The 52,166-nt window shown below is 37.3% G+C and carries 55 protein-coding genes (1 of these 55 running past the window's edge); 29 read left to right on the top strand and 26 right to left on the bottom strand.

The features are described from left to right. Positions 1 to 41: 41 nt before the first annotated feature. The 7 genes from LUD75_RS06800 to LUD75_RS06770 form a co-directional block, all read right to left on the bottom strand. The gene (locus LUD75_RS06800; RefSeq protein WP_317207307.1) at positions 42 to 470 is read right to left on the bottom strand and encodes a hypothetical protein; all 429 of its coding nucleotides are present in this window, start codon (positions 468 to 470) and stop codon (positions 42 to 44) included. 135 nt (positions 471 to 605) lie between these two features. After that, positions 606 to 1,463, bottom strand: a complete 858-nt coding sequence (gene accD, locus LUD75_RS06795) for an acetyl-CoA carboxylase, carboxyltransferase subunit beta (RefSeq protein WP_232704898.1) — start codon at positions 1,461 to 1,463, stop codon at positions 606 to 608. Between the two features lie 86 nt (positions 1,464 to 1,549). Continuing rightward, complete coding sequence (fbaA, locus tag LUD75_RS06790; protein WP_232704897.1) at positions 1,550 to 2,617, bottom strand: class II fructose-bisphosphate aldolase; 1,068 nt, start codon at positions 2,615 to 2,617, stop codon at positions 1,550 to 1,552. Positions 2,618 to 2,719: 102 nt separating this feature from the next. Continuing rightward, complete coding sequence (locus LUD75_RS06785) at positions 2,720 to 3,592, bottom strand: NAD kinase (protein ID WP_232704896.1); 873 nt, start codon at positions 3,590 to 3,592, stop codon at positions 2,720 to 2,722. Between the two features lie 3 nt (positions 3,593 to 3,595). Next, positions 3,596 to 4,249 (bottom strand): CBS domain-containing protein, encoded by a 654-nt coding sequence (locus LUD75_RS06780; RefSeq protein ID WP_232704895.1) that lies wholly within the window; start codon positions 4,247 to 4,249, stop codon positions 3,596 to 3,598. A 171-nt stretch (positions 4,250 to 4,420) separates the two neighbouring features. Continuing rightward, positions 4,421 to 4,960, bottom strand: coding sequence for an RNA methyltransferase (locus LUD75_RS06775; RefSeq protein ID WP_232704894.1), 540 nt, complete (start codon positions 4,958 to 4,960; stop codon positions 4,421 to 4,423). A gap of 3 nt (positions 4,961 to 4,963) precedes the next feature. Then, the gene (locus tag LUD75_RS06770) at positions 4,964 to 5,845 is read right to left on the bottom strand and encodes a bestrophin family ion channel (RefSeq protein WP_232704893.1); all 882 of its coding nucleotides are present in this window, start codon (positions 5,843 to 5,845) and stop codon (positions 4,964 to 4,966) included. A 126-nt stretch (positions 5,846 to 5,971) separates the two neighbouring features. Here LUD75_RS06770 and LUD75_RS06765 point away from each other — a divergent pair, with 126 nt between their 5' ends. The 8 genes from LUD75_RS06765 to LUD75_RS06730 all read left to right on the top strand — a co-directional run bounded on the left by LUD75_RS06765 (position 5,972) and on the right by LUD75_RS06730 (position 12,665). Next, positions 5,972 to 7,504 (top strand): helicase HerA-like domain-containing protein, encoded by a 1,533-nt coding sequence (locus LUD75_RS06765; RefSeq protein WP_232704892.1) that lies wholly within the window; start codon positions 5,972 to 5,974, stop codon positions 7,502 to 7,504. Positions 7,505 to 7,507: 3 nt separating this feature from the next. After that, positions 7,508 to 8,128 carry a hypothetical protein gene (locus tag LUD75_RS06760; protein ID WP_232704891.1) on the top strand — a complete coding sequence of 207 codons (621 nt, stop codon included), beginning with the start codon at positions 7,508 to 7,510 and terminating at the stop codon, positions 8,126 to 8,128. A 38-nt stretch (positions 8,129 to 8,166) separates the two neighbouring features. Next, positions 8,167 to 9,396 carry a 3'-5' exonuclease gene (locus tag LUD75_RS06755; protein WP_232704890.1) on the top strand — a complete coding sequence of 410 codons (1,230 nt, stop codon included), beginning with the start codon at positions 8,167 to 8,169 and terminating at the stop codon, positions 9,394 to 9,396. An 11-nt stretch (positions 9,397 to 9,407) separates the two neighbouring features. Continuing rightward, positions 9,408 to 9,992: a hypothetical protein gene (locus LUD75_RS06750; RefSeq protein WP_232704889.1), complete on the top strand. Its 585-nt coding sequence runs from the start codon at positions 9,408 to 9,410 to the stop codon at positions 9,990 to 9,992. Positions 9,993 to 10,072: 80 nt separating this feature from the next. Then, positions 10,073 to 10,309: a hypothetical protein gene (locus LUD75_RS06745; RefSeq protein WP_232704888.1), complete on the top strand. Its 237-nt coding sequence runs from the start codon at positions 10,073 to 10,075 to the stop codon at positions 10,307 to 10,309. Then, positions 10,297 to 10,626 carry a hypothetical protein gene (locus tag LUD75_RS06740; protein ID WP_232704887.1) on the top strand — a complete coding sequence of 110 codons (330 nt, stop codon included), beginning with the start codon at positions 10,297 to 10,299 and terminating at the stop codon, positions 10,624 to 10,626. Before LUD75_RS06745 ends, LUD75_RS06740 begins: the two co-directional genes overlap by 13 nt. Before the next feature lie 270 nt (positions 10,627 to 10,896). Further along, the gene (lysA, locus tag LUD75_RS06735) at positions 10,897 to 12,096 is read left to right on the top strand and encodes a diaminopimelate decarboxylase (protein ID WP_232704886.1); all 1,200 of its coding nucleotides are present in this window, start codon (positions 10,897 to 10,899) and stop codon (positions 12,094 to 12,096) included. 59 nt (positions 12,097 to 12,155) lie between these two features. Then, positions 12,156 to 12,665: a hypothetical protein gene (locus LUD75_RS06730; protein ID WP_232704885.1), complete on the top strand. Its 510-nt coding sequence runs from the start codon at positions 12,156 to 12,158 to the stop codon at positions 12,663 to 12,665. Positions 12,666 to 12,735: 70 nt separating this feature from the next. Here the strand turns inward: LUD75_RS06730 and LUD75_RS06725 are convergent, their stop codons facing one another. From LUD75_RS06725 to surE, 3 genes are all read right to left on the bottom strand, one after another. After that, the gene (locus LUD75_RS06725; RefSeq protein ID WP_232704884.1) at positions 12,736 to 13,500 is read right to left on the bottom strand and encodes a methyltransferase domain-containing protein; all 765 of its coding nucleotides are present in this window, start codon (positions 13,498 to 13,500) and stop codon (positions 12,736 to 12,738) included. Positions 13,501 to 13,569: 69 nt separating this feature from the next. Beyond that, positions 13,570 to 14,139 carry a Crp/Fnr family transcriptional regulator gene (locus tag LUD75_RS06720; RefSeq protein ID WP_232704883.1) on the bottom strand — a complete coding sequence of 190 codons (570 nt, stop codon included), beginning with the start codon at positions 14,137 to 14,139 and terminating at the stop codon, positions 13,570 to 13,572. Positions 14,140 to 14,152: 13 nt separating this feature from the next. Continuing rightward, entirely contained in the window at positions 14,153 to 14,917 is a 765-nt protein-coding gene (surE, locus tag LUD75_RS06715; RefSeq protein WP_232704882.1) for a 5'/3'-nucleotidase SurE, read from the bottom strand. A 169-nt stretch (positions 14,918 to 15,086) separates the two neighbouring features. On the opposite strand from surE, the gene LUD75_RS06710 reads away from it, so the two are divergent. Further along, complete coding sequence (locus LUD75_RS06710) at positions 15,087 to 17,207, top strand: carboxy terminal-processing peptidase (protein ID WP_232704881.1); 2,121 nt, start codon at positions 15,087 to 15,089, stop codon at positions 17,205 to 17,207. Positions 17,208 to 17,264: 57 nt separating this feature from the next. Here LUD75_RS06710 and htpG read toward each other — a convergent pair whose 3' ends face one another. Next, the gene (htpG, locus tag LUD75_RS06705) at positions 17,265 to 19,154 is read right to left on the bottom strand and encodes a molecular chaperone HtpG (RefSeq protein ID WP_232704880.1); all 1,890 of its coding nucleotides are present in this window, start codon (positions 19,152 to 19,154) and stop codon (positions 17,265 to 17,267) included. Positions 19,155 to 19,672: 518 nt separating this feature from the next. On the opposite strand from htpG, the gene scpA reads away from it, so the two are divergent. The 3 genes from scpA to LUD75_RS06690 all read left to right on the top strand — a co-directional run bounded on the left by scpA (position 19,673) and on the right by LUD75_RS06690 (position 23,236). Further along, a complete protein-coding gene (gene scpA / locus LUD75_RS06700) occupies positions 19,673 to 21,796 on the top strand; it encodes a methylmalonyl-CoA mutase (RefSeq protein WP_232704927.1) in 2,124 nt (707 codons plus the stop codon). A gap of 52 nt (positions 21,797 to 21,848) precedes the next feature. After that, complete coding sequence (locus LUD75_RS06695) at positions 21,849 to 22,415, top strand: Crp/Fnr family transcriptional regulator (RefSeq protein WP_232704879.1); 567 nt, start codon at positions 21,849 to 21,851, stop codon at positions 22,413 to 22,415. A gap of 83 nt (positions 22,416 to 22,498) precedes the next feature. Further along, entirely contained in the window at positions 22,499 to 23,236 is a 738-nt protein-coding gene (locus tag LUD75_RS06690; RefSeq protein ID WP_232704878.1) for an SDR family NAD(P)-dependent oxidoreductase, read from the top strand. 66 nt (positions 23,237 to 23,302) lie between these two features. On the opposite strand, the gene LUD75_RS06685 is transcribed toward LUD75_RS06690, so the two are convergent. Then, the gene (locus LUD75_RS06685) at positions 23,303 to 23,617 is read right to left on the bottom strand and encodes a hypothetical protein (protein ID WP_232704877.1); all 315 of its coding nucleotides are present in this window, start codon (positions 23,615 to 23,617) and stop codon (positions 23,303 to 23,305) included. An 84-nt stretch (positions 23,618 to 23,701) separates the two neighbouring features. On the opposite strand from LUD75_RS06685, the gene meaB reads away from it, so the two are divergent. After that, positions 23,702 to 24,688 carry a methylmalonyl Co-A mutase-associated GTPase MeaB gene (meaB, locus tag LUD75_RS06680; protein WP_232704876.1) on the top strand — a complete coding sequence of 329 codons (987 nt, stop codon included), beginning with the start codon at positions 23,702 to 23,704 and terminating at the stop codon, positions 24,686 to 24,688. Here meaB and LUD75_RS06675 read toward each other — a convergent pair. The 3 genes from LUD75_RS06675 to LUD75_RS06665 all read right to left on the bottom strand — a co-directional run bounded on the left by LUD75_RS06675 (position 24,685) and on the right by LUD75_RS06665 (position 26,595). Beyond that, on the bottom strand, positions 24,685 to 25,203 hold the full coding sequence (locus LUD75_RS06675; protein WP_232704875.1) for a DUF4251 domain-containing protein: 519 nt from the start codon (positions 25,201 to 25,203) through the stop codon (positions 24,685 to 24,687). The genes meaB and LUD75_RS06675 overlap by 4 nt on opposite strands. A 68-nt stretch (positions 25,204 to 25,271) precedes the next feature. Next, complete coding sequence (locus tag LUD75_RS06670) at positions 25,272 to 26,378, bottom strand: glycosyltransferase (RefSeq protein ID WP_232704874.1); 1,107 nt, start codon at positions 26,376 to 26,378, stop codon at positions 25,272 to 25,274. A gap of 1 nt (position 26,379) precedes the next feature. Next, on the bottom strand, positions 26,380 to 26,595 hold the full coding sequence (locus LUD75_RS06665; RefSeq protein ID WP_232704873.1) for a uroporphyrinogen decarboxylase: 216 nt from the start codon (positions 26,593 to 26,595) through the stop codon (positions 26,380 to 26,382). Between the two features lie 165 nt (positions 26,596 to 26,760). On the opposite strand from LUD75_RS06665, the gene LUD75_RS06660 reads away from it, so the two are divergent. Continuing rightward, complete coding sequence (locus tag LUD75_RS06660; RefSeq protein ID WP_232704872.1) at positions 26,761 to 29,283, top strand: ATP-dependent Clp protease ATP-binding subunit; 2,523 nt, start codon at positions 26,761 to 26,763, stop codon at positions 29,281 to 29,283. A 51-nt stretch (positions 29,284 to 29,334) separates the two neighbouring features. Continuing rightward, a complete protein-coding gene (locus LUD75_RS06655) occupies positions 29,335 to 29,919 on the top strand; it encodes a Crp/Fnr family transcriptional regulator (RefSeq protein ID WP_232704871.1) in 585 nt (194 codons plus the stop codon). A gap of 113 nt (positions 29,920 to 30,032) precedes the next feature. Here LUD75_RS06655 and LUD75_RS06650 read toward each other — a convergent pair whose 3' ends face one another. Continuing rightward, complete coding sequence (locus tag LUD75_RS06650; RefSeq protein ID WP_232704870.1) at positions 30,033 to 30,557, bottom strand: hypothetical protein; 525 nt, start codon at positions 30,555 to 30,557, stop codon at positions 30,033 to 30,035. A gap of 241 nt (positions 30,558 to 30,798) precedes the next feature. Here LUD75_RS06650 and mnmA point away from each other — a divergent pair, with 241 nt between their 5' ends. Together mnmA and LUD75_RS06640 are read left to right on the top strand one after the other, a co-directional pair. Further along, on the top strand, positions 30,799 to 31,986 hold the full coding sequence (gene mnmA, locus LUD75_RS06645) for a tRNA 2-thiouridine(34) synthase MnmA (protein ID WP_232704869.1): 1,188 nt from the start codon (positions 30,799 to 30,801) through the stop codon (positions 31,984 to 31,986). 192 nt (positions 31,987 to 32,178) lie between these two features. Then, positions 32,179 to 32,571, top strand: a complete 393-nt coding sequence (locus LUD75_RS06640; protein ID WP_232704868.1) for a hypothetical protein — start codon at positions 32,179 to 32,181, stop codon at positions 32,569 to 32,571. Positions 32,572 to 32,626: 55 nt separating this feature from the next. Here the strand turns inward: LUD75_RS06640 and LUD75_RS06635 are convergent, their stop codons facing one another. The 4 genes from LUD75_RS06635 to LUD75_RS06620 are packed head-to-tail and all read right to left on the bottom strand — an operon-like array spanning position 32,627 to position 35,338. Then, the gene (locus LUD75_RS06635; RefSeq protein WP_232704867.1) at positions 32,627 to 33,373 is read right to left on the bottom strand and encodes a LytTR family DNA-binding domain-containing protein; all 747 of its coding nucleotides are present in this window, start codon (positions 33,371 to 33,373) and stop codon (positions 32,627 to 32,629) included. A gap of 41 nt (positions 33,374 to 33,414) precedes the next feature. Beyond that, on the bottom strand, positions 33,415 to 33,717 hold the full coding sequence (locus tag LUD75_RS06630) for a 2TM domain-containing protein (RefSeq protein ID WP_232704866.1): 303 nt from the start codon (positions 33,715 to 33,717) through the stop codon (positions 33,415 to 33,417). Then, entirely contained in the window at positions 33,698 to 34,003 is a 306-nt protein-coding gene (locus LUD75_RS06625) for a 2TM domain-containing protein (RefSeq protein WP_034973720.1), read from the bottom strand. Before LUD75_RS06625 ends, LUD75_RS06630 begins: the two co-directional genes overlap by 20 nt. A gap of 15 nt (positions 34,004 to 34,018) precedes the next feature. Continuing rightward, on the bottom strand, positions 34,019 to 35,338 hold the full coding sequence (locus LUD75_RS06620; protein WP_232704865.1) for a 2TM domain-containing protein: 1,320 nt from the start codon (positions 35,336 to 35,338) through the stop codon (positions 34,019 to 34,021). A gap of 189 nt (positions 35,339 to 35,527) precedes the next feature. On the opposite strand from LUD75_RS06620, the gene LUD75_RS06615 reads away from it, so the two are divergent. The 5 genes from LUD75_RS06615 to LUD75_RS06595 all read left to right on the top strand — a co-directional run bounded on the left by LUD75_RS06615 (position 35,528) and on the right by LUD75_RS06595 (position 39,943). Further along, positions 35,528 to 35,725 (top strand): hypothetical protein, encoded by a 198-nt coding sequence (locus tag LUD75_RS06615; protein WP_232704864.1) that lies wholly within the window; start codon positions 35,528 to 35,530, stop codon positions 35,723 to 35,725. A gap of 203 nt (positions 35,726 to 35,928) precedes the next feature. Further along, positions 35,929 to 36,969, top strand: a complete 1,041-nt coding sequence (locus tag LUD75_RS06610) for a PA0069 family radical SAM protein (RefSeq protein ID WP_232704863.1) — start codon at positions 35,929 to 35,931, stop codon at positions 36,967 to 36,969. An 18-nt stretch (positions 36,970 to 36,987) separates the two neighbouring features. Then, positions 36,988 to 37,803: a zinc-dependent peptidase gene (locus tag LUD75_RS06605; protein ID WP_232704862.1), complete on the top strand. Its 816-nt coding sequence runs from the start codon at positions 36,988 to 36,990 to the stop codon at positions 37,801 to 37,803. Positions 37,804 to 37,860: 57 nt separating this feature from the next. Next, positions 37,861 to 39,525 (top strand): 2-succinyl-5-enolpyruvyl-6-hydroxy-3-cyclohexene-1-carboxylic-acid synthase, encoded by a 1,665-nt coding sequence (gene menD, locus LUD75_RS06600; protein WP_232704861.1) that lies wholly within the window; start codon positions 37,861 to 37,863, stop codon positions 39,523 to 39,525. 7 nt (positions 39,526 to 39,532) lie between these two features. Then, complete coding sequence (locus LUD75_RS06595) at positions 39,533 to 39,943, top strand: hypothetical protein (RefSeq protein ID WP_232704860.1); 411 nt, start codon at positions 39,533 to 39,535, stop codon at positions 39,941 to 39,943. On the opposite strand, the gene LUD75_RS06590 is transcribed toward LUD75_RS06595, so the two are convergent. Together LUD75_RS06590 and LUD75_RS06585 are read right to left on the bottom strand one after the other, a co-directional pair. Further along, the gene (locus LUD75_RS06590; RefSeq protein WP_232704859.1) at positions 39,940 to 40,566 is read right to left on the bottom strand and encodes an aminotransferase class IV; all 627 of its coding nucleotides are present in this window, start codon (positions 40,564 to 40,566) and stop codon (positions 39,940 to 39,942) included. The two genes, LUD75_RS06595 and LUD75_RS06590, sit on opposite strands and share 4 nt — an antisense overlap. Beyond that, on the bottom strand, positions 40,550 to 41,521 hold the full coding sequence (locus LUD75_RS06585; protein ID WP_232704858.1) for an aminodeoxychorismate synthase component I: 972 nt from the start codon (positions 41,519 to 41,521) through the stop codon (positions 40,550 to 40,552). Before LUD75_RS06585 ends, LUD75_RS06590 begins: the two co-directional genes overlap by 17 nt. A 209-nt stretch (positions 41,522 to 41,730) precedes the next feature. On the opposite strand from LUD75_RS06585, the gene LUD75_RS06580 reads away from it, so the two are divergent. The 6 genes from LUD75_RS06580 (at position 41,731) to LUD75_RS06555 (ending at position 46,691) form a co-directional block, all read left to right on the top strand. Next, positions 41,731 to 42,438 carry a hypothetical protein gene (locus LUD75_RS06580; protein WP_232704857.1) on the top strand — a complete coding sequence of 236 codons (708 nt, stop codon included), beginning with the start codon at positions 41,731 to 41,733 and terminating at the stop codon, positions 42,436 to 42,438. 71 nt (positions 42,439 to 42,509) lie between these two features. Continuing rightward, positions 42,510 to 43,244: a beta-carotene 15,15'-monooxygenase gene (locus tag LUD75_RS06575; RefSeq protein ID WP_232704856.1), complete on the top strand. Its 735-nt coding sequence runs from the start codon at positions 42,510 to 42,512 to the stop codon at positions 43,242 to 43,244. Between the two features lie 12 nt (positions 43,245 to 43,256). Continuing rightward, a complete protein-coding gene (locus tag LUD75_RS06570; RefSeq protein ID WP_232704855.1) occupies positions 43,257 to 44,348 on the top strand; it encodes an AI-2E family transporter in 1,092 nt (363 codons plus the stop codon). An 11-nt stretch (positions 44,349 to 44,359) separates the two neighbouring features. Continuing rightward, the gene (locus LUD75_RS06565; RefSeq protein ID WP_232704926.1) at positions 44,360 to 44,611 is read left to right on the top strand and encodes a DUF3820 family protein; all 252 of its coding nucleotides are present in this window, start codon (positions 44,360 to 44,362) and stop codon (positions 44,609 to 44,611) included. 276 nt (positions 44,612 to 44,887) lie between these two features. After that, positions 44,888 to 45,883, top strand: a complete 996-nt coding sequence (locus LUD75_RS06560) for a glycosyltransferase family 9 protein (RefSeq protein ID WP_232704854.1) — start codon at positions 44,888 to 44,890, stop codon at positions 45,881 to 45,883. A 43-nt stretch (positions 45,884 to 45,926) separates the two neighbouring features. Next, on the top strand, positions 45,927 to 46,691 hold the full coding sequence (locus tag LUD75_RS06555; protein WP_232704853.1) for a lipopolysaccharide kinase: 765 nt from the start codon (positions 45,927 to 45,929) through the stop codon (positions 46,689 to 46,691). Here LUD75_RS06555 and uvrB read toward each other — a convergent pair. From uvrB to LUD75_RS06540, 3 genes are all read right to left on the bottom strand, one after another. After that, a complete protein-coding gene (gene uvrB, locus LUD75_RS06550) occupies positions 46,688 to 48,679 on the bottom strand; it encodes an excinuclease ABC subunit UvrB (RefSeq protein WP_232704852.1) in 1,992 nt (663 codons plus the stop codon). The genes LUD75_RS06555 and uvrB overlap by 4 nt on opposite strands. A gap of 65 nt (positions 48,680 to 48,744) precedes the next feature. Then, positions 48,745 to 50,049, bottom strand: coding sequence for a M56 family metallopeptidase (locus LUD75_RS06545; RefSeq protein ID WP_232704851.1), 1,305 nt, complete (start codon positions 50,047 to 50,049; stop codon positions 48,745 to 48,747). 80 nt (positions 50,050 to 50,129) lie between these two features. Beyond that, positions 50,130 to 50,501 (bottom strand): BlaI/MecI/CopY family transcriptional regulator, encoded by a 372-nt coding sequence (locus tag LUD75_RS06540; RefSeq protein WP_232704850.1) that lies wholly within the window; start codon positions 50,499 to 50,501, stop codon positions 50,130 to 50,132. Between the two features lie 75 nt (positions 50,502 to 50,576). On the opposite strand from LUD75_RS06540, the gene LUD75_RS06535 reads away from it, so the two are divergent. Further along, positions 50,577 to 51,023 (top strand): hypothetical protein, encoded by a 447-nt coding sequence (locus LUD75_RS06535; RefSeq protein ID WP_232704849.1) that lies wholly within the window; start codon positions 50,577 to 50,579, stop codon positions 51,021 to 51,023. Positions 51,024 to 51,057: 34 nt separating this feature from the next. On the opposite strand, the gene LUD75_RS06530 is transcribed toward LUD75_RS06535, so the two are convergent. Next, positions 51,058 to 52,166: the 3' portion of a TonB-dependent receptor gene (locus LUD75_RS06530; protein WP_232704848.1), read on the bottom strand. Its footprint extends 1,360 nt past the window's final position; only the last 1,109 of its 2,469 coding nucleotides appear in the window; its start codon lies off the right edge, out of view; it ends in the stop codon at positions 51,058 to 51,060.

The raw sequence follows: 52,166 nt of genomic DNA, 5'->3' as shown, positions 1-52,166 counted from the left end.
GAATTAATAATTGAAAAGAACGCTCAATCGGGCGTTCTTTTTTATTCTAAATAGATTAAAATATCTTTAGCAACTTCTTCTTCAACTGACGTGATCAAAACCGCATCTTTTGTCTTTTTCTGAAGTTCCTCAATAAAGAAAGTGCTTTCAAAAAACTGACGGTGTACGCCCGGCAAAAGACTCATAAAATAATCCATCCCAAGCTGATTGTTGTGAAGATCCATTTTCGTCTCCAAAGGTTTGTTCGGGAAAAGATCTTCGTGCATTTCCGTTAATCTTTTGCACCATTTTAATGACTTCTCGGGCGAAGATACTTTGCAGAAGTACATCATAATGATACAACACCAATAAGCGTGTCGGAAGGCATTTCCAATGCCGCTGTTGGAGTTGCTTTCAGGATATAATTCCTTTGCTATTTTGAAAGCTTTAAGGCTTGCATAAGTGTACAAAAATGCAAACAATGGATGCATGATTCCAATGGAAAAGACCTTCAGTAATTTATTAAAGGTTAATGATTTTAATGCTCTGAAAAATATGCCTATAAATCTCATCAATAAAAAACTCTCCCAGATTTGAGAGAGTCTATTTTTAGTTCAATAATTTGATCAATGATATTCGTGGATCAAAAGTTTTACCGCTCTTGAAACTTGATGTTTGATCTCGGTTCTCTTCACGATAAAATCGACAAAACCTTTTTCCTGCAAGAATTCTGAGGTTTGGAAACCTTCCGGCAAATCTTTACCAATGGTTTCACGGATTACTCTTGGTCCTGCGAATCCGATCAAAGCACTTGGCTCTGCGACAATTAAATCTGCTGTCATTGCAAAAGAAGCGGTAATTCCACCAAAAGTCGGATCTGTTAAATAAGCAATATAAGGCAGGCCAGCATCAGAAAGTTGAACCAATTTGGCTTGAACTTTTGCCAACTGCATCAATGAGTAAGCCGCCTCTTGCATTCTTGCTCCACCAGATTGGCAGATGATCATATAAGGCAATTTATGCTTGATACAATAGTCGATCGCTCTTCTGATCTTCTCACCCATCACAGATCCCAAAGATCCACCGATGAAAGCAAAATCCATACAAGAGATCACCATTTCCACACCGTTTACTTTTCCCGTCGCATTACGAATGGAATCTGTCAATTTGGTTTTGGCTTTCACTTCTTTCAGACGGTCTGTATAAGATTTTGTATCCTTAAATTTAAGAATATCAACACTTTCCACATCAGCATCCAACTCTTTGAATTTCTGATCATCGAAAAGCATATCAAAGTATTCTCTACTTCCAATTCTTACGTGGAAACCATCTTCCGGAGACACAAAATTATTAGCTTTGAGTTCTTCAGCTTCTATGATTTTTCCTGTTGGCGTTTTGTGCCAAAGTCCTTTTGGAACGTCCTTTTTGTCTTCTGTAGAAGTGGTAATATTTTGCCCTTTCCTTTTAAACCAATCAAATGCCATATAATCTATAATTGATGAATGATAAATGATAAATGATGACCGAAATATCGCAAGGACAGATCAATCATCATTTATCAATTATAAATTTAAAGTGTATTAATGTTGTTCAGATCTTCGAAAGCCTGAGTCAATCTTTTAATATAAGTTTCTTCTCCTTTTCTTACCCAAACTCTTGGATCGTAGAATTTCTTGTTCGGTGCATCCTCTCCTTCTGGATTTCCGATTTGATGACGTAGATATTCGATTTTCTCTGTCATGTAATCTCTGATTCCTTCTGTGTATCCGAATTGAAGATCTGTATCAATGTTCATTTTCACAACACCGTAACCGATGGCTTCTCTAATCTCTTCCAAAGTAGAACCGGATCCACCGTGGAATACGAAGTTTACAGGCTTCTCTCCTGTTCCGAATTTCTCCTGAACATATTTTTGAGAATTGTCAAGAATTTTCGGCGTCAATTTTACGTTTCCTGGTTTGTAAACACCGTGTACGTTTCCGAAAGCTGCTGCGATTGTGAAATTATCAGAGATGTTTTTCAAAACTTCGTAAGCGTGAGCTACTTCTTCCGGTTGTGTGTAAAGTTTTGAGCTGTCAACGTCAGAGTTGTCAACGCCGTCTTCTTCTCCTCCAGTTACACCTAATTCGATCTCAAGAGTCATTCCCATTTTGTTCATTCTCTCGAAATATTTTGCAGAAAGCTCCAGGTTTTCTTCAATTGGCTCCTCAGAGAAATCCAACATATGAGAAGAATAAAGAGATTTTCCGTTTTGCTTGTAGAACTCCTCACTTGCGTCCAATAGACCGTCGATCCAAGGTAACAATTTCTTTGCGCAATGGTCTGTGTGTAAAATTACAGTCGCTCCATAAGCTTCTGCCAAAGTGTGGATATGTTTGGCTCCAGCAATAGCTCCAAGAACTGCAGCTTTTTGGTTATCATTGTTCAAGCTTTTTCCAGCGTTGAAAATAGATCCTCCGTTTGAAAACTGGATGATAACAGGTGCATTTAGTTTCGCAGCAGTTTCCAACGTTGCGTTTACATTACTTGATCCAATTACATTAGCTGCCGGAAGTGCGAATTGCTTCTCTTTTGCATAATCGAATATTTCTGTTACTAAAGAACCAGTGGCAACTCCTGCCGGAAATTTTCTGCTCATTTTGAATATATTTTTAAGATTTTTTTTGAACGGTAAAGTTACAAAATTATTAATTATTTAAAGTTCGAATTTTCAGTCTTATGTTATGACTAATATTTTTAATTAATTCCTCTTATCATTCCCCCAAAGCAATTTCTGTCTTATCGTTTCATAGAAACTGAAATTTTTCGGTTTAATAAGAAACAGGGAGAAATCTGCTTTTTCAATGTTGATCTCGCTTCCGATCTCCATATGATAAAGTCTGGAATCCAAAGCCAAAGTATACTGCTCTACCCGACTTTTGACAATCAGCTTTATTTTTGCATCATCTTTTACGATGAGTGGACGAACATTCAGATTGTGAGGTGCGATTGGCGTAATGACGAAATTGTCATTCGCTGGCGAAATGATTGGTCCACCACAACTCAATGAGTAAGCTGTAGAACCTGTTGGCGTAGAAACTATTAATCCGTCGCCCCAAAAAACGTTCAGGAATTCTTCGCTGATGTAAGATTCCACCGTGATCATGGATGTGGTTTCCTTTCTGGAAAGGCTGACATCATTTAGGGCAAAAGGAAAATCGATATCATTTGGATTGTCCGTTGTGATTTTGATGACAGAACGTTCGCTGATATTGTAATTTTTATCTAGGATAATAGAATCCAACTCGTCAAAGATCTGATCTTTTCTGAAGTTGGCCAAAAATCCCAATCGGCCTGTATTAACCCCAATAATTGGAATTTCTAAATCTTGGATAAAGGTCAAAGCGTTAAGGATTGTTCCGTCGCCTCCAAAACTGAAAACGATATTGACGTTTTTACTTTTCAGCTCATCTTTCCCGGAAAATGTGTCGAATTCCTTAGAAAAATTAAGATTCTCCGCCATCTCCGCGTGCAAAACCACTTTAACATCTCTTAACGCCAATTCGGAAATGAACTTGTTGAGATACAAAAAAGTATCGAGGTCTTTCTTTTGAGAATAGATAGCTGCCTTCATAAATTATATCTCCAAAAATTTCTGAAAAAACCCAAATCGGTCTTTCAACAGTTCTTCTTTCTCGTCGTCGTAATGTTTGGTAACCACCGTGTAGCCATATCTTTCGAAGGTTTCATCAATGGAACTTAGATTTTCATTGCTGATCTTCAACGTAATTTCTATACTATCTTCTTTGATGGCGCTGATGAACGTGCCGTAGATCTTCGCATTGTTGCTTTCCACAATTTGAGTGATCTCTGTCATCGAATAATGCAAACCTGTCGTTTGGATCGTCAAGATTGCACCGTTCTCGGAGAACAATGGATATTTTGAAAACTCATTGAAGATGTCATCGCAGGAAATGTAACCCAGATATTTCTCCTCTTTTGAAATTACAGGAATCACATTCGCATTGAAAGTATGGAAAAGCTTGATGCTATCGAGAATACTGCTGTCCTCTATGATGGCAAATCGCTCATAGTGAATATTAAGACTATCCAATTTCCCCTCAGGACTGTCTTCCAGAAAAGACTGGCTGAGTCCGCCCAGAAAAACACCTTTGCTCACAATGAAAACGTGAGAGTATCCGAACTCTTTCGCAACCTCAGAAGCTTCCTCTATGGAATCTTTTCTGCTGAATGCGGGATAATCTTTGGAAATGTAGTCTTTTATAAACATTATGCTAATTTACAAAAAATCCTTAGCCACAAAAGATTTTAAAAATTTTTATGAAATTTTATAAAAAGTATTGCTTTGTATTAAACAAAAAATATATCTTTGTCGCCTTTCATTTTTACTTTTTATTAGATTTATTTCAAACTGCAACACTTCATTGTGTCTGCAGTTTTTTTATTTTAAAGAACTCAGGTTTTTCGCAAACTCCCAAATGACGATTCCGCCACAGACACTTACGTTCAAAGAATGCTTTGTTCCCAACTGAGGGATTTCCAAAAATGTATCAACATTTGGCAATGCTTCATCACTGATTCCGTCGACTTCATTTCCTAAGATCAGAGCGTATTTTTCATCAGACTTAATTTCAAAATCAGTAATCATTTGGCTGTCGGAAGTTTGTTCGATCCCAATAATATTGAAGTTTTCTTTCTTAAGATTTTCAATAGCAATATTAATATCCTGCTCGTAGATCCAATCCACACTTTCCGTAGCGCCAAGCGCCGCTTTGTGAATTTCGCGGTGAGGCGGTTGAGGCGTGATGCCGCAAAGCACCACTTTTTCAATCAGAAACGCATCGCCGGTTCGGAAAATAGCGCCCACATTGTGCATACTTCTTACGCTGTCCAGAATGATAACGAGCGGAATCTTCGCTGTGTTTTTGAATGTTTCAACATCTATTCTCCCCAATTCTTCAAGTTTCAGTTTCTTCGTCACGGTTTAGGCTTTATTTATAATTAAATCAATATTTCTCTCGATATTCTTTGCGATAGATTCCATTGGGATATCGTTCTCGTCGTTGTTGAACGGATCTTCTATTTCTTCGGCGATCAACTCCAAACTCATCAAAACATAATACACAAACATCGTAATTGGGATCATAAAAATACCGAGGTTCACAACATTTGCAACAGGCAAAGCTACAACGTAAAAAACCACAAACTTTTTGATGAATGATGAATAGGAATAAGGAATTGGCGTGTTTTTGATTCTTTCACAACCACCGCAAACATCCAGAAAACCGGACAACTGCGCATCAAGAAACAACATTTCTGTATCCGATATTTTCCCTTCTTTTTTAAGATGAAAAAGTTTTTTGGTTAATAAAAAAACCAATTCTGCCGGTGGATGATGTTTCAATTCTTTGGCGAGCTCTGCAAAATCCTTGTCCAGAACCAGTCTTGTGGATTCTTTGGAAAGATGGCTGGATAGAAAATGGGGGAAGAACTTAATATATTTTGCGATCTGATTTTTTGTTTTGACATCTTTCTCATCCAGAATGCCACAGATCTTGATCATAAAATTCCGGCTGTCATTCACGAGTTTCCCCCACAGCTTTCGGCCTTCCCACCAGCGATCGTACGCCGTATTGGTCCGGAAAACCAAAAGTAAAGACAAGACAAATCCCAATAAAGAATGCAGCATTCCGATGTGGCTGACTGTCGATTTTTCTGTGAGATGCAGATATTCGATCTCCAGGTAATACATCCCGTAAGAATAAAGTCCCACGAGAAGCATTGTAGGGAACAAGATTTTCAGCGTATCTGTTTTATGAAGACTGATCAGGATCTTCAGGAAGTTCTTTGTGTTGTAGGCGCGCATACAATTGCATTTGAGCACAAAGATAATTGATATGGAATAAAAACTTGTGATGCGCAACTATTTAGTTCAAGTTTTAAAACCGTTTCTGAAAATTATTTTTAAATTTAAGCTTTTAAAAACCATTCGATGTCAAATAAAGAAAAATTCATAACCGACCTCAACTCAAAATACAACCCCAAAGGCGACCACATCATCCTAGGAAAAGGAATGTTGGACGGCGAGATCGTCACCGAAGTCAATGTCTCGATTCCCTTGAAAACTGTGAACAGACACGGCTTGATTGCCGGTGCAACAGGAACTGGAAAGACCAAAACGCTTCAGGTGTTCGTAGAGCAATTGTCTCACGCCGGAATCCCGACTTTGGTAATGGACATCAAAGGTGACCTTTCCGGAATCGCTGAATCTGGTGTTGAAAACGACAACATCAAAGAACGATATTCAAAAACAGGCTTACCATATTCTCCACAGAATTTTCCGGTTGAATTAATGACCATTTCCGGTGCAAAAGGTGTAAAACTTCGCGCAACGGTTTTGGAATTCGGACCGATTTTATTAAGTAAAATTCTTGGGCTGAATGACACGCAGCAAAGCATTATGTCCATCGTTTTCAAATACTGCGATGACAAAGCTTTGCCTTTGGTCGATTTGAATGACTTGAAAAAAGTCCTTCAGTACGTAACCGATAATCCGATTGGCAAAAAGGAATTGGCTGACAATTACGGCTCAATTGCGCCGGCATCTTTGGGAGCGATTCTTCGCTCAATCGTTGCGATGGAACAACAAGGCGCTGCTACTTTTTTCGGAGAACCAAGTTTCGATGTTGAAGACCTTTTGCAGACGAGAGACGGAAAAGGTGTTGTGAATATCTTCCGTGTAGATGATATTCAAAGCAAACCAAATCTTTTTTCGACCTTTATTTTATCACTGTTTGCGGAAATCTATATGACTTTCCCAGAGGAAGGCGATAGCGGGAAACCGAAATTGGTTTTGTTCATCGACGAAGCACATTTGCTTTTCAACGAAGCTTCAAAAACTTTGCTTTCTCAGATTGAAACGATGGTGAAGTTGATTCGTTCAAAAGGCATCGGGATTTATTTCATCACTCAAATTCCGGGTGATGTTCCTGAGAATATCTTAAGCCAATTAGGTTTAAAAATCCAGCACGCCTTGAGAGGTTTTACTGGAAAAGACAAAAAAGAAATCGATAAAGCGGTGGAGAATTATCCAACAACAGAATTTTACAACGCCAGCGAACTCATCCAAAATCTAGGAATCGGGGAAGCTTTTGTGACAGCGCTTAATGAGAAAGGAATCCCGACGCCTTTGGTTCACACTTATTTAATTTCTCCCGAAAGTAGAATGGATATTTTGACCTCATCGGAAATTGATGATTTGACAAAAAACTCCGCATTAGTCAGAAAATATGAGGAAAACATCGACAAAGAAAGCGCCTACGAAATCCTCAACAAAAGAATTCAGGAACATATGCAAACCGAAATTCCGCCAATTGCAAAAGGTAGAACAGCACAACCAAAAGAAGAACCCGGAATGTTTGAGCAGGTCATTGAAAGCCGTGCAGGAAAAACTTTTTTGAACACTTTGGCAAGAGAAGGCGCGAAGTTTATTTTGGGAATGTTCAGTTTGAAGAAAAGAAGATAATTGATGGATTATAAATCGATAGAAAAATTACAGACGCTTCTTCCATTGGGATATTTCTATCTCATAGTTTTAGGGATTTTGAAAGATGGCGTTTTTTTCTTTGCATTAGGAATTAATTTTATCAAATTTTCGTCAATTACAGATGTATTGATGAGTCCAATCTCAGATATCACCAGGTATCCAATCTTATTGGTTGCTGTGGCTTTGATTATCTACTCTTTGTTCCTATACAATAAGTTTCAAATTAATAATAGCCATAAAAACTGGGTTCGGAATTCATTTGCAGTCAAACGATTTCTAAACAAAAATGCAAGCGCAACCGATCAGGAGGTTAAGAACTTTATAAAAAATCAATTCATTACTTCTATTCTCATCATGATTGGCTGCTTTTTCCTTGGTGGTGGACTAGGTTTCGGTATATCTGCCAGAGATAGAATTAAAAATAATGATATGAAATTTAATTACAGAATTACTTATGATAACGGTAAAGATGTTGATGTTTATATGATTGATTCTAACAGTGTTTATTATTTTTATGTAGAAAAAGGCCAAAAGAACATTACAATCACGCCAGCCGGATCTATTGAAAAAATCGAAATCATAAAAAACAGAATGCTGGAATGAAGTTCTTGCAAATCATAACAGCAAAAAGCAAAATGTAGATGTACTCAGTAATAGATATAGAAAGTAACGGCGCACCATTTCGGAAGGAAAGCATCATAGAGATTGCGATCTACCGCTATGACGGTCACGAGATCACAGATCAATTTATCTCGCTCGTGAATCCCGAAGATGAGATCTCTTCTTTTGTTCAAAAGTTGACAGGAATCTCGTCCAAAATGGTTTTGACCGCTCCGAAATTTCACGAGATTGCAAAACGTGTGGTAGAGATCACGCAGGATTCAACTTTGGTCGGTCATAATATCGACTTCGATTATCGGATGCTTCGCCAATCGTTCAAACGACTTGGTTATGAATTCAATATCAATACTTTAGATACGATTCCATTAGCTAAAAAATTGATTCCGGAGGAGAAAAGTTATTCACTCAGCAAGCTTTGCAAATCCATCGGAATTCCTTTGACGGAAGCGCACCGAGCAAGTGGTGATGCACGAGCGACTTTGGACTTGTTCAAGTTGTTGATGATCAAAGATAAATCCAATGAGATCATCCAATCTCAACAGGAAGAGAACCACGCCAAAAGTTATCTCAACAAAATCCAATTGCTGACAGAAGACCTTCCAAACGAACGCGGAATCTTATATTTCCAAAATTCTGACGGGAAGATCATTCATTCTGATGTTGTAGAAGACCTATACAAATCCGCAAAAAAAATCCTTGAATCTGATTCCAGAAAATACAAGAATATTCAGGAAGATGCAGTTTTGACTTCTTACGAATTGACCGGAACCGACCTGATTGCAAAGCTGATGATGAAGAATAAAGGCATAAGCAAAACGCAACCTTTGCCTTTCGGATTGTTTTACAGAAAGAACAAATTCATTCTTGAGAAAATAAAAAAAGAGCAGGAAGGGAAACCTTATTTGAGATTCAAAAGTTTTACACAAGGTTTAAAAGCCATCAATTACATCAAATCAAAACCGGAACTGAAAGAAAATCTGGAGGAATTCACACAGAAAATCAACCTTAAAAAAAGAAACGAAATCTGGACTTCATCCGGAAGAACTTTGGGCGAAAAGTCTTTCCTTATTTTAGAAAACGGAAAACTGACTGGTTTTGGGTTTTACGATTTGTATCATCAAATCCAGTCTTTGGAGAAAATTAAAAAACTGATGTTGCCCGTTTCCAGATTCTCTCAGGATTTGCAGAATGATTTGCAGTTGGCGCTTTTGAGGAATGAGTTTGAGATAAAAGAACTTCCAAAAGAATAATTTGAGTAATTATGGGATTATCTATTCATTACAGCGGTTCTCTTAAAGAAGCTACATTATTGCCAAATTTGATTGATGAAATAAAAAACGTAGCAGAAGTTTACAATTGGAAATACAATATTTACGAAACTCAATTACCAGACAATAAGTTCAGTCAAGAAAAAGATTTTGAAAAAATTTTCGGAATAAGTTTTACTCCTTCTGATTGTGAAACCATTTCTCTTACATTTCTGTCAGATGGGGCTATTATTTGCCCTGTAAGAGTAAAATTTACTACAGATTTTTCCGATGACAAACAATCTTGGATCTACACCAACTCCGTAAAAACGCAATATGCAGGAGTGAAAATTCACCAGCTTATTATTCATTTGTTCAGACATTTGGACAGTGAATATTTTCGAGATTTTAAAATGATTGATGAAAGCTGTTACTGGGAAACGAACGATGAAAAAAAAATGACAGAGAAGTTCAAGGTTTATGATAGATTAATAGATAATTTTGTGCTAGCAACTGAAACATTTCCCTTGCATAAAAACGAAGATATTACAGCCTATTTTAAACGACTGATGCATCATATTAAAAATTTGGAAAAGTAAAAATTGGAAACGACAGCTAAATATTTATAACAAAATTACTTTTCAAATTTTTTGTAAATTCGTAAAAAAGATACTGCAATATGGAAACATTAGCAAGCGAAAAACGCAAAATCACAAATTGGATCAATAGTTTGCAGGATAGAAATGTCATAGACCAGATCATTAAGTTGATGAATAGCGAGTCGTTAGACGCAGACTATGAAGCAAAATTAAGTGATGAAGAAAAAGTGGCGTATTGGAAAAAAGTAGGAATTTCTGGCGATGAATTATTTGATTCTGTCAAAGAACATATTAACACTTTGCCTTGGAAAAAATAATAATCTATGCACCAGAAGTTAAATCTTACTTCATAGATCTCATCAACATTCTATTTGAGAAAGATTACTTTGGTTTTCCTGAAAGTGCAGAAGCATATGTCAATAATATTCGGAGTTTTATTGAAGAAAAACTTGGCATTTATCCTTCGAAAAGCACACCCAAAGAATTGATAAAATTTGGCGAGAATTATATCCGATATGAAGCCAACACAAAAACAAGTTGGTATATATTCTATTCCCAAATCGGGCAAACTTATTTTGTAAAATTCATCACCAACAGTCATTCTGGCTTTTTAGCTGAGTTTAATTTAGACTAAATGTCATTCATTTTCTATTTTATTTTTTAACTATTTCCTCAAAAATAAAAATCAATCCAAAAATTGCGAGATTTACAGATAAACTCTAATTTTGCCAAAATTTTATTAACAACAAGCAATGCAATATTTTAAACAAAGCAAAATCGGAAAAAAGGGAGCTGTAAGGTTCTCTAAGGTTTGGAATGTATAATGAGTTGCGTGCATAAGATATCTATTGCGGCAGACTCTTTATATAAGAATCTGCCTTTTTATTTTTAAAAATCTACGATTATGACCAATCAGGACTTGCTAAGTATAGCAAAAGAATGCGGGACGCCCGTGTATGTTTATGACGTTAATTCCATCAGCGAGCAGTATAAAAAGCTGACGTCTTCCTTCTCGAAGACCACGCGTTTTTTCTACGCTGCAAAGGCCTTGACCAACATCAATATCCTGAAGTACGTAGAAAAACTGGGCGCATCTTTGGATTGCGTTTCTATCAACGAGGTGAAATTGGGCTTGAAAGCTGGTTTCTCCAACGACAGAATTCTATTCACGCCAAACTGTGTGGATTTGGCTGAGATTGAGGAAGCAATGTCTCATAAAGTGCATATCAACATCGATAACATCTCTATTCTTGAGCAATTTGGAAATAAATTCGGTGGCTCTTATCCTATTTTTGTGAGAATCAATCCGCACATTTATGCTGGTGGAAATCACAAGATTTCGACTGGCCATATTGATTCCAAATTTGGGATTTCGATTCACCAGATGCGCCACATCGAACGTGTTATGAAATCTACGAATCTGAATGTGGAAGGTCTTCATATGCATACGGGAAGCGAAATCAAAGACCCAGATGTTTTCATCCAAGGTCTTGAAATTATGTTTGAATTGGCAGAACATTTCCCGAATTTGAAATATCTGGATATGGGAAGCGGTTTCAAAGTGCCTTATCAAGAAGGTGACATCGAAACGGATGTAAAATCTCTTGGGAAAAAAGTAAATGCATCTATCAAAAAATACGAGGAAGAATCTGGGAAGAAATTCCAACTTTGGTTTGAGCCAGGAAAATTCCTTGTGAGTGACAGTGGCCATTTCTTGGTAAAATCGAATGTCATCAAACAAACAACGGCGACCGTTTTTGTGGGTGTGAATTCTGGTTTCAATCATTTGATTCGTCCGATGTTCTACGATTCTTATCACATTATCGAAAATTTATCGAATCCAAAAGGTGCAGAAAGAATTTATACGGTTGTTGGAAATATCTGTGAGACAGACACTTTCGCTTGGGACAGAAAAATAAATGAGGTGAGAGAAGGCGATGTTTTGGTTTTCAGAAATGCGGGCGCTTACGGTTTTGAGATGAGTTCAAATTTCAACTCCAGATTGAAACCTGCGGAAGTGATGTTCCTGGACGGAAAAGCGCATCTCATCAGAAAAAGAGATGAGTTTGAAGATCTATTGAAAAATCAGATTGAAGTATTGTAATTTGTTGCTAGAAACATTTTGGCATAAAATTTCTTTCATATTTTTCAAAATCAAATTCTATGAAATCACTATTACTTTCAGTTAGCATATTTGTAAGTTCTTTTGCTTTGGCTCAGACTAACAATGACGTTGAAGAGTCAATGAACATCGACATTCCGATGATGGACAGTTCCGTAAGTTCGGTTGCTTATAACGTGAGAGGAATTTATCAAATCAAAGATAATTCCTGCGATCCGGCGAAATTTAAAAGTTTAAGATATCCGGGAGGTTCTGATGCCTACATAAAAGAATTGAAAGAAAAATTGATGGAAAATGTGAACTGGAGAACTTATGTGATCAACGGTTTATTCTATGTTAAAATGGACATTAACAAAGACGGCGTAATGTCAAAACTGGAAGCCGGACCAAAAGTTGCAAACAGCGAACCTTTCCTAAATGATTTGAAAGAAGCGGCTAAAAAAGTCAATAAAACTTGGAAACCTGCAAAATGTGACGGAAACCCAATCGATTCTCAAGCGATGTTGAAAATTGATTTTTCATCGATGGCTTATGACAATGCTTTCAATTAGGATTGTATTAATGTAAAAAGTATTAACGTACAATGATAATATCAAAACCGCCTTCAATTGGCGGTTTTTTTTATTTCTTAGAAAGTTTTACGAGATATTGATCATTCTCATCCCGGAAAATTAATTCTGATTTCCAGCCTTCTTCAGTAGCTATTTTTTCTAAAGTTTCCTGATCTAAATAAAGCCATTTGAACCAATCTGTAACTTCCTTCTGATATTCGTAGCTACAAGTAACTTCACCGTAATATCGATCCGTCGGGAATATATCGTCCTCGTACATATAATTAATATCCGAAGAATCAAAAATTAAAATGCCATTTTCGTTAAGCAAAGTTTCTGCTTTTTTGAGAAATTTTCTGAAGCCTTCCAGATCGCCACACAATCCGATTCCGTTCATTAATAACAAAAGTGTGTCGAATTTTTCATCATTAAATTTGAAAATATCTTCACAAATCACATTTTTCAAACCTCGATCTTTCATTACTTCACAAGCTGCCGGAGAAATTTCCAATCCAACGACATCGAAATTTTTATTTTGAAGAATTAAGGCGTGACTTCCTGCGCCTGCCCCAATATCTAAAACCTTTCCTTGGCAAAGACCCAACGCTTTCTTCTCGAGCTTGGGCAATTGTTTTTCGTTTCGGAAATAGAGAGAAATCGGCATTTCTACCCTTGGACCGAAAGTATCGTGAACGTAGAGTTTTGCTCTGCTTGTTTTTTGGTGGAAATTTTTGATGGCAAGTCCGGGAAGATCGATCATAATTAATAAACTTGCTGCAAAGATAAAATTAATAAAAAAAGCATCCAGATCTCTCTGAACACTTTTTTTCGTCATTCGGAACTTTCATTCTGAATGCTCTTTACAAATGTAAATGTTATTTATGACATATCAAATGAACCATGGTTAAGAAATGCGTTTTCTTATTCGGCTCAGTGCCTGCGGTGTGATTCCAAGATATGTGGCAATATGTTTCAGTGGGATCAGCTGAAAGAGATTCGGCTGTTCTTTCATTAATTTCAAATATCGCTCTTCCGCAGATTCGCTCAGATACGAGAATTCCTTCGCTGATTTTGCCAGATAAATCTGTTCTACTGTCACTCTTCCAATCAGATTTCCCTGGCTGGATTTTGTGTAGACTTCCTGTAGATCGTCATAATGAATCTGCCAGACAACCAGATCTGTAAGCGCCTCTACAGTGCATCTGGACGGCGACCTTTGCAAAAAAGAATCATAGGATGTGAGATATTGGTGCTTGAAGACAAACCGCGTAGTAAGCTCCCTATTTTGTTTTACAAAAAACAATCTGGCTGTACCATCTTCCACAAAAGACAGGTAGTTTTCTACTTCGCCTTCTTTGAGGATCTGGTCTCCCTTTTTGTATTCTATCCGAACGTTCTTCTCGCTATATATCTTCCAGCTTTCTTCTGAAATAGGAATATTATTTGCGCGCAGAAATTGTTTCATAAATTCCATCCATCATTGTTTTTTATTGATAAATAGAATTCAGTTCATTCATATACTCGTACGCTGTCAAATCAAATTTCACAGGAACGATGCTGATGAATCCATTAGCTAAAGCAGTTTCGTCTGCATCTTCGGACACATCCATATTATTGAAATAGCCTGTCAGCCAGTAATATTTTTTACCGTGCGGATTGGTTCTTTCGTCGAAGCTTTCTTCCCATTTAGCATTCGCCTGCTTACAGACTTTGATGCCTTTGATCTCTTCTTTTTTAAGGTTTGGAATATTGACATTCAACACAACGCCTTTAGGCATTGGTTTTTCAATCGTTTTCAGAATAATATCTTTAATAAAATCCTCAGCCTGGTCAAAGTCCGCTTCCCATTTCAAGTCGCCAAGAGAAAAGCCAATCGCCGGCAAACCTTCTACTCCAGCTTCTACTGCGGCAGACATCGTTCCAGAGTAAATAACATTAATAGAAGAATTGGAACCGTGATTGACGCCTGAAACCACCAAATCCGGTCTTCTCGGAAGGATTTTGTCTAATGCCATTTTCACGCAGTCTACAGGTGTTCCGGAACATGAAAAATCTTTTTGAGGGCCATCAAGATTCAGTTCTTCGAAGCTTAAAGTTGAGTTGATCGTAATAGCGTGCCCTTTTCCACTTTGAGGAGAGTTTGGAGCGACTACGATGACGTCTCCGATTTGGTTGACTATGCTGATTAATTTTCTAATTCCCGGCGCCGTAATTCCATCATCATTGGTTACCAGTATCAATGGTTTGCTCATAAAATTTTATTTATATTTTTCGCTTTTTGCGAGATTTTCAAAATTATCTCAAAAATAACCAATTTATAATGAGTAAAATAAAATAAGGTGTTAAATTTGGTTTCGTTTTTGAATACCAACGTAACATTCAAAAGAAAATTTTGACTAATATAAGTACAGATTAAAATTTATGTTCAAAAAAATCAAGTTCAAGAAACTGCTGATGTTTGCGCCACTGATGACGCTGATGTTCTGTTTCAACTCCCCTCAAAATGACGATGAAAAAATGCAGACGATAATGGTAAGCGTAAAGAATACACTCTCATACCTTCATTACAGTCCAAAACCTATTAACGACGCTTACTCACAAGATGTTTTTGATAAATATATGGAAGATGTGGATGCATCCAAAAGATATTTCCTGCAATCCGATATGGATGAGTTCAAAAAACATTACACAAAGCTGGATGATTATCTGAACAATGGTAATCTCGTTTTTTATAAACTGACAGTCGACAGACTTTATCAGCGTGTTGACGAAATCGACAAAATGGCTCAGGACATTCTTTCGAAACCAATCAATTTGGAAGAAAACGACGAATTGATCCTTGAACCGAAAAAAAGAGTTAATCCGGCTGATGCCAAACAACAGTACAATGAGTGGAAAAAGTACATCAAGTACAACATCCTTCAGGAAATGGAAACCTTGACCAGCAAAGAAGAGTCTCAGAAAAAAAAGAAAGATTCTGTCATCAACAACAAACTTCCGGACACGATCAAATATGCGCCACTTTCTATGGAAAAGAAGCGTGAGAAAGCAACTGCGGAGGTTAAAGATATGATCACAGATTCTTTCAGACGATTCAAGAAAAGAAAGAAAATGGACTGGTTCTCCGTTTATATGAACGCTTACACCGAAGTTTTCGATCCTCACACCAATTATTTCTCTCCGAAAAGTAAAGAGGAATTTGATATGCAGTTCACCGGAAAAGTGATCGGAATTGGTGCATTAATCCAAGAAAAAAGAGGTTATCTGTATCTGGGTGAATTGACAATCGGTGCGCCAGCCTGGAAATCAAAGCAATTGACAGCCGGCGATAAAATCTTAAAAGTAAAATCAAAACCGAACGAAGAAGCGGTAAACGTTGTCGGAATGCTGTCCGATGAAGCTGTAAGATTGATCCGTGGTGAAAAAGGAACTCCGGTAACTTTAACCGTTGAGAAAAAAGACAAGACCATCAAAGAAGTAACAATGATCCGTGAAGAAGTAGCAATTGAAGATACTTTTGCAAGAAGTATAGCGGTGACTGCGAAAAATGGAAAAAAATACGGCTTCATCTACCTTCCAAGTTTTAATGTGGACTTTGAAGATCCTAAAGGCAGAAATGCTTCCGATGATATCAAAGCTGAACTACTTAAGCTTAAAAAAGAAAATGTTGAAGGCATCATCCTGGATCTTCGAAGCAATGGCGGTGGTTCTTTGACAGAAGTTGGTGATATTATGGGCTTGTTTATGAATGCCGGTCCTTATGTTCAGGTAAAAGACAGCCGTGGAAAAGTTCAAACGTTGAGCAACAAATCCAATGAGCCGATCTGGACAGGTCCGCTTGTTGTGATGCAAAACGAATTGTCGGCTTCGGCTTCAGAGATTCTTGCAGGTGCATTTCAGGATTATGGAAGAGCAGCGATTATTGGTTCGCCAAGTTCTTTCGGAAAAGGAACAGTTCAGACGTTTGTTGAGCTTAACAGATTCCTGAATACGAATGATGATTTCGGAGCTTTGAAATTAACGATTCAGAAATTCTACAGAATCTCCGGAGAATCGACTCAGAGAAAAGGTGTGGAATCTGACCTTAAGATGAAAGATTTCTTCTCCTACTCAGAAATTGGAGAACGTTTTGACCAATTCGCTTTGCCTTGGGACAAAATTGAAACTACTTCTTACAAGAAATTGGCTGGACTTAACATTCCTCAATTGCAGGCAGAACTTGACAAGCAACTTGTAAACAATCAAAATTACAAGATGCTGCAGGAATCTTCCGAATGGAAAGAAGCCCTGGATAAAGAAGAAACGATTACATTAAATCAAACCAAATTCAATGAGCTGATGAAAACGCGTAAAGCGCAGATCGAGAAGTTCAAAGGTTTGGACAAATTCAACAACGGATTGAAATTCACCATTCATCCGGACGAAGCAGAAAGAATTAAAAAAGACGAGGCATTTGCCAAGAAAACAGAAAACTGGAGAAAGAATCTTGAACGGGATTTCTATCTGGAAGAAACGGTAGATGTTCTTTCGAAGATCAAATAACGAAAAAGCGGAACTAAAATTTAGTTCCGCTTTTTTATGCTTAATAATGAAATACTATTATTTCAAACTCTCAAAACTACGCTTGATAAAGTCTGTCAATTCTTTTCCTTTTAAAAGATTCTGAGACAATTTTGCCAGATCCAAAGCTTGATTGATCATCGCAGTTTTCTCTTCCGCATTATCTTTTTTCAATAATTCTCCAGCAAAATCTGAGTTAGAATTCACCACCAAATTATACATTTCCGGGAAACCGCCCATTCCGAACATTCCTCCACCGCCGGTCGCCTGCATATCTTTCATTCTTCTGATAAACTCTGGCTGAGTCAAGGTAAACGGTGCATCTGTAGAATCCAGATCTTCCAACTGAACGGTAAACTTTTGATCATTGATAGATTCCTCGATATTTTTCTTCAAAGTTTCCTTATCCGTTTCATTCAATTTTGAAATAACAGGTTCGTCTTTTTTGATCAAATTATTAATGTGATCTGCATCTACTCTTGCAAAAGAAACATTTTCCTTAGAGCTTTCCAATTTCTGGATCAAGTGCGGAACAATTGGAGAATCCAACAACAAGACTTCATAACCTTTGTCTCTCGCAGACGCGATGTAGCTGTGTTGCTCATCCGCGTTGGTTGCGTAGAGGATCACTGTTTTTCCATCTTTGTCCGTTTGAGTTGGTTTGATCTTCTCAACCAATTCATTCCAAAGATAATATTGACCTTCCGTCGTTGGATAGAGCGCAAACTTGTCAGACTTCTCATAGAATTTATCTTCAGAGATCATTCCGTACTCGATCACAATCTTGATGTCATTCCATTTTTGCTGGTAATCTTCACGATTTTCGTTGAAAAGAGAAACCATTTTGTCCGCCACTTTTTTCGTGATGTAAGAAGAGATTTTCTTCACTGCGCCATCAGCCTGCAAGTAAGAACGGGAAACGTTCAATGGAATATCCGGAGAATCGATCACACCTCTCAGCAACATCAAGAAATCAGGAACAATTCCTTTCACCTCATCCGTCACAAAGACTTGATTTTGATACAACTGAATTTTATCTTTTTCGATATTAAGGTTGTTCGCCAATTTCGGGAAGAACAAAACACCCGTCAAATTGAACGGATAATCCACATTCAAATGGATATGAAACAACGGATCTTCAAACTGCATCGGATACAATTCTCTGTAGAAATTGTTGTAATCCTCAGCTTTCAGTTCGCTCGGCGCTTTTGTCCAAGCCGGCGTTGGATTGTTGATGATATTATCTACCTCAACCGTTTCTGGCTTTGCATCTTCCGCAGAACCTTCTGGCAAAGGCAAGGTCTCCGTTTTCGTCCCAAATTTAATTGGAATTTGATTGAACTTGTTATACTTCGTCAAAAGCTCACGGATTTTAGATTCTTCCAAAAATTCCAAAGAATCCTCTGCAATATGAAGCACGATTTCCGTTCCTCTGTCAGATTTTTCGGTTTCTTCCAAAGTATATTCCGGACTTCCGTCGCAGATCCAACGAACTGCTTTACTATCTTCTTTGTAAGATTTCGTGAAGATTTCCACTTTCTCCGCCACCATAAACGCCGAATAAAATCCAAGACCAAAATGGCCGATAATCCCAGCATCTTTCGCAGAATCCTTATATTTTTCAAGGAATTCCTCCGCACCGGAAAACGCCACTTGGTTGATGTATTTCTCAACTTCCTCGCCCGTCATCCCAAGACCTTGATCCTTGATGCTCAGCGTTTTCGCCTCCTTATCAATTTTCACCTCGATGATCGGATTACCATAATCCACTTTCGCTTCACCGATCACGGTCAGATGTTTCAACTTCGTCGTTGCATCCGTCGCATTCGAAATCAATTCACGAAGAAAGATCTCGTGATCACTGTAAAGAAACTTCTTGATCAGCGGAAAAATATTCTCCACCGACACATTAATACTTCCTGTTGACATATTTATATATTTTTTGTTAATTTTTTAATCTCAAACTCCCGAACTCTCCCACTCTCAAACATAGTTTGGGCGACTGCCAAAAGCCAAAGCTAAATCCCACGCTATTTTGTCACCGGGCTATCCGTTGCAATCTTTTGCTTTTCACGATTTGTCACCGATTGACGCATTTCCCAAGCAAAAGGATTTCCACTTCTATCCCTGTCGCGGGTTTCCCTAGTCCATCAAGATTTCACAAAAAAAAGACCATCCAACAATTAATGACAAATTGTCGCTTGCGGTGATGTTTCAAACTGAAAAGTCTTCGACTCCGCTCAGACTGACACTGTTAAAACATTAAGCTAATATTAGATTTGTCACACTGAGCGGAGTCGAAGTGTTCAGCATATAAAATTTATGTGTTCTTAATTTTCATTTAGCATTAACTCGCTTTTACTCAAATGCAAAAAACTTTTGTGCCTTTTGTGGTTCAATACATTTTTAAAAATCCTTACATTTACTTTCATCAAGACCAATCCAAAATGCGCCACAAAATCCAAAACCAAAATCCTGATTTCAAGAACATTACCTTCGATTCCAATTCGGAAAATTACACTTTTGAAAAAGACGGTTTGGAACTGAAATCAAAATACACCAGCGAAGATGTCAAAAACAAAGACATCAAAGCAGGCTCCGCAGGGATTGCGCCTTTTCTTCGTGGTCCATATTCCACGATGTATGTTCAAAAACCTTGGACCATCCGCCAATACGCAGGTTTTTCTACAGCCGAAGAATCCAATGCGTTTTACAGAAGAAATCTCCAGGCTGGACAAAAAGGTCTTTCCGTTGCATTTGATTTGGCAACACATCGCGGTTACGATTCAGACCACGCAAGAGTTGTTGGAGACGTTGGAAAAGCAGGCGTAGCAATAGATTCGGTGGAGGATATGAAGATTTTGTTTGACCAGATTCCATTAGACGAAATCTCAGTTTCGATGACAATGAACGGCGCCGTTTTGCCGATTTTATCTTTTTATATTGTTTCGGCAGAAGAACAAGGAATCTCGATGGATAAGCTTTCCGGAACGATTCAGAATGATATTTTGAAAGAATTTATGGTGCGAAACACTTACATCTATCCACCAACGCCATCAATGAAAATCATCGCCGATATTTTCGAATACACTTCCAAGCATATTCCGAAATTCAACTCGATTTCCATCTCGGGTTATCATATGCAGGAAGCTGGTGCAACGCCGGTTTTGGAAATGGCCTATACTTTAGCCGACGGTTTGGAATACGTCAGAACCGGAATAAAAGCCGGAATGAACGTCGATGATTTCGCTCCAAGATTATCCTTTTTCTGGGCCATCGGAATGAATCATTTTATGGAAATTGCGAAAATGCGAGCGGCAAGATATATTTGGGCAAATCTTCTAAAACAATTCAATCCTCAGAATCAAAAATCCTTAGCCTTAAGAACCCATTCGCAAACATCTGGCTGGAGTTTAACGGAACAAGAACCTTTTAATAATATCACCCGAACAACGATTGAAGCTTTGTCTTCGGCCTTAGGCGGAACGCAATCTCTGCACACCAATGCTTTGGATGAAGCGATTGCTTTACCAACAGATTATTCGGCGAAAATCGCAAGAAATACACAAATTATCCTTCAACAAGAAAGCGGAATCTGCGACGTCGTTGACCCAATGGGCGGAAGTCATTTGATTGAAACTTTAACGCAACAAATGATTGAGGAAGCAATGAAATTCATCGATGAAGTAGAAAAAGAAGGCGGAATGACCAAAGCCATCGAAGCCGGAATTCCGAAAATGAGAATCGAGGAAGCATCGGCCATCAAGCAAGCAAAAATCGATAGCGGAGAAGAATTCATCATCGGCATCAATTCCTTCAAATCCGATTTAAAACAAACCGAAATCGAAATCCTCGACATCGATAATACGGAAGTACGCAGAAAACAAATCGAAAGATTAGACAAAATTAAATCCGAACGCAATTCAGAATCTGTCGATGAAATTTTAAATAAAATCAGAGAAACGGCAAAAACAGGAAACGGAAATCTTCTGGAACTTTGTATTGAAGCTGCTCGCAGAAGAGTCACACTTGGCGAAATGAGTGATGCAATGGAAGAAAGTTTCGGGCGTTATAAAGCCAATATCAGAACCATATCAGGAGTTTACGCGATGAATGCAAGCAAAAATGAATACTTTGAAAAAGCCGTGGCCTTAAGTCAAAAATTTGAAGACCAAGAAGGAAGACGACCAAGAATTATGGTTGCAAAAATGGGACAAGATGGTCACGACCGCGGTGCGAAAGTAGTCGCAACGGCGTTTGCAGATATGGGATTTGACGTCGATGTTGCGCCATTATTTCAAACGCCGGAAGAAGTCGCGAAACAGGCGGTGGAAAATGACATTCATATCTTGGGCGTTTCGTCTTTGGCAGCAGGTCACAAAACTTTGGTTCCTCAAGTGGTGGAAGAGTTGAAAAAATTGGGTGCAGATGATATTACAATCGTCGTTGGAGGTGTGATTCCGCAACAGGATTACGAATTTTTATACCAAAACGGCGCGCATCATATCTTTGGTCCGGGAACGAATTTGCCGAAAAGTGCGGTGGAGATTTTGGAGAAATTTTTAGCTTGATTTTTTACCAAATGACAAATCAACCCAGAATTTTTGTCCCTAAGTTTCCACAATGAAAGAATTATTCGATTTTATTTTACGCTTCGGGAATTTCAATCCTCAGCAAATGGACTTTATTAAGAGTAAAGCCAAAGAAATTGATTTCAAAAAAGATGAGTATTTTTCCGAGGCCGGGAAAATTGCGAGTCAGGTTGGATTTGTTGTCGATGGAATTCTGCGTGTTTGCTATTACAACAATGAAGGCGAAGAGATCACCAAATATTTCATCGAGGAAAACAATCTGGTTGTCGACCTGGAAAGTTTTGATAATCAAATCATTTCCAGTTCTTACGTTCAGGCCATTACAGATTGTAAAATGATCATATTCTCAAGAAAAGATTGGTTGGAACTTTTGCAGACCATTGTTGGTTTCGATGTCATTGTCAACAAGATTATTTCCAGAGCTTTATTACAAAAAGTGGAACGGAGAAGTCCGCTTGTTACTGAAGATGCGACCAAACGTTATCTCAAATTTTTGGAGATCTATCCTAATGTCGTGAATAGAATTCCGTTATCTTATGTTGCCTCATACCTTGGTGTTACACAATCTTCACTTAGCCGAATCAGAAAAAACATTTGATTATCATTTGCTTTTTGTCATTTGGCAAATGCTAATGTTTTGAATTGGTTCAATTTTACATCATCAATTTAAAACAAGAAAAAATGACAACAGTATTAATAACAGGTGCCAACAGAAGTATTGGTCTTGAAACAGCAAAACAACTTTCAGCAAAAGGTTTATTCGTATATTTAGGAAGTCGCAACCTTTCAAAAGGTGAAGCAATTGTAAAAGAACTTAATGAGCGAGGATTTAACAACATCAAAGCAATTGAAATAGATGTTACCAATCAAGAATCAGTTTTAGCAGCTAAAAATAGCATTGAACGAGAGCACGGAAAACTGGATATTCTGATCAACAATGCGGGAATTCTGGGAACACAGCCTCAAACTGCTACAGAAACTTCTGTTGAAAATATCAAAGAAGTTTTTGAAACTAATTTTTTCGGTGTGATCAATGTGACGCAGGTATTTTTGGAACTACTTAAGAAATCTGAAAGTCCGAGAATCAGCAACATTACTTCCGGACTTGGTTCTTTAACGCTTCACAGTGACCCGAACTGGAAATACTATCAAGTAAAATCTGCGGCTTACGGACCATCCAAAACAGCTTTGAACGCGTACACGATAGTTTTAGCTCACGAATTGAAAGATTCAAAATTCAAAGTGAATGTCATCGATCCTGGTTACACAGCGACAGATTTCAACCATCACAGCGGTCCTGGTTCTGTGGAAAGTGCAGCCAGCTTCATTATCAAACATACTTTGACAGATGAAAATGCGTCAACTGGCCAGTTTTTCAGCAACGATATTGAAGATGAAACTGGAATTAGTCCGTGGTAATTTTTGTAAAATGTAAAACGTACCCTGTATTAATGACTAAAAGAGAAACTTTCTGGTTTCTCTTTTTTATTTCTTAGCATTCTCATTCACATAAGCCAAAACCCAATTGGTCTCTTCTGCATTTAGTTTTGCTTTTGGTGCCATTGCAGCGATGATCGGTTTCCAATCAGCCACTGTGAAATCTCCTGGCGACGGCAATCCGTGGCATCTGCCGCACTTCAGATTGAATAGATCTTCACCTTTTTTTAGCATTTCTTCCTTGCTAAGATTAGCTATTGCTGTAGAAGTTTCTGGCGATGTTTTAGCAGGAGCGGCATGCTGCGTTTTACAAGAATAAACGATCACACCAACAAGGCACAAACTATATATGTATTTTTTCATTATTTTTGATTTTGATTTAATTCAAAAGTAATTAATTTGATGACAGCTTCCACAGTTGATCATTAATTTGTAACAATTCCAAATATGGCAAAGCAGTTCGGCATCGACGATTACATCGCAGGAATCAAAGCGTCTGACAAACGGATTCTTGGGAAAGCCATTACACTCATCGAAAGTAAAAAATCAGAACATAGAGATCTTGCCGATAAGCTCCTAAAAGCGATTCTTCCTCTCACTGGAAATTCCATCAGAATTGGAATCACTGGCGTTCCTGGCGCAGGAAAATCTACGTTTATAGAAACATTTGGAAAACTGGCAATCGAGAAAGGAAAGAAAGTGGCCGTTTTAGCGGTGGATCCCAGCTCCTCAATCAACAAAGGAAGTATTCTTGGTGATAAAACCAGGATGGAAGAGCTGGCAAAAGATCCAAATGCTTTCATCCGCCCGAGTCCGAGTTCCGGATTTCTTGGTGGGATTGCGAATACGACTTTCGAAAGCTTATTGATTTGTGAAGCAGCAGGTTACGATTATATTCTGATAGAAACGGTCGGTGTTGGACAAAGTGAAACCTTAGTCAATGATATTACAGATGTCTTCCTTTTTCTAAAAATTATTGGTGGCGGCGACGAACTTCAAGGTATCAAACGCGGAATTATGGAAATGGCAGATTTGATTTTCATTAATAAAGTCAATTCCGAAAATCTCGCCAAAGCCAAACTTACGAAAACGGAATTATCCAGAGCTTTACAGTTCATCACTGCTAAAGAAAAAGATTGGAAAGTGCCAATTATATTAGGTTCAGCCTTAGAAAATGAAGGTCTTTCTGAAACTTATGAAAAGATTGAAAACTTCATTTCACTCAAAAATAAAAATGGAAGTTTTCTGGAAAACCGAAGAGATCAAGCTGAAAAAAGATTCGAATTTTGGGTCAAAGAATATATTCTGGAAAAAGCTAAACGCGATAATTCATTGGAAAATTCTTATGTGGAGCACAAAAAAAATGCTTCCGAACTCCATTCAAATTCAAGTTCAGAAGCCAGGGAATTTGTAAAAAAGCTGTTGGGAAATTAATTGGATTTAACCGAAATGTTGCCGTCAAAACTGATCGGCTGTCTGTTATTCGAATTAACGGATAAAAATGCACTTCCGTTTTTAAACACTTCCAGATTGAAAACATAGTTCTCCTTCTGGTCGCGCGGAGTAATCGTAAAAAGCGCATTCCCTTTTTTGGTCGTGGATTGTTTAACGTTGAATTCTTTGGATTCAAACCTGATTCCGCCGTTGTTGGCATCACCTGGACTTGCATTGAAAGCCCGTCCAAAATATGGCAAAGCAACGCTGAACAAATCCTTTTTCAAATTAAAACCATTGCCCGGATCAAGATTCAGAATTCGAGTTCCGGTAGATCCCGGCATCGAATTCATCACGTTGATAACATCATAATTTGTTGGAAAAGCCTTGGTTGCATTGAAATCAAATTCCTTTTTTTCGACAACTGAACTGAGCGTGGCTGGATCTAAATAGGTTTGACTTCCGCAACTTACAGTCATCAAAGCTAAACTGAATATTAATAATAAAGATTTCATTTTCATTGTTTTAGAAAGTTTGTATTGCAAGAATGATGCAACTTTTAGATTCAACAAAAGCACAAAAGTTAATGACTTTGTTCCAAATCTTTTCTGGCATCGCTGAACAGTTTCAGGATTTTTTCTTCCTGATTTTCCCAGCAAAGCTCGTCGGACGCTACATTCAGGTTGTGAAGATAGAAGGCTTTACCATTTTCCAGAACCAGATTAATTTTCTCGGCAAGATGTTCCGGCGAATGATTTTCTATAATTTCTCCTACGCCAAAAGTCTGCACAATTTCTTTCATTTCCGGGAAATTGGAAACGACAACAGGAACTCGTGACTGGATGTAATCTGAGATCTTGTTTGGTAAAGAATAGTAATAACTCAGTCCGTTATTTTCCTCAATGCTCAGTCCGACATCAGCTTTTGGCGTGATCTGACGAAGATCTTCCGGGCATAATTTTCCAAGAAATTTGACTTTATTCTCCACTCCGGATTGTTTTGCCAATTCCCAAAATTCGTTTTCTAAAGGTCCGCCGCCGGCAATCCAAAGTTCTGCGTTTTCAATCGATTGTATTGCAAGAATTGCTTTGTCGATTCCTCTCGAATAGTTGAGCCAGCCCTGATAAAGAATTACTTTTTGCGAATTTTCCTTCGTTCCTGTAAACTCGATTTTTCTTGGCAAATTATTGATGACCAAAGGTTTATTGATATTGTATTCCTTCACAAACCAATTGGCGTAGGAATTACTTGCCGTGATCATTCGTTTGATTTTCGGGACGAATGTTTTTTCTATTTTCTTCCAGACGTGCTTTACCCAACGGCCTTGGATGGTCGGCATTTCTGTGAAAATCTCGTGGCTGTCGAAGATGATTGGAATGTTGAGTTTTTTGGAAACCAGATAATTTGGCATTAATGTTTCCAGATCATTGGCTAATAAAATGGTCTTATTGTCAGCATTTTTCAGAATTTCTTTGTAGAGTTTTCGCTGAAATTCGATGTAAGCAAACCGCAGTTTTTTGGATTTTAATTCGATTCTGAAAAACGGATAAGGGCGATCCATTTCCGGTGCGCCGAGCCAGTTGTTACCGATTAAAACAGGTTCGTAACCATTATCATAGAGTGTTTTGCATAGTTTTTCGACACGCTGGTCTGTAAGTAAATTATTAAAAACACTAACAATAACTTTCATTCTAACTCTTTTTTACAATGTTATAGATCTGAATCACTGCCAATACAGCATTAGGAATGATGATTGGCCAAAGCATTCCGCTGTAGATTCCGTAGATTACAAAACAGATGCAACCCAATAAATTGACGGTTCTTATCGTTTTAATATCTTTGAGCAGGAAGCTCACGACCACGAAAATCGAGGCTAGATAACCCACATATTCTGACCAGTTATTCATTTAGTTTTTTTGAGGTTTACAAACCTAAACAATTTTTAAAAAAATCAAGTCATAAAGTCCGTTTTTTTCAGATGGCAATCTATTTGCAAACAAATATTTAAATTTTACAATAATTAATTGTAGGATTTATCATAAAAAACATAACTTAGTGTATAATTTTTAATTATGGATTATAAATTTTCAGACGGTTTGAACCGCGTGTTCAAACAAAGCAAAAATGAAGCAAGGCGTTTGCAGAGTGAATTTCTGAATACTGAACATTTCCTTTTAGGAATCATCAAAACTGAAAATTCTGCAAAAGAGATCCTCGAAAGTCTAAGCGCGGATCTTACCCAGATAAAAAGAAAAATAGAAACCCTGAGCTCTGTAAACTCAAATCCGTTTACAGCGAATATGGGAAGTATCTCTTTCACAAAAATGGCAGATCAGGCTGTGAAAAGGTCTGAGCTGGAATGCCGCCAATATCAATCTTCGGATATCAATACGGTGCATCTTCTGTTAGGTATTCTTTACAAACAAGAAGATCCTACAGCAAATATTCTGCAGGCTTACGATATCGATTATGATGCTGTTCAAAAAGCATACAGAACAATGTTGAAAAACACCGATCAGTTGCCGCAAAACAGCGCGTATGATGATGACGAAGAGAAAGAAGAACCTTACAGCCAGATGAAAAAGCCGACGGGAAATCTTGGTGCTCAGAAAAGTAAGACTCCAACTTTGGATAACTTCGGTCGTGATCTAACATCCCTTGCAAGAGATGGAAAACTGGATCCAGTTATCGGTCGTGAAAAAGAAATTGAAAGGGTTTCTCAGATTTTATCAAGAAGAAAGAAAAACAATCCTCTTTTGATTGGTGAGCCAGGTGTTGGTAAATCGGCGATTGCAGAAGGTTTGGCTTTGAGAATTCAGCAGAAGAAAGTTTCTCGAGTTCTTTACGGTAAAAGAGTAATTACTTTAGACTTGGCAAGTTTAGTTGCCGGAACAAAATATCGTGGACAATTCGAAGAAAGAATGAAAGCGATTATGACAGAGCTGGAGAAAAACCGCGATGTCATCCTTTTCATCGATGAGTTGCACACGATTGTTGGCGCAGGAAGTTCTACGGGAAGTTTAGATGCTTCCAATATGTTCAAACCGGCGTTGGCAAGAGGTGAAATCCAATGTATTGGTGCTACAACGCTTGACGAATACAGACAATATATTGAGAAAGATGGAGCCTTGGAACGTCGTTTTCAAAAAGTAATGGTTGAGCCAACTACAGTAGACGAAACGATTCAAATCCTTCATCAGATCAAAGATAAATACGAAGATCACCACAACGTTCATTATACAGATGAAGCAATCCAGGCTTGTGTAAATTTGACCGCGAGATACATCACAGACAGATTCCTTCCGGACAAAGCGATTGATGCGATGGACGAGGCCGGATCCAGAGTCTATATCAAAAATATGAAAGTTCCTTCTGAAATTATCGAGCACGAATCGCGCATTGAAGAAGTGAAGGAATTAAAACAGCAAGCGGTTAAAGCTCAGGATTATCTTGAAGCCAGAAAGCTGAAAGATGAGGAAGAAAGACTTCAAATTGAATTGAATCTTGCGCAGGAACAGTGGGACAAAGACGTCAAAGAGAAAAAAGAAGAAGTGACCGAAGAAAGCGTTGCGGAAGTAGTTTCTATGATGAGTGGGGTCCCTGTAACGAAAGTTGGCAAGAATGAGCTTGATAAACTGGCTCAGATGGACGAGAAACTTAATGGAAAAGTTATCGGCCAGGAAGATGCTGTGAAGAAAGTGGTGAAAGCCATCCAAAGAAACAGAGCTGGTCTTAAAGACCCAAACAGACCAATCGGGACATTCATTTTCCTTGGAACAACTGGTGTTGGTAAAACTGAATTGGCAAAAGTAATGGCTCGTGAATTATTCGACTCAGACGAAGCTTTGATTAGAATCGATATGAGCGAATATATGGAGAAATTTGCGGTTTCCAGATTAGTTGGAGCGCCTCCAGGATACGTTGGATACGAAGAAGGTGGACAATTGACGGAAGCTGTCAGACGAAAACCTTACGCAGTCGTTCTTCTTGATGAGATTGAGAAAGCGCATCCGGATGTTTTCAACATTTTGCTGCAGATTTTGGACGAAGGTTTTGTAACCGATTCATTAGGTAGAAAAATTGATTTTAGAAATACAATCATTATCCTGACTTCGAATATCGGAACCAGAGACCTGAAAGACTTCGGAGATGGTGTAGGATTTGGAACCAATGCGAAGAAAACCAATACCGATGCTAGAGCAAGGTCTACGATTGAGAACGCTTTGAAGAAAGCATTTGCGCCGGAATTCCTAAACAGAATTGATGACATTATTATCTTCAACTCTCTTGAGCAAAAAGATATTAAAAGAATCATCGATTTGGAATTGTCAAAACTATATGGCAGATTGGAAAAATTAGGCTACAGAATAGAATTGACGGAAGAAGCAAAGGATTTCATCTCAGAAAAAGGATGGGACAAAGATTTCGGAGCGAGACCTCTGAAACGTGCGATCCAGAAATACATCGAAGACTTGTTGGCTGAAATGCTTGTCAACAAACAATTTGGTGAAGGTGAAACAGTTGTACTGAAAGTCAACGAGGCCAAAGATGGTTTGGAAGGCGAAACTGTAAAAGAAGAACAAATCGTAAAATAAATAATTTTAAATACTACAGAGACCACCCTAAAAAGTGGTCTTTTTTACATTATGGATGAAGCTTCAAAAGAGTTTTTACTGCAAAGTGTTCCGGGAATTACAAAAGAAGACATCGAAATTCTTGCGCCTTACACCACAGTGAGGAAATTCAAATCCGGGGAAACTTACATCAAATCCGGCGAGAACAACCGCAAGGTTTATTTCATCAAAAGTGGCATTGTCCGGGTTTATCATCTGGAAGATAACGGAACAGAAAAAACCATTCTTTTCCATAATAAGAAGAGTTTTTTCGGCAATTACGACGGCATCATTTACAATCAGCCATCAAGGTATTTCTACCAATCCATCGGGGAAACCGAACTTTTTGAACTGACTTATGACGCTATTCATCTTGGTTCACAAAAAAGTCTGACCATCAATAATCTGCGAGCCAATATGTTTTTGGCAATGATTGGTATTCTGTTAAAAAACATCGAAGATTTCGTACTGTTGAATCCAGAGGAAAGGTATCAGAAACACTTGGAAGAAAATGCGAAAGTTCTGCAGAAAGTCCCATCAAAATATATCGCTTCATTGCTGGGAATCACGCCAGTATCTCTTAGCAGAATAAAAAAGCGACTTTTTAAAGGAAATTAACAAAGGTTAATTTTTGTTCCAGAAAATCAATTTACATTTGCAGCTCCTAATAAGGTCCTCTAAAAAAATCTATCCCAAACACGAATGATGATAAATAGGAGGACTTTACTTTTTTATAAGCCTACCACAAATCCCACACTTGGGATAAATCCGGTACTGAAAATACTACTTCTTTCCTTCCATAAAACGTTATACATCAATCCAAATTGGGCAAATGCATTGTTTCCTAACGGTTGCATATATCCGCCTCCAAGATAAAGAGCCGTTTCATCGGTTCTAAATTTGTAGCCGTTATATTTCTCTTCAGAATTAATGAAATATTGCTGAAGATTGGCACCTAGAAAGAAAGAACGCGCAAAATAATAATTCATAAAAGGACCAACCCCGAACATTGTCGATTTGTAGAAATTGGAAGTTTGCCAGGAAACATTGCCTATCATTCCGCCTTCCAATTGATCTGTGATTTTGTAGCCAACTCTCGGGGAAACCTGAAGATTAAAATAGCTGTCACTTCCGAAACCAATACCCAATCCGCCACCGAAAGTCCAGCGGTTTGCGGGCGTCTGCGGACTCATTGCAATTTGGGAAAAGCTTAGAAAACTTATAAAAATCAAGCAAAGGGTAAATAACTTTTTCATAATTAATGTCATTTTTAGAATGAAATATTGTTCAAATACAAAAGCTCGCAGCCCGACTTGAGTGGATTCCGATGTAAAATCGGGAGGGAGTGGAAGGCGGAATAGCTGCCCAAATTACTCTTTTTGAGACTATCGTTTTTATCAATCCTTAAAATTATGGTTTTTTTGCGAAAGTTTTAATTGTATTTTTGCAATCTCAAACTAAGAACTCCCGTCAAGAGTTTCGTAAAATTGAAATCAAATGAAAATAGTAGTTGGCCTCTCCGGAGGCGTAGATTCTAGCGTGACCGCTTATCTTCTGCAACAGCAAGGTCACGAGGTTATCGCACTTTTTATGCGAAACTGGAACGATGCATCGGTGACATTGGAAGACGAATGCCCGTGGATTGAAGACAGTAATGATGCGCTTCTCGTCGCACAAAAATTAGGAATTCCTTATCAGGTCATTGATATGAGCGAGCTCTACAAGGAGCGAATCGTGGATTATATGTTTGACGAATATCAAAAAGGACGAACGCCAAATCCCGATGTACTTTGCAACCGCGAAGTGAAATTCGATGTGTTTATGAAAACAGCTTTATCGCTTGGTGCTGAGAAAGTTGCGACTGGACATTATGCGCGCGTGACTTCTACTTTTGATGAAAACAGGAAAGAGATTTTTCATCTTTTGGCCGGGAAAGATAACAACAAAGACCAAAGTTATTTCCTTTGTCAGTTGAGCCAAGACCAATTGTCGAAAGCGCTGTTCCCAATCGGAGAATTAACTAAACCTGAAGTAAGGGAAATCGCTAAGGAAATCGGATTGGTAACCGCGGATAAGAAAGATTCTCAGGGACTTTGTTTCATCGGGAAAGTGAGTTTGCCGACATTCTTACAACAACAATTGGTTCCGAAAGAAGGAGAAATCGTGGAAATCTTCAATGACTTTGCTGAATTCCATAAAGAAGTTCCAACTTTTAATTCAAAATTAGAAGAGTTGGAATATCTGTCGGCGAAAATCAATTATAAAAAAGAGGACGGAAAGGTGATTGGCAAGCATCAAGGCGCGCAGTTTTTCACGATTGGCCAAAGCAAAGGTTTGGGAATTGGCGGCCACAAGGAATCTTGTTTCATCATCTGCCGAGAAATGGAAAACAACATCATCTTCGTAGGTGAAGGGAAAAATTTCCCCGGACTTTTCCGAAAAGCTTTGAAAATTGAAAATGCGGAATTGCATTGGGTTCGCGAAGATTTGAGATTAAAAAATGGCGAATCTATGGAAGTAATGGCGAGAATCAGATACCGACAAACTTTGGAAAAAGCCACGATTCATCAATTCGAAAATGGATTCTATATGGAATTTGAAAATCCACAGTCGGCGATTGCAGAAGGGCAATTTGCGGCCTGGTACATCGATGATGAATTGATTGGAAGTGGCGTAATTGCTTAAAAATAAACAGAATTAAATAATTGAACAGGCTTCGCGGAATTTTCGTGAAGCCTGTTTTGTCTATACAATGTTTACGTTCGTCGATACAAAACCGAGTTCTATCTATAACCACTAAACCACGATGAATAAAGGAATGTTAATTGTTCAGTATCACTCAACAAAAACATTTTTTAACATGTAAACTTATTTATTATGAAAAAATTATTAGTAGTCGCAGGTTTATTTGTAGCATTAACGATAAACGCACAAGAGAGACAAGACAGAGGTCAAAGACCAACAGCAGAACAGCGAATGAAAGAGTTTGACAACTACAATCTAACGCCTGCACAGAAACAAAAGATACAGGCGCTTTACAAAGACCGGGAAGCAAAGTTTGCAAAAAACAGACCTCAGGGCGAAAAAGGCCAAAGAACGCACGATTCTAAAATGAAGGCGAACTTTGAAAAAGACAGAAAAGATTTTGATGGAAAGGTTCAGAAAATCCTATCAAAAGACCAATATGCAAAGTTCCAGGCGAATCGCAAAGAACATCAGAAAGGTGGCTTTAGAAATGACGGACAAAGACCGGAGCGCAAGAAAGCTTAATTACAATCAAATTTAAATAGTAAAACCTTCAGAAAATCTGGAGGTTTTTTCACTTCTAATTTCCTGCCAACCAATCTTTAAAATCCTTTACTCTATCACGACTTACCGTAATTTCTTCGTCTGGTTGGAACTCCAAATCTACTTTGTAATTCGGGGAAGTGTGAATGTTTTTGATATAATCCGAGCTGATAATGAATTGTCTGTTGACACGGAAAAATTTGGATGGTTCCAAAACATTTTCCAATTCGTCCAATGTAAAATCTGTTGGAAAATTACGTTCTTTGGTTTGAAGATAAACGATTTTATTTTTGCTGTAGAAACAACTGACTTCATTGATGGAAACCACTTTCAAATTATAACCAATTTTGACCAAAATCCGGGAAAGCGTTGCTTGTTCTTTTTTAACGATTTGTCTGATTTCCTGTGAATTAACAGCGCCTTGCTCTGGTAAAAAAGATTTGAATTTTTCAATTGCTTTTGCCAAATCTTCTTCTTCAATAGGTTTCAGAAGATAATCGATGCTGTTGAGTTTGAAAGCCTTCAAAGTATATTGGTCAAAAGCCGTTGTGTAAATGATAAAAGCCTTCGTAGAAACTTTATCAAAAATATCAAACGACAATCCATCGCCGAGAACGATGTCCGAAAAAATCAGTTGCGGATGTTCATTTTCCTTAAACCATTCGACTGACTCCTCCACAGAATTAAGGCTTGCAACTACTTCTAAATCAGAAAACAAACCCAATAATTTCTCGAGTCGTCTGACTGCCGGTTTTTCGTCTTCGATGATTATCGTTCTTATCATTTTTATAGTTTATTTTATTTGATTCGAAATTAGGTAAATTATTATTGTTCTTTGTCCATTAATTCCCGGATTTTTCGCTCTTCCCAATTTTTTCCGAGAACGAATTGAGGAACGAAAACACTCATTGCGTGGGCTAACAAACCAATTCCCCAGAAGAACAAGGTGATGAAATTTTCCCATTTGAAATAACTTTCGCCAGGTTTCAAATCTTGAATATTAATGAACACAATTAGAAGATTTACAAGAACATAAATCGTCAAATGGATGTAAAAACCTTTCAGCTTTTTCACTCTTTTCTTAGCTTCAAGGTATTTGATTTCGTTTTTATCTTTGATAATTTCCATCGTTTTGTTTTTTGAGTTCTTTATTAATCATATCATTTTCCCAATCGGAGTTGAAGAAAAACAGCTTAATTCCTTTGATTGCGAGAATCAATCCCCAGATGATAAAAATCCAGGAAACTTGCATCTCTCCAAGGTTTTGCGGAAATCCGTGTTTGAAAAATTTAATTCCATAAACGATTCCGAAGACAATTGCAAAAACCAAGATTCCTGTATAGAATTTTTTGATTTTTCTGACTCTTTCCACGGCCACTTCGTAACGCGGATTTTGTTTATTGATATGTTCCATTGTTATCTGTTTTAGTTATTTCTGATTGTTCATTATCTCCTGAATCTTTTTTTCTTCCCAGTTTTTACCGATGGCAAAAACGTTCATTCCGTGCGCTGCCAATCCAATTCCCCAGCCCAACATTGGCCAGTAGAACCAGATTTCTCTAGGCGACGTGATGAGATTGATAATGACCAAAAAAGGAATCACGATGCAATAGGAAATTAAATTTCCGTAGAAACCTTTCAGTTCTTTTACTCTTTTTACCGCTTTTTCGTAAGCTGCATTTTCTGTGGTTTGTGAGGTGTACGTTGTCATTTTTTGTGAGTTTTTTTCTATTAATATTGGTATTTTGACTTTGAAGTTTTCTTCTGATTTTTCTATATAAACATTGTCTTTGGTCAAAAGTGCATATCGCTGAACGATGTTTGACAAGCCGATTCCCGCGCTTTCCGTAAGTTGTTCTCTGACCTGAAGATTATTTTCGATTGAAAGAAACTTTCCTTCTGTGAAGACTCTGACATTCAATGGTTTTGATGATGTGGCGAAATTATGTTTGATGCAATTTTCTAATAATAATTGTAATGAAAGTGGCACAACTTGTTTTTGCAAATCGTCGGGATTGATGTCAAACGTGAAATTCACGCTATCTTCAAATCTGGTTTTCAGAAGGTTGCAATAAATTTTAGCAAACTCTATCTCATCCTCTACTTTTACCATTTCCTTGTCCTTTTGTTCTAAAACATATCGATAGATTTTCGACATCGATGTTGTGAATTTTTGCGCCTGTTCCGGATTTTCATCAATCAAAGCTGTGAGAACATTCAGAGAATTGAAAAGAAAATGCGGGTCCAATTGATTCTTCAAAGATTCGAATTGGGCGTTGGCAGATTTGGCGATGAGTTTCTGTTCTACGACTTCTTTTTTCGAAGTTTTTTTCAGCTCTTCCATAAAACCTTTCGCGTGAAGGAAGGCCGAAATCATCAACGCAAAATTTATCATAAACCAAATGCTAAAAGTGTATTTTTTGGAAAAGATATCTTCTGCAGTGGCTACTTTTTGGATGACGACATAGTTCAAATAAGTACACAAATAAACCATAATGAAGTTGACAATCAATGTTGCTACGATTCCAACAATGGTTCTAAGCCTCGTCTGTTCGGCCCACGATAGTTTTTTATTAAGAAAATCATTTACAAAACCATTACTCAAGCCTAATCCGAATGCATACATTGCAGAAATCAGCAAGTTGTATCCAAAGTTTTCCAAAGTCTTTTCATTTGAGAAAAAAGTGAAGAAAAAAATGGATGAGCCAAGTGTAATCCACGAGAGTGTTATTAATGATTTCTTATTCATATTTTAATTTCTTGTGTTCAAAATTAGGACAGAAAGAAAAGTTAGGCAATTATATATGACCGAATTGTTAAAAAAACCGACTGAACTGTAAAAACTGCCGTTCAGAATCTTAAATTTTTGATAAGATTGAGCTTGGCAAATCAAAAAGGAACATCTTTTGCTGGGAAAAAATTATTAATCTTTAAGAATATGAAGAGAAACGTAGAAATCATCTTTGCCGGAATCTTCGGGACAGCAGCTGTTCTGGGAGTTTTGCTGGCGAAAAAGTATTTAAGAAACAGAGTTTACAACAGCGATTATTCTGACCATCATCTATTATTCGGGAATTCTAAGAGAAGTCCTTATGCAGCGGCGGATGACGGCGTAGAGTTGGACGCATTTTTATAACACACACTATTTTAATTATACAGATTTCCGGTTCTCACGAGCCGGATTTTTTTGTGGAAAACTTTCCGGAATTTTAAGAGAGATTTTATTTTTCAAATGATAATTTTGAAATTATTCTCTCGCTGATTTTGCAGATTGAGCAAATTATTTCTCATTGAAAATCTGCGAAAATCACTTAAATCTGCGAGAAAATTAAAACTCCAATGTCAGATTTCATCCCAAAAGGGCAAGGCGCTCAACGAAATGTCGTCAACAAATTTGACCGATTCACACACGAACCGGAAGATTTTGAATTGGATTTAATCAAAACACAAGTCACAGAAGTTTTCCCGAAAAGCATCATCAACGTCATCAAAAGTCCAGACCTGATGATGGATTATTCTATGAATCCGTACCAAGGTTGCGAGCACGGCTGTTCCTACTGTTTCGCCCGACCGACTCACGAATTTTGGGGTTACAGTGCAGGCGTTGATTTCGAAAGAAAATTGATGGTCAAGAAAAATGCGTCGGAACTTTTGGAGAAAACCTTTCAGAAGAAATCTTACGTTCCGAAAACCATTATGCTTTCTGGCAACACAGATTGTTATCAGCCGATTGAAAGACAATTTGAAATCACAAGAAAACTACTTCAGGTGTGTTTGGATTACAGACATCCGGTTTCCATCATTACCAAAAACGCTTTGGTTCTGAGAGATATTGACATTCTCGAAAAAATGGCGGAGAAAAATCTGATTTCCGTTTCGCTGAGTATTCCGACAATCAACGAAGAACTTCGACGCGTGATGGAACCACGAACTTCAACCGCAAAAAATAAACTGAAAGCCATCGAAGTTTTATCATCGAAAAACATTCCCGTGAATGTGATGATTGCGCCAGTCATTCCGGGTTTGACGAGCGACGAAAGTCTCGGCATAATGAAAGCCGTTTCCGAAGCTGGTGCGAGAAGTTGCGGTTACACTTTGGTCAGATTAAATGACACGGTTGAACCCGTTTTTATTCAATGGCTGGAAACCCATTTCCCCGAGAGAAAAGACAAAGTATTGAATCTGATTCGCTCGATGCGAGGCGGAAATCTTGGCGAAAAGCGGTTTTTCCAGCGTTATCAAGGTGAAGGGAATATTGCAGAGATGATTCATAAAACGTTTGAAATCGGGAAGAAGAAATTTTTCAGCAACAAGGAAAGAGCAAGTCTTACAATTGAACATTTTACAGGAAGTCGGACGCAACAATTGCGATTGTTTTAGTAATTTTTAAGAAAAAATTTGAAATACATCTATATTATTTTCGCTACCTCTTCTCTTTCTCTGATTTTATTTAGAGCATTTTTTGAGCCGATGTTTTTAACGATTTTCAAAAGACCGCTATTTAATCATTTTTCCTTGTTCCCAAAATCCTTATCTGATAATGACCGCTACTTTTTAGAAAAAGAAATTCGGTTTTATAAAAGACTAAAGCCAAAATTTAAAAGGTCATTTGAAAATAAGATAAGGCATTTTCTTAAATCATATCCAATTATCGAACAAGATAATCTCACACTTTCCCAGCAACAAAAAATCCTGATTGCTGCAACATTTACTGAACTGACCTTTGGAATGAATGTCAAACTTCAGGATTCTTTTGACAAAATAATTGTTTATCCAAACGCTTATTTTTCTACAATCAATCAGGATTTTCATAAGGGCAAATTCAATGCAAGACAAAAAACAATCGCTCTTTCCTGGGAAGATTTTTACCACGGTATCAAAATTTCCAATGACAATATCAATCTTGGAATTCACGAGTTTACGCACGCTATTTTGCATCAGGCAACCAAACCAAAAACCAACACATTCGATTATGTTCTTTTTGAAGACGAACATCGCAAAATTCTAAAACTACTCAAAGATGAAAAATATATGAATTCTATAAAGGATTCCGGATTCTTCCGCAAATATGCATTCGTAAATTCGAAGGAATTTATTTCAGTAGTGATGGAATATTTTTTTGAAGACCCGAAAAGTCTGAAAGCCAAATTTCCTGACTTATATCAAAGATTGAAAACAATGCTGAACTACGATGAGAATTGTTTTAGCCAGTAGATTCTTTTAATTAAATTTGCAGCACAGAACACAAATTTGCCAAACAAATTCCCCCTAATGAAGCAATATTCCGCCAAACGCAGCATCCAAATTCTCGCACATATTCTTGAACAATACGGCATCGACAAAATCATCATTTCTCCAGGTTCCAGAAATGCGCCTTTGTCGATTCATTTTTCTGAGATTGATGCGTTCCAATGTTACAGTATTGTGGACGAAAGAGCGGCGGCTTTTGTTGGATTAGGCATTTCAAAATCAATCAAAAAACCTGTCGCAATCACTTGTACGAGTGGTTCTGCAGCAACCAATTATTATCCTGCTGTTGTGGAGGCTTTTTATCAGAATATTCCACTTTTGATTTTGACAGCGGACAGACCTTCAGATTTTGTTGATTTGTTTGATGGACAGACGATTCGTCAGAAAAACCTTTTCCAGCAGCATTCTTACGGCGATTTTGAATTGTTGGAAGACGAGAAAGATGGCGCAGATGACCACAACTTCGAAACCATCAAAAAAGCGGTTGAACTTTGCATCGAAAAAAGCGGTCCGGTTCACATCAACATTCCTTTGACAGAGCCACTTTACAACTTGGTTGATGAATTGCCTGTTTTGCCAGTTGTCGAAAAAACAATTCAGAAAAAAGCTTACGAACTTCCGACAAACTTGGTTGCAGATTGGCATACTTCCAAACGAATTTTGATTCTTGCCGGAACATTGGCGCCAAGCCCGGAATTGCAAGCGCAACTTTCTCAATTGGTTAAAAATCATACGGTTGTAGTTTTGACTGAAATGAATTCCAATCTTCAACACGAGAAATTCTTCGCTCACATCGACCGATATATCACAGATTTTACTGAAGAAGATTATAGAACTTACGCACCCGATTTGTTAATTACAATCGGACAAAATGTAGTTTCAAAACGGGTAAAACAATTTCTTAGAAAAGCAAAACCTGCACAGCATTGGCACATCGATGAGTATTGGCAGCCAGACACTTACTTTGCTTTAACTCAAAAAATTGAAACGAAAGCTGAGATTTTCTTCTCCAAATTATTAAAATCCATCAATCTCGAGCCAAGACCATTTTTCAATCTTTGGGACGTTTTGAAGGACAAAAAAGATGCGAAACATGAGGAATATTTGCATAAAGCACCTTTCTCAGATTTCTATCTTTTCAATCAGTTATCCAATCATATTCCTGAAAATTACAAGATTCATTTTTCCAATTCTTCAGCGATTCGATATGCGCAATTGTTTGATTATCAGAAGCACGACGTCTATTGCAATCGAGGAACCAGCGGAATCGACGGTTGTACTTCTACCGCAATGGGATTTGCGATGATGGAAGATGAACCTACGATTTTGATTACAGGAGATTTGTCGTTTTTCTACGACATCAACGGACTTTGGAACCAATATATTCCGCCGTACACAAGGATTGTGATTTTCAACAACGGCGAAGGCAATATTTTCAAAATCATTCCCGGACCAAGCGGAACCAACGCTTTGGACGAGTTTATCGCTACAACGCATCACAGAAATGCAGAACTGTTGGCAAAGAATTTCGGTTTTGATTATACGAAAGTGGAAGACGAAATTACGCTTGACCGCGTTTTACCAAACTTCTTCAAACCCAATCCGAAACCAAAGATTTTGGAAGTAATGACTTCTGAATGTAATAATGCGGATATTTTGAAGCAGTATTTTGTGGAGTTGAAGTAACAATCATATGAAAAACATAATTCTCTGTTTTATCCTTCTTTCATTTCTTGGTTTTAAAAGTAAAAATAATCTAAAGTGTGAAGATTTTCACATTGGTAAATTTGAACTTATTAATAAAACTGATAATAGAAAATACATTTTGCAAAGACAAAAAACTTTTCAATCTGAAGAGACTTTCGATTTAAAAACAGGAAAGAAAATAGGCGATAAACGATTTTACAACTTAAAGTGGATGAATGATTGCGAATATATTCTGTTAATTGATACTTTGAAAAGTAAATTTGATGAAGATGACATTTACATTAATTCAAATGGCGGCTTGAGATGTAGAATAAATGAAATCAAAAGTAACTCTGCGACTATTATAACTTCTTTCCATGATAATTCAGTAAAATCCGTAATTTCAAAAATAAACTAAAACTCCAAATCCGTTTCCTCTTTCGGCAGATTGATGATTTTCTCAATCGGATAAATAAACATTTCGTCAAAATCGTTCATTGCATTAATCAATTGAAAATGAGAAAATTCTTTGATATTTTCAATTGTAATTTCGGTTTGTTTAATTTTTTTCGAGGCCAATAAACTTTGTCGCATTACGCCATTCAGAAGATAAGTTTTCGGGGTGAACCAAATTTTATCTTTTAGAAATAGGAGGTTGGAATAAGACGTGTCTGTAATTTGATTTTCTTTGATGATGATGATTTCTTCGGCGCCACGTTTTTCTTTTAATTTTTGAAATTGTATTCTGTCGGCTGATTTGAAGCTGTAATCAATTTCGTTATCAGTCACCAATTCGAAATCATCGTGTTCCGAAATGGCGTGCGGAAGAATTTGCGTTTTGAAATTATTCTCCAAATCATATTCGATTCTGAATTTGTAAAGTCCGTCTTCATCGTGTTCCAGATTCAGGAATAAGCTTTTGATATCTATTTTACATTCTTTTCCGAAATTGGAAAATGTGTCGTTCATTCTTTTCTGATGAAGTTCTGTCAGGAAGATTTTCTGGTCTTCCACTTTGATGCTTTCAATAAATCGGGACATAAATTTTGTTTTTCATTTCTTCGTATTCGCTTGTCAACTCGCTTTGGTGCGTGATTCCGCCACCGCTTTTGAAAAAAAGTTTTCCATTTTCTTTTTCAATAAATCTGATCATCACACAAGAATCAAGATTTTTCCCATCAAAGTAACCTGCAATTCCGGTATAAAAACCTCGGTCATATTTTTCAGCTTCGAGGATGATTTCCAATGTTTTCGGTTTTGGAGCACCGAGAATTGAGCCGGCTGGCAATAGTTTTTGGAGAATAGAACCAATTTTGTTTTGAAATTGAGGTTTTATTTCGCCTTCGATTTCGGAACTCATTGCGAGAAGGTTTTTTTGTTTTGTCTTGATGAAATCGATCCTTTGAAAATCCTTGACTCGCACATTGTTGGCCACCATACTCAAATCGTTTCTCAGCAAATCGACGACTGTGTAATGTTCTGCTTTTTCCTTCGGATCGTTTTTCAAAATGTTTTCTGCATCTTCGATTTCCGCGTCTATTGTTCCTTTCATTGGATGCGTAAAAATCTTGTTATCAATGATTTCGATGAATGTTTCTGGCGAAAAACAGACGAATTTATCTGGAACTAAAATTTTATATTTGGCTTTTGAGAATTTGAAAATATCTTCCAAAGTCAAGTTGGTTTCAATTTCGGTTTTTCGGGTGTAATTGGTAAGATAGGAATTTCCTTTTTTGAGATTTTCCTGGACAATTTCAAATCCTTTTTGATAATCTTCTAAAGTTTCCGGGAATGATTTCCATTCGAAGTTTGGAATTATCGCGTGTCCATTATAAACGTTTGTAACATTCGGGAAATCAATTAATAAACTATTATTTTGAATTTCATTTTTAGTGAAAATTCTGACTTCATCCACCAAAAAATTGATCAGGAAAAAAAAGGGTTCTTTTCTTTCTGACAAGTCATCCATTCTTTGAAACTGGGGATTCTGAAACATTTAACAAAAGTATAGAAAAGTCTTCTATTAAGACCAAATCTTAAAAGAAGATAGAATCCCGCAGCCTACTTCGACAAGCTCAGTATAAACTTTTGAGTGGATCCCGATATAAAATCGGGAGGGAGCGGAAGGCGGAAAAAGCTGCCCAAAATAAAATCATCAATTTCGATAGTCGTTAATTAATGGTTACTTTTGCAAAAATTTTGAGAATGACGACGCCAAAACCGGAGATTGGAAAAATACTGACAGAAGCATACGAATACTGGATGAGAACTTTGCCGTTTCAGTTTTTGTTTTGTGTGATCTACTTTTCTGTGACGATGTTTGCGGGCTCTTTTGCGTTCCGATATTACGGACTTTTTGAAGAAATCCAGAAATTTCAGGGCTTAATTTATACTGACAGCAAAGCTTTTTTGGACAAATATACCGCGCTGATGCAGACTGATAATGCTGTTCTGTTTCTGCAGGTGATGATTGTGATCAAAGCAGTCATTTTCCCTTTGAACATTGGCTTCCTTAAAATCTATAGAAAGCTGGATTTGGGAGAAAAGCCGGAAACTGGCGATCTTTTTGCGGGTTTCCAAGGGCATTATTTCTTTTTGTTTGTGATCTATTCTCTGGCTTGGAGTATGATTAATAATTTTCTTTCTGTTTTCACTTTGATATGGATTCCGATGATGCTATTCATCCCGGCGTTGATGTTTTTCAAAGGTTTTAATTATTTTCAGTCTTTTCAGGTCAGCGTCAGGACTTTCCAGCAAAATTTCATCCTGATTTTTATCGCAATGATCGTTTCTATTCTGTTTTCTTACTGCGGATTTATTATGTTTTTCTTCGGAATTTTCATCACATTTCCGTTTTGGAATGCGATGATCTACGTCCTTTACAAGCATTTGATCGCGGATTTTGAGGAATAATTGTCTTTGAGTTAATTCAAGTCAAGGATTTTTTGTGTAGATTTGAATATAAACTTCAAAATCAAACTACTATGGACAATTTTAATGAATTCGATTCTCCGGCCAATGTGCCAACGAAGGAAACGGGAAGCATTATTTCGCATGCTTTAGAAATTTTCAAGAACACCTTTTTGTACTGTTTTCTTGCTGTTGTGATCTACTTTTTATTAAGTTATTTGATTCAGCTTTTAACAGGTTTCAACACCACCCTGTTGATGGAAGATATGAGAGAGCGTGGCGGTGATTTCACTTATACAGACATTATGAGTACGCCTGGATTTGCAGCGTATAGTGGCGTTTCGTTCTTTGTAGGATTGCTTTTGGCGCCTATTTTTGTAGGTTTAATTTACATTGCCAACAAATCAAATTTCAAACAATCCATTTCGGTTTCGGATTTATTTTTTGCTTACAAACAAAATTTTCTAAATATTGTCGTTTATGCATTAATTACTCAGATTCTTCTGACGATTGCGTTTCTGATGTGCATAATTCCGGGAATTCTTGTTCTTCCTTTTTTCATGTTAGGTTATCCAATCATTATGTTTGAAAATCTTGGTGCGATAGAAGCGCTTAAAAAATCTTTCAGTATTGCTCAGCAAGATTATGGCACGCTTTTACTTACAGCATTATTAGCTGGACTTATCAGTATTGCAGGCCTTGTACTTTGTTGTGTGGGAGTTTACCTTACAATTCCATTCGTTTATATTGCAATGTACTCTACTTACTGCGCTTATCTGGGAGCTCCAAGACAGTTAGAACAAAAATAAACTATAAAATATATGTCAGATTCCGGTAAACCTATCGACTCCATTGTTATAAAACAAGTGGCTTTAATTCTTTTAATCTGCGTTTTCGTAGGATTGATTTGCTGGAATCTGGCGTTATTTATACCCTCATTTTTAGGAGCAGTTACGCTTTATATTGTCTGTAAAAAGTACAACTATTATCTCGTTGAAGAAAAAAACTGGAAGCCTTGGGCTGCAGCTTTGGTTCTGATGTTTGTATCATTGGTTGTTCTGATTCTTCCTGTTTATTTTATTGTTGATATGCTCGTAGCCAAAGCCGGAAATGCACAGGCTTATATGGAGAAGTTCAATATATTTCTGGAGAAGATTCATCAGTTTATCTATTCCAAAGTGGGTTTTGATATCCTGAGCAAAGAAAATATCACTAAAGTTACTAATTTTGCAGGAACACTTTCTACAAAAGCTTTGAGCACAACGGTAAATACATTTACAGTCATTGTTTCAATGTATTTTATTCTGTATTTTATGTTTGTAAAAGCACGGTTGTTTGAAAGAATCGTTGCTAAAGCAATGCCTTTTAAGAGATCAAATACGCAAATGCTTGGCGATAAATTCACCAAACTTGTTTTAGCAAATGCCATTGGGATTCCAGTGGTTGCGATTGGACAAGGTGTTGTTGCCCTCATTGGTTACTGGATTTTTGGCGCACCAAGTGCGATACTTTTATTCGCTCTGACGGCCGTCGCATCTATGCTTCCGGTTGTAGGCGCCGCAATTGTTTATGTTCCTGTCGGCATTTTTATGATTGCTGAAGGTAATTCCGGAGGTGGAATTGGCGTTTTAATTTATGGACTTGTGGTAGTTGGGTTAACCGATAATTTACTGAGATTTACACTACTGAAAAAGCTGGAAGACATTCATCCATTAGTCACGGTTTTCGGGATTATTATGGGTATGAATATCTTTGGGTTTATGGGATTAATCTTTGGTCCGATCTTAATGTCAATCACGGTTTTACTGATTCAGGTTTACAGAGACGAATTTTCTGATGAAGACACGCCGCCATCTTTGCAAATCCCAAATGATGACGATGAACTTGACAATAAAATTGATCTAATAGTTTAAATATGGAAGGTTTGAATCCTGAAATCCTCAGGGAAATCTGCGAAGTAAGAATGCCGTTTGGCAAACATAAAGATATGATTCTTGCCGATTTGCCTATCAGCTACCTCGAATGGTTTCAAAGCCAGGGAATGCCGAAAGGTAAGCTGGGAATGCAGCTTTCTACGATCTACGAAATCAAAATTAATGGTCTGATGGATTTATTAACTCCGATCCGAGGACAAGTCAAAAATCACAAACCGAAAAACACGGTTTATAAGTTTTAACATGTAAAATGCTTATTTATAGTGTATTAATTATTCTAATTGGAATTTTATTTTTTAAATATTCTCCTGAAATCTCAGATATTGAAAAAGAAGATGCAAATTATTTCCTAAGAAGATTTTTTGCAAAATATACAACTGTCTTTATTTTAAGAGTTCTCTCAATTTTTATTATTTTTGTTGGGCTTTTTGGCTTAATTTCATTATTTTATAAAATGGCTAATTAGCAATACTGTTATGAAATTTAAGAAAAAAATAAATACTGCCAGAAGATCATTAATGCGCAGATTAACCAAAAATATCGGAAAATCAAATGCAGATCTTAAACACAATTCGAATATTAAAATCCAAAGAATTCTGATTTCCAGACCCAATCACAGGTTAGGAAATCTTTTGCTTTTAACGCCATTGGTTCAGGAAGTGATCAATACTTTTCCGGACAGCAAAATTGATCTTTTTGTAAAAGGCGGCGTGACTCCAATCATCTATAAAAACTACAAAAACATACACCGTTACAACCAGCTTCCCAAAAAGCCTTTCAGTAATTTGTTGAATTATATCAAAGGTTGGTTTCAGTTGAAGTTTCGGAAATATGATTTGGCAATTAATTCCAATCCTGGCTCATCATCCGGGCGTTTGTCGATTCTTGCGACCAATTCTACTTACAAGTTTTTTGGCGATCACGATGAAGAACTTAGTTCGAAATATCCGGATTATAACCACGACGCCAAGAAAACCATTTACAATCTCAGAAAGTTTCTGACCGAGTTAGGCTTTCCCGAAAACACTTCTGAAATCCCTTCATTAAAAATTATTCTGGACGAAGAAGAACTTAAAACAGGTAAAGAAAATCTACAGAAAATTGTCCAAAACGACAAGAAAACGATTTGTCTTTTTACCAATGCTACAGGCGCCAAAATTTATTCCGAAGAATGGTGGAACACGTTTTACGACAAACTCAAAACGGCATTTCCGGATTATAACATCATCGAACTTTTGCCTGTCGAAAATATTTCAAAACTGAATTTCAAGATTCCCAATTTCTACAGTACAGACATTCGGGAAATGGGTGGTTTCTTGGCAAATTGTGCGCTTTTCATTGCCGCAGATAATGGTGTGATGCACCTGGCAAGTTCTGTAAATGTCCCTACAATCGGTCTTTTTCAGGTTACGGATGAGACGATGTACAAACCGTATAACGACAAAAGTTTTTCCATCAACACAAATAATGCAGATCAGGATAAAGTAATAGACCTCATCAAAACGTCTTTATAATATTACAGCTTTGAACTGATTACAAAACTATAACCCAATTATTATGAACTTTGTTCTTTCCGGAGATTATTCTCAATACAAAAATGACATTTTAAATATTTTAAAGAATTTTAAAAATGAAGGCGTCATCGTTGGTCACGGAAACAGGAATACAGTTAAATATTTCGAGGTTGACGGGTTGAAATTTAATTTTAAATCCTTCAAACAGCATAATATTATCAACAGACATGTTTATAAATATTACCGTAAATCAAAATCGAGACGCTCTTACGAATATGCTCAGATGCTTTTGGATAAAGGATTTTTCACGCCGAAACCAGTAGCTTTTATTGAAAATCACGACTTGATTGGTGTGACTTCCAGTTATTATGTGAGCGAGCAGCTGGAGGATGTTTTCACATTGGGAGATGCTCTTTACAATCCCGATTTTGCGGATAGAGAAAAGATTATCAATGGCTATACACAGTTGATTTTCAACTTACACGAGAACGGAATCATCTTTATAGACAACGCGTCCGGCAATTTCCTGATCAAGAAAATTGATGGTGAATACCGATTTTTCCTGGTAGATCTCAACCGAATGAGTTTCTATGATGAAATCAACATTTCAAAAAGACTGCAGAACTTCGAACGGCTAACTAATGATCTGGAGATCATCAAATTGATCAGCGCCGAATATGCCAAATTATCCGGACAGACTTCAGACTTTTGTTATAATAAAATCGTAGGTTTTGCCAAGAAAAAAGCTTTCAAACTAAAAGTCAAAAGAATTTTGAAGTTCTACAAATTCTTTCTAAAAAAACGTTAAGCTTTTAAGGCAGCAATTTCATCACGTAATTTTGCAGCTTTTATGAAGTCTAGATTTTTCGCAGCAGCTTCCATTTCCTTCTGTTTGGCCACAACCATTTTTTCGATGTCTTCACTTCCGTAGTTGGCTTTGGTTTCTGCAACTTCCTGCATCAAAACTTTTTGCGTGTACTTTTCATCAGGGAAATCTTTGCTTCGTCCAACGAGATTTTCACTGATTTTTTTGTTTAATGCCATCGGAACTTTGCCGTGATCTGTGTTGTACTGCATTTGTTTTTCCCGACGGTAAATCGTTTCATCAATTGCAGCCTGCATCGATTTCGTCATTTTATCAGCGTACATTATTGCGCGTCCATTCAGGTTTCTCGCCGCTCTACCAACGGTTTGGATCATCGATCTTCGGGAACGCAGCATTCCTTCCTTATCAGCATCAAGAATCGCAACCAAGGAAACTTCCGGCAAATCCAATCCCTCTCTCAAAAGATTGACACCAACCAAAACATCAAACAAACCAAGACGTAAATCCTGCATAATCTGAATCCTTTCCAAGGTCTCGACATCGGAGTGGATGTATCTTGTTCTAATACCAACTTTCGTGAAATATTTGGTCAGTTCCTCCGCCATTTTTTTGGTTAAAGTCGTTACCAAAACACGTTCGTCTGCTTCTTCTCTTTTATGGATTTCTTCGATAAGATCATCAATCTGATTCATCGTGGGACGCACTTCAATGATTGGATCCAAAAGTCCTGTTGGACGGATAATTTGCTCTATGTAAGTTCCGCCGGATTTCTCCAGTTCATAATCTGCAGGCGTAGCGGAAACGTAAATGACCTGATTTTGCATCGTCTCGAATTCATCAAACTTCAGAGGTCGGTTGTCCATCGCCGCCGGTAAACGAAAACCGTGTTCCACCAAAACTTCTTTTCGGCTTCTGTCCCCTCCGTACATGGCGTGAACCTGCGGAATCGTCACATGACTTTCATCAATGACCATCAGGAAATCTTTCGGGAAATAATCCAACAAACAGAAAGGTCTTGACCCAGGCAAACGCCCATCCATATATCTGGAATAATTTTCAATCCCTGAACAATAACCCAATTCACGGATCATTTCCAAATCCAATTCTGTCCGCTCTTCCAATCGCTTTGCTTCCAATGGTTTTTCAATTTCCCGGAAGAAATCGACTTGCTTCACCATATCATCCTGAATTTGGCGAATGGCACCTTGCATCGTCTCAGGCGTGGTTACGAAAAGATTGGCCGGATAAATATTAATCGTATCAAAATTCGAAGTCACGTTCCCGGAAACCGGATCAAAACTCTGAATCGTCTCAATCTGATCACCAAAAAACTGAAGTCTGATCGCTGTATCTGCATAAGCCGGATAAACATCGATGACATCGCCTTTAACACGGAAAGTTCCTCGCTGAAATTCATTCAAAGCTCTGGAATATAAAGCACTAACCAAAGAATTGAGCAATCTCGTTCTAGAGATTTTCTCACTCTTCGTAATCGTTATCAATGACTTTTCAAATTCCTTCGGGTTTCCAACACCATAAATACAGGAAACCGAAGCGACAATCAAAACATCGCGACGTCCGGAAAGTAAACTTGCAGAGGCAGAAAGTCTCAATTTTTCCACTTCTTCGTTGATGCTCAGATCTTTCTCGATGTAAGTATTAGTTGAAGCGATGAAGGCTTCCGGCTGATAATAGTCGTAGTAACTCACAAAATATTCCACCGCATTGTCCGGGAAAAACTCCTTGAACTCCATAAAAAGCTGAGCCGCCAAAGTCTTGTTGTGCGCCAAAACCAGAGTCGGTCTCTGAACCTGATTCACAACATTGGCAACCGTAAATGTCTTTCCGGAACCCGTAACTCCCAAAAGGGTTTGATATTTTTCGCCAATATTAATACCTTCCACCAATTTTTCGATGGCTTTTGGCTGATCTCCAGTGGGTTGATATTCTGATTGAAGTTTGAATTGCATAACACAAAAATACGAAAAAACGTTCCAAAAATGGAACGTTTTAGTAATCTGAAAATTCTTAGTTTTTAATGGAAATTCATGGTGATTGGAAGCTGGAAAACTGTGGCCGCAGGTTTTTCGTCCTCTGTTGCTGGTTTCCACGTTACATTTTCGGTTGCAACTTTCATTGCTCTTACCGCTTCCGCATTAAAATTTGTATTTGGTCCTTCTGCTCGTACGTCAGTTGTTTTTCCATTTTCATCGATCCTGATGTAAATGCTGGTTTTTAAAGTGCCGTCATTTTTCCCAAAGTTGGTTGAGTCGAAAATGTTGGAAAAGCTCATTCGTAAAGCATTAATTCCTTCTGGGAATTGTGCTGCTGTACTTTTGCTCGCTGGCGGTGGCGGTGGCGGAATTGGCAGTTCGTTTTCTTTTAATTTTCTTAGCTTAGATTTTTTATTGGCAGGAATTGTATCCAATACCATTTTTAGAGCGACCGTTTCTGCTCTTGGGATTTTTTCTTTTTTGAGATCATTTTTAAACATCTCAACCATTTTCCTTTGTTCTTCTGTATAATCTTCTTCATTTGTACGAGTTGCTACAGCCTTTTTTTCAGCGTTATTTTGAGCATAAACCTTTTGGACAAAAAGAATACTCAATCCTGCAAACGCAGAAACAGCAAACAGTTTTTTGAACTTTTCTAATTTTGATTTTTTGGTGGTCATCATAATAAATCGTTTTTTGGTGTTATTGAAATTGAATTGGTTTACTAATGATAGGTTTTGGGCATTCAAAACCTCAGCAAGAATCAGATTTTGGTAATCTTTTATGTTGAATTTTTTCTGGACAATTACTTCATCTGCCAGGAATTCGTGATTATCTTGAATGGCTTTTTTATAAAAATAAATCGCGGGATTGAACCAGGAAATGGCTTGCAGAATTTCTATGAATATCAAATCCAAAGAGTGTTTTTGAACCAAATGTGTTTTCTCGTGAAGAAATATTCTATGATCAATTTGATCTTCAAAGTATTTTTTGCTGAGATAAATCTTATTCCAAAAACTGAATGGCGGCAGATCTTTTTCAATTAATTTAATCCTGTGATCCTGATAAGTTAAATTAGTTCCTTTCAATGTCATCATTTTTATAATCGACAATAATGATCTGATAATCAAAACCATCAAAACCAACACATAAATGATTACAATTAAATTCATCCAGTTGAAATCTGATGCCTGATTTGTTTTCTGAATCAATTGCTGCGTTCCGATTTCTTCAAAAATCAATTGATTCTTCTTTTCAGAAACCGCTGGCAAATTAATCTTAACAAAAGGAATCGTGTAAGAAAAAATCAAGGCAAACAAAAGGTAGAACCGATTAAATCTAAACATTTTTTCCTTCTGCAAAAACAGATAGTAAATCACAATTAATAGCGATGAACAAAGGCTAATTTTTAAAATAACAGTTTCCATTATGGTTCTATTTCTTTGTCAATAATATCTCTTAGTTCTTTCAGTTGTTTTTGAGAAAGTTTGGAATTCGATGTGAAAAACGATGCAAACTGACTCACAGAGCTGTTGAAAAAACGGTCAATCATAGAAGTCATTTCGCCTTGGAAATAATCTTCTTTCTTCACTTTTGGGAAATACTCTCTCGAGTTTCCGTAAAGTTTGTAGCCCACCAGATCTTTGTTCTGCATTCTTTTTAACAATGTTGCGATCGTTGTTGACGCAGGTTTTGGATCGGCATAATCTTCCAAAATATCTTTCATAAAAACCTTTTCTTTCTGCCAAAGGATTTCCATTAAAGTCATTTCAGTTTCGGTCAGTTTTTGCTCGTTCATTCTACAATATTATATTTTGTTCTACAAATGTAGAATTAAAATTGGATATTTTGCTATCTTTGAAAAAACTTTTTGATGAAAAATTTAATTCTACTCTTTTTTTTGATTTTAATTTCCTGTAAAAGCGAGGTCAATCAATATCAAACTATTAAGAAAAACGTTCAGTTAAAAACAGGAAAATGGATTCAAGAAGACGATTATCCTGATCAAAAATATGTGAGTGTCGGGAAATATAAAAGGGGCGAAAAAATCGGAAAATGGAAAGTCTATCTGAATGGAAAAATTTACCAAAAAGATAGATTCAAAGACAGTATAACGCACACAAAATTTTATTATCCTAATGGTGGAATCCTTAAAAAAGGCGTTTCCAAAACCATTAAAGATCATAAATCTATCTTTTGGTATTTTCACGGGAAATGGAAATTCTATGATGAAAATGGAAAACTCGAATATATCAAAATTTATTATAGAGACAGCAACAAAACGGATAGCATTAATGTAAAAAAAAAAAGGATTCAATAAAAATTGAATCCTTTCCAAAAGTAGTTAGTTATAGTTAAAATTTAAAGTTCACCCTTGTAAAGATCTGCCTTCCAGAGAATCCCATTTGAACAGGATCGAAAATACCGCCTGACTCTGTGTTTCCATCTGATACTGCGCCATATTGCAATGTAGAATATCGGTTGAAGACATTTTTCCCGCCAATCGTCCATGATAAATTTTTAGTAAAATCATAGCCTACCGAAAAATCTGTTGTGACTCTTGGTGTATAAGTCTGATAATCGTCCGGTCCGGCATAACCCATCAAAGTCACTTTGTCAAACCTTACCAATTGTAGGTTCGCATTGAATTTTTGGATTTTATAATTAAGATTTAAATTGATTTTAGTTTTCGGAGCAGACGCCAGAATAAAAGCGCGTTCTCTTGGACTTAGAAAAACATCTTCTTTACCTGCCAATTGCGGCGGCGTATGCACATCGGTGATTTGCATATCGTTGTAATTTCCAGCTAAAGTTGTAGATAATCTTCCCGGACCTAAATCTGTAGTATAAGTCAGAATCACATCAACACCTCTGGATTTCGTATCGACGGCATTGCTGAAAAATTGTGCCTGATCGACTTTCAACGCTGTTAATGTTTCACCAATGACATTATCCTCTGTATCAAACGTTCCAGTCAAAACAATTCTGTCTTTTACCTGAATATAATATCCATCAACTGTAGCTGTGAATTTTCCACTATTGAAAGTAAATCCCGCACTGCCATTAACCGAAGTTTCCTGTTTCAGTTGCGGTATAAAGGCTTCTTTCGCTAACTCACTGTCATTGGAAGCGAGCTGAACGGTCACCAGATTTCCGCCTTGAAAATTAGTAAACTGCAGGCTGTAATATTTCTGGACCAAAGAAGGCGCGCGGAAGCCGGTAGAAACCGAACCTCTAAATGCAAACTGTGGCGTAATGGCATACCTTGTTGCAAATTTTCCGTTGATGGTACTACCAAAATCGCTGTAGTTTTCAAACCTTCCGGCTAAACTTACCATCAAGTTTTTAGTAATGTCAAGCTCTGTATCTATGTAAGCTGCGAAGTTATTTCTGCTTTTGCCCAACTCGGTAGAATAGCCGGGAAAGCCTTGCGATCCTCCGGGTCTGTAACGAACAGGGTTTG

The organism is Epilithonimonas sp. JDS (genome assembly GCF_021261315.1).
Taxonomy (GTDB): domain Bacteria; phylum Bacteroidota; class Bacteroidia; order Flavobacteriales; family Weeksellaceae; genus Epilithonimonas.
The sequence above is the reverse complement of the archived record's forward strand: the minus strand, read 5'-3'. Positions and strand labels throughout refer to the sequence as shown.

What these genes read in the sequence shown, in the direction of transcription:
- LUD75_RS06800 (WP_317207307.1), bottom strand. Translation starts at nt 470, where the DNA reads ATGCATCCATTGTTTGCATTTTTGTACACTTATGCAAGCCTTAAAGCT.
- accD (WP_232704898.1), bottom strand. Translation starts at nt 1,463, where the DNA reads ATGGCATTTGATTGGTTTAAAAGGAAAGGGCAAAATATTACCACTTCT.
- fbaA (WP_232704897.1), bottom strand. Translation starts at nt 2,617, where the DNA reads ATGAGCAGAAAATTTCCGGCAGGAGTTGCCACTGGTTCTTTAGTAACA.
- LUD75_RS06785 (WP_232704896.1), bottom strand. Translation starts at nt 3,592, where the DNA reads ATGAAGGCAGCTATCTATTCTCAAAAGAAAGACCTCGATACTTTTTTG.
- LUD75_RS06780 (WP_232704895.1), bottom strand. Translation starts at nt 4,249, where the DNA reads ATGTTTATAAAAGACTACATTTCCAAAGATTATCCCGCATTCAGCAGA.
- LUD75_RS06770 (WP_232704893.1), bottom strand. Translation starts at nt 5,845, where the DNA reads ATGCGCGCCTACAACACAAAGAACTTCCTGAAGATCCTGATCAGTCTT.
- LUD75_RS06765 (WP_232704892.1), top strand. Translation starts at nt 5,972, where the DNA reads ATGTCAAATAAAGAAAAATTCATAACCGACCTCAACTCAAAATACAAC.
- LUD75_RS06760 (WP_232704891.1), top strand. Translation starts at nt 7,508, where the DNA reads ATGGATTATAAATCGATAGAAAAATTACAGACGCTTCTTCCATTGGGA.
- LUD75_RS06755 (WP_232704890.1), top strand. Translation starts at nt 8,167, where the DNA reads ATGTACTCAGTAATAGATATAGAAAGTAACGGCGCACCATTTCGGAAG.
- LUD75_RS06750 (WP_232704889.1), top strand. Translation starts at nt 9,408, where the DNA reads ATGGGATTATCTATTCATTACAGCGGTTCTCTTAAAGAAGCTACATTA.
- LUD75_RS06745 (WP_232704888.1), top strand. Translation starts at nt 10,073, where the DNA reads ATGGAAACATTAGCAAGCGAAAAACGCAAAATCACAAATTGGATCAAT.
- lysA (WP_232704886.1), top strand. Translation starts at nt 10,897, where the DNA reads ATGACCAATCAGGACTTGCTAAGTATAGCAAAAGAATGCGGGACGCCC.
- LUD75_RS06730 (WP_232704885.1), top strand. Translation starts at nt 12,156, where the DNA reads ATGAAATCACTATTACTTTCAGTTAGCATATTTGTAAGTTCTTTTGCT.
- LUD75_RS06725 (WP_232704884.1), bottom strand. Translation starts at nt 13,500, where the DNA reads ATGACGAAAAAAAGTGTTCAGAGAGATCTGGATGCTTTTTTTATTAAT.
- LUD75_RS06720 (WP_232704883.1), bottom strand. Translation starts at nt 14,139, where the DNA reads ATGGAATTTATGAAACAATTTCTGCGCGCAAATAATATTCCTATTTCA.
- surE (WP_232704882.1), bottom strand. Translation starts at nt 14,917, where the DNA reads ATGAGCAAACCATTGATACTGGTAACCAATGATGATGGAATTACGGCG.
- LUD75_RS06710 (WP_232704881.1), top strand. Translation starts at nt 15,087, where the DNA reads ATGTTCAAAAAAATCAAGTTCAAGAAACTGCTGATGTTTGCGCCACTG.
- htpG (WP_232704880.1), bottom strand. Translation starts at nt 19,154, where the DNA reads ATGTCAACAGGAAGTATTAATGTGTCGGTGGAGAATATTTTTCCGCTG.
- scpA (WP_232704927.1), top strand. Translation starts at nt 19,673, where the DNA reads ATGCGCCACAAAATCCAAAACCAAAATCCTGATTTCAAGAACATTACC.
- LUD75_RS06695 (WP_232704879.1), top strand. Translation starts at nt 21,849, where the DNA reads ATGAAAGAATTATTCGATTTTATTTTACGCTTCGGGAATTTCAATCCT.
- LUD75_RS06690 (WP_232704878.1), top strand. Translation starts at nt 22,499, where the DNA reads ATGACAACAGTATTAATAACAGGTGCCAACAGAAGTATTGGTCTTGAA.
- LUD75_RS06685 (WP_232704877.1), bottom strand. Translation starts at nt 23,617, where the DNA reads ATGAAAAAATACATATATAGTTTGTGCCTTGTTGGTGTGATCGTTTAT.
- meaB (WP_232704876.1), top strand. Translation starts at nt 23,702, where the DNA reads ATGGCAAAGCAGTTCGGCATCGACGATTACATCGCAGGAATCAAAGCG.
- LUD75_RS06675 (WP_232704875.1), bottom strand. Translation starts at nt 25,203, where the DNA reads ATGAAATCTTTATTATTAATATTCAGTTTAGCTTTGATGACTGTAAGT.
- LUD75_RS06670 (WP_232704874.1), bottom strand. Translation starts at nt 26,378, where the DNA reads ATGAAAGTTATTGTTAGTGTTTTTAATAATTTACTTACAGACCAGCGT.
- LUD75_RS06665 (WP_232704873.1), bottom strand. Translation starts at nt 26,595, where the DNA reads ATGAATAACTGGTCAGAATATGTGGGTTATCTAGCCTCGATTTTCGTG.
- LUD75_RS06660 (WP_232704872.1), top strand. Translation starts at nt 26,761, where the DNA reads ATGGATTATAAATTTTCAGACGGTTTGAACCGCGTGTTCAAACAAAGC.
- LUD75_RS06655 (WP_232704871.1), top strand. Translation starts at nt 29,335, where the DNA reads ATGGATGAAGCTTCAAAAGAGTTTTTACTGCAAAGTGTTCCGGGAATT.
- LUD75_RS06650 (WP_232704870.1), bottom strand. Translation starts at nt 30,557, where the DNA reads ATGAAAAAGTTATTTACCCTTTGCTTGATTTTTATAAGTTTTCTAAGC.
- mnmA (WP_232704869.1), top strand. Translation starts at nt 30,799, where the DNA reads ATGAAAATAGTAGTTGGCCTCTCCGGAGGCGTAGATTCTAGCGTGACC.
- LUD75_RS06640 (WP_232704868.1), top strand. Translation starts at nt 32,179, where the DNA reads ATGAAAAAATTATTAGTAGTCGCAGGTTTATTTGTAGCATTAACGATA.
- LUD75_RS06635 (WP_232704867.1), bottom strand. Translation starts at nt 33,373, where the DNA reads ATGATAAGAACGATAATCATCGAAGACGAAAAACCGGCAGTCAGACGA.
- LUD75_RS06630 (WP_232704866.1), bottom strand. Translation starts at nt 33,717, where the DNA reads ATGGAAATTATCAAAGATAAAAACGAAATCAAATACCTTGAAGCTAAG.
- LUD75_RS06625 (WP_034973720.1), bottom strand. Translation starts at nt 34,003, where the DNA reads ATGGAACATATCAATAAACAAAATCCGCGTTACGAAGTGGCCGTGGAA.
- LUD75_RS06620 (WP_232704865.1), bottom strand. Translation starts at nt 35,338, where the DNA reads ATGAATAAGAAATCATTAATAACACTCTCGTGGATTACACTTGGCTCA.
- LUD75_RS06615 (WP_232704864.1), top strand. Translation starts at nt 35,528, where the DNA reads ATGAAGAGAAACGTAGAAATCATCTTTGCCGGAATCTTCGGGACAGCA.
- LUD75_RS06610 (WP_232704863.1), top strand. Translation starts at nt 35,929, where the DNA reads ATGTCAGATTTCATCCCAAAAGGGCAAGGCGCTCAACGAAATGTCGTC.
- menD (WP_232704861.1), top strand. Translation starts at nt 37,861, where the DNA reads ATGAAGCAATATTCCGCCAAACGCAGCATCCAAATTCTCGCACATATT.
- LUD75_RS06595 (WP_232704860.1), top strand. Translation starts at nt 39,533, where the DNA reads ATGAAAAACATAATTCTCTGTTTTATCCTTCTTTCATTTCTTGGTTTT.
- LUD75_RS06590 (WP_232704859.1), bottom strand. Translation starts at nt 40,566, where the DNA reads ATGTCCCGATTTATTGAAAGCATCAAAGTGGAAGACCAGAAAATCTTC.
- LUD75_RS06585 (WP_232704858.1), bottom strand. Translation starts at nt 41,521, where the DNA reads ATGTTTCAGAATCCCCAGTTTCAAAGAATGGATGACTTGTCAGAAAGA.
- LUD75_RS06580 (WP_232704857.1), top strand. Translation starts at nt 41,731, where the DNA reads ATGACGACGCCAAAACCGGAGATTGGAAAAATACTGACAGAAGCATAC.
- LUD75_RS06575 (WP_232704856.1), top strand. Translation starts at nt 42,510, where the DNA reads ATGGACAATTTTAATGAATTCGATTCTCCGGCCAATGTGCCAACGAAG.
- LUD75_RS06570 (WP_232704855.1), top strand. Translation starts at nt 43,257, where the DNA reads ATGTCAGATTCCGGTAAACCTATCGACTCCATTGTTATAAAACAAGTG.
- LUD75_RS06560 (WP_232704854.1), top strand. Translation starts at nt 44,888, where the DNA reads ATGCGCAGATTAACCAAAAATATCGGAAAATCAAATGCAGATCTTAAA.
- LUD75_RS06555 (WP_232704853.1), top strand. Translation starts at nt 45,927, where the DNA reads ATGAACTTTGTTCTTTCCGGAGATTATTCTCAATACAAAAATGACATT.
- uvrB (WP_232704852.1), bottom strand. Translation starts at nt 48,679, where the DNA reads ATGCAATTCAAACTTCAATCAGAATATCAACCCACTGGAGATCAGCCA.
- LUD75_RS06545 (WP_232704851.1), bottom strand. Translation starts at nt 50,049, where the DNA reads ATGTTTAGATTTAATCGGTTCTACCTTTTGTTTGCCTTGATTTTTTCT.
- LUD75_RS06540 (WP_232704850.1), bottom strand. Translation starts at nt 50,501, where the DNA reads ATGAACGAGCAAAAACTGACCGAAACTGAAATGACTTTAATGGAAATC.
- LUD75_RS06535 (WP_232704849.1), top strand. Translation starts at nt 50,577, where the DNA reads ATGAAAAATTTAATTCTACTCTTTTTTTTGATTTTAATTTCCTGTAAA.